The 46,976-nt window shown below is 62.4% G+C and carries 43 protein-coding genes, 4 tRNA genes and 1 riboswitch (1 of these 48 cut by a window edge); of the genes, 14 read left to right on the top strand and 33 right to left on the bottom strand.

From position 1 onward, the window contains the following. Positions 1–258: 258 nt before the first annotated feature. From KUW00_RS10160 to KUW00_RS10130, 7 genes are all read right to left on the bottom strand, one after another. Complete coding sequence (locus KUW00_RS10160) at positions 259–1,017, bottom strand: hypothetical protein (protein ID WP_222568974.1); 759 nt, start codon at positions 1,015–1,017, stop codon at positions 259–261. 156 nt (positions 1,018–1,173) lie between these two features. Beyond that, on the bottom strand, positions 1,174–1,692 hold the full coding sequence (locus tag KUW00_RS10150) for a DUF2441 domain-containing protein (RefSeq protein WP_222568972.1): 519 nt from the start codon (positions 1,690–1,692) through the stop codon (positions 1,174–1,176). Positions 1,693–1,768: 76 nt separating this feature from the next. Next, complete coding sequence (locus KUW00_RS10145) at positions 1,769–2,224, bottom strand: GIY-YIG nuclease family protein (protein WP_222568971.1); 456 nt, start codon at positions 2,222–2,224, stop codon at positions 1,769–1,771. Positions 2,225–2,286: 62 nt separating this feature from the next. Next, entirely contained in the window at positions 2,287–2,637 is a 351-nt protein-coding gene (locus KUW00_RS22650; RefSeq protein ID WP_409996285.1) for a 4-fold beta flower protein, read from the bottom strand. Positions 2,638–3,012: 375 nt separating this feature from the next. Beyond that, positions 3,013–3,522, bottom strand: coding sequence for a hypothetical protein (locus KUW00_RS10140; protein WP_222568970.1), 510 nt, complete (start codon positions 3,520–3,522; stop codon positions 3,013–3,015). 289 nt (positions 3,523–3,811) lie between these two features. Next, positions 3,812–4,729, bottom strand: coding sequence for a DUF4365 domain-containing protein (locus KUW00_RS10135; RefSeq protein WP_222568969.1), 918 nt, complete (start codon positions 4,727–4,729; stop codon positions 3,812–3,814). An 88-nt stretch (positions 4,730–4,817) separates the two neighbouring features. Then, positions 4,818–5,606, bottom strand: a complete 789-nt coding sequence (locus KUW00_RS10130; RefSeq protein WP_052704539.1) for an LEM-3-like GIY-YIG domain-containing protein — start codon at positions 5,604–5,606, stop codon at positions 4,818–4,820. 1,405 nt (positions 5,607–7,011) lie between these two features. Between KUW00_RS10130 and KUW00_RS10120 the strand changes: the two genes are divergently transcribed. After that, the gene (locus KUW00_RS10120) at positions 7,012–7,263 is read left to right on the top strand and encodes a type II toxin-antitoxin system RelE/ParE family toxin (protein WP_222568967.1); all 252 of its coding nucleotides are present in this window, start codon (positions 7,012–7,014) and stop codon (positions 7,261–7,263) included. Positions 7,264–7,462: 199 nt separating this feature from the next. On the opposite strand, the gene KUW00_RS10115 is transcribed toward KUW00_RS10120, so the two are convergent. Beyond that, the gene (locus tag KUW00_RS10115) at positions 7,463–8,173 is read right to left on the bottom strand and encodes a GntR family transcriptional regulator (protein WP_261392084.1); all 711 of its coding nucleotides are present in this window, start codon (positions 8,171–8,173) and stop codon (positions 7,463–7,465) included. 287 nt (positions 8,174–8,460) lie between these two features. On the opposite strand from KUW00_RS10115, the gene KUW00_RS10110 reads away from it, so the two are divergent. The 5 genes from KUW00_RS10110 (at position 8,461) to KUW00_RS10090 (ending at position 13,554) form a co-directional block, all read left to right on the top strand. Further along, on the top strand, positions 8,461–9,870 hold the full coding sequence (locus KUW00_RS10110) for an NAD(P)H-dependent oxidoreductase (protein WP_222568966.1): 1,410 nt from the start codon (positions 8,461–8,463) through the stop codon (positions 9,868–9,870). A gap of 76 nt (positions 9,871–9,946) precedes the next feature. After that, complete coding sequence (locus KUW00_RS10105) at positions 9,947–10,915, top strand: Bug family tripartite tricarboxylate transporter substrate binding protein (protein WP_045994607.1); 969 nt, start codon at positions 9,947–9,949, stop codon at positions 10,913–10,915. Positions 10,916–11,007: 92 nt separating this feature from the next. Beyond that, positions 11,008–11,577 (top strand): tripartite tricarboxylate transporter TctB family protein, encoded by a 570-nt coding sequence (locus KUW00_RS10100; RefSeq protein ID WP_222568965.1) that lies wholly within the window; start codon positions 11,008–11,010, stop codon positions 11,575–11,577. A gap of 46 nt (positions 11,578–11,623) precedes the next feature. Next, the gene (locus KUW00_RS10095; protein WP_045994605.1) at positions 11,624–13,117 is read left to right on the top strand and encodes a tripartite tricarboxylate transporter permease; all 1,494 of its coding nucleotides are present in this window, start codon (positions 11,624–11,626) and stop codon (positions 13,115–13,117) included. Between the two features lie 194 nt (positions 13,118–13,311). Continuing rightward, positions 13,312–13,554, top strand: a complete 243-nt coding sequence (locus KUW00_RS10090; protein ID WP_222568964.1) for a type II toxin-antitoxin system Phd/YefM family antitoxin — start codon at positions 13,312–13,314, stop codon at positions 13,552–13,554. Between the two features lie 201 nt (positions 13,555–13,755). Here KUW00_RS10090 and KUW00_RS10085 read toward each other — a convergent pair. From KUW00_RS10085 to KUW00_RS10065, 5 genes are all read right to left on the bottom strand, one after another. After that, a tRNA-Asn gene (locus KUW00_RS10085) sits at positions 13,756–13,831 on the bottom strand. Between the two features lie 61 nt (positions 13,832–13,892). Continuing rightward, positions 13,893–13,968: transfer RNA gene (locus KUW00_RS10080), tRNA-Asn, on the bottom strand. A 46-nt stretch (positions 13,969–14,014) separates the two neighbouring features. Next, positions 14,015–14,090 (bottom strand) — tRNA-Asn (locus KUW00_RS10075). 327 nt (positions 14,091–14,417) lie between these two features. Beyond that, positions 14,418–14,494: transfer RNA gene (locus KUW00_RS10070), tRNA-Met, on the bottom strand. Between the two features lie 205 nt (positions 14,495–14,699). Further along, complete coding sequence (locus KUW00_RS10065; RefSeq protein ID WP_261392088.1) at positions 14,700–15,581, bottom strand: choline ABC transporter substrate-binding protein; 882 nt, start codon at positions 15,579–15,581, stop codon at positions 14,700–14,702. A gap of 322 nt (positions 15,582–15,903) precedes the next feature. Between KUW00_RS10065 and betI the strand changes: the two genes are divergently transcribed. The 4 genes from betI (at position 15,904) to KUW00_RS10045 (ending at position 22,703) form a co-directional block, all read left to right on the top strand. Continuing rightward, on the top strand, positions 15,904–16,524 hold the full coding sequence (gene betI, locus KUW00_RS10060) for a transcriptional regulator BetI (protein WP_204248998.1): 621 nt from the start codon (positions 15,904–15,906) through the stop codon (positions 16,522–16,524). A gap of 169 nt (positions 16,525–16,693) precedes the next feature. Beyond that, positions 16,694–18,163 carry a betaine-aldehyde dehydrogenase gene (betB, locus tag KUW00_RS10055; protein WP_222568962.1) on the top strand — a complete coding sequence of 490 codons (1,470 nt, stop codon included), beginning with the start codon at positions 16,694–16,696 and terminating at the stop codon, positions 18,161–18,163. Between the two features lie 78 nt (positions 18,164–18,241). Then, on the top strand, positions 18,242–20,023 hold the full coding sequence (betA, locus tag KUW00_RS10050) for a choline dehydrogenase (RefSeq protein ID WP_261392082.1): 1,782 nt from the start codon (positions 18,242–18,244) through the stop codon (positions 20,021–20,023). Positions 20,024–20,252: 229 nt separating this feature from the next. Further along, the gene (locus KUW00_RS10045; protein WP_222568961.1) at positions 20,253–22,703 is read left to right on the top strand and encodes an acyl-CoA dehydrogenase; all 2,451 of its coding nucleotides are present in this window, start codon (positions 20,253–20,255) and stop codon (positions 22,701–22,703) included. A 60-nt stretch (positions 22,704–22,763) separates the two neighbouring features. On the opposite strand, the gene KUW00_RS10040 is transcribed toward KUW00_RS10045, so the two are convergent. The 3 genes from KUW00_RS10040 to KUW00_RS10030 form a co-directional block, all read right to left on the bottom strand. After that, a complete protein-coding gene (locus KUW00_RS10040; protein ID WP_222568960.1) occupies positions 22,764–24,818 on the bottom strand; it encodes an SLC13 family permease in 2,055 nt (684 codons plus the stop codon). Between the two features lie 181 nt (positions 24,819–24,999). Continuing rightward, positions 25,000–25,560, bottom strand: coding sequence for a carboxymuconolactone decarboxylase family protein (locus tag KUW00_RS10035; RefSeq protein WP_045994599.1), 561 nt, complete (start codon positions 25,558–25,560; stop codon positions 25,000–25,002). Between the two features lie 98 nt (positions 25,561–25,658). Then, on the bottom strand, positions 25,659–26,993 hold the full coding sequence (locus KUW00_RS10030; RefSeq protein WP_222568959.1) for an aspartate aminotransferase family protein: 1,335 nt from the start codon (positions 26,991–26,993) through the stop codon (positions 25,659–25,661). Positions 26,994–27,148: 155 nt separating this feature from the next. Here KUW00_RS10030 and KUW00_RS10025 point away from each other — a divergent pair, with 155 nt between their 5' ends. Next, positions 27,149–28,114, top strand: a complete 966-nt coding sequence (locus KUW00_RS10025) for a MurR/RpiR family transcriptional regulator (RefSeq protein WP_222568958.1) — start codon at positions 27,149–27,151, stop codon at positions 28,112–28,114. Between the two features lie 162 nt (positions 28,115–28,276). Here the strand turns inward: KUW00_RS10025 and KUW00_RS10020 are convergent, their stop codons facing one another. Continuing rightward, entirely contained in the window at positions 28,277–29,254 is a 978-nt protein-coding gene (locus tag KUW00_RS10020; protein ID WP_045994597.1) for an NADPH:quinone reductase, read from the bottom strand. Between the two features lie 285 nt (positions 29,255–29,539). Here KUW00_RS10020 and azu point away from each other — a divergent pair, with 285 nt between their 5' ends. Continuing rightward, entirely contained in the window at positions 29,540–30,034 is a 495-nt protein-coding gene (azu, locus tag KUW00_RS10015) for an azurin (protein WP_222568957.1), read from the top strand. Between the two features lie 242 nt (positions 30,035–30,276). Here the strand turns inward: azu and KUW00_RS10010 are convergent, their stop codons facing one another. Continuing rightward, positions 30,277–30,930 carry a hypothetical protein gene (locus tag KUW00_RS10010; protein ID WP_213229602.1) on the bottom strand — a complete coding sequence of 218 codons (654 nt, stop codon included), beginning with the start codon at positions 30,928–30,930 and terminating at the stop codon, positions 30,277–30,279. 246 nt (positions 30,931–31,176) lie between these two features. On the opposite strand from KUW00_RS10010, the gene KUW00_RS10005 reads away from it, so the two are divergent. Further along, positions 31,177–31,932 (top strand): glycerophosphodiester phosphodiesterase family protein, encoded by a 756-nt coding sequence (locus tag KUW00_RS10005; RefSeq protein ID WP_108132973.1) that lies wholly within the window; start codon positions 31,177–31,179, stop codon positions 31,930–31,932. Between the two features lie 176 nt (positions 31,933–32,108). Beyond that, the gene (locus KUW00_RS10000) at positions 32,109–32,933 is read left to right on the top strand and encodes an alpha/beta fold hydrolase (RefSeq protein ID WP_222568956.1); all 825 of its coding nucleotides are present in this window, start codon (positions 32,109–32,111) and stop codon (positions 32,931–32,933) included. 66 nt (positions 32,934–32,999) lie between these two features. Here the strand turns inward: KUW00_RS10000 and KUW00_RS09995 are convergent, their stop codons facing one another. The 15 genes from KUW00_RS09995 to gltS all read right to left on the bottom strand — a co-directional run. Further along, positions 33,000–33,239, bottom strand: coding sequence for a DUF2188 domain-containing protein (locus KUW00_RS09995; RefSeq protein ID WP_108448894.1), 240 nt, complete (start codon positions 33,237–33,239; stop codon positions 33,000–33,002). A gap of 97 nt (positions 33,240–33,336) precedes the next feature. Continuing rightward, positions 33,337–34,800 carry a cobyric acid synthase gene (locus tag KUW00_RS09990; RefSeq protein ID WP_222568955.1) on the bottom strand — a complete coding sequence of 488 codons (1,464 nt, stop codon included), beginning with the start codon at positions 34,798–34,800 and terminating at the stop codon, positions 33,337–33,339. A 124-nt stretch (positions 34,801–34,924) separates the two neighbouring features. Next, positions 34,925–35,560 (bottom strand): cob(I)yrinic acid a,c-diamide adenosyltransferase, encoded by a 636-nt coding sequence (gene cobO / locus KUW00_RS09985; RefSeq protein ID WP_222568954.1) that lies wholly within the window; start codon positions 35,558–35,560, stop codon positions 34,925–34,927. Continuing rightward, on the bottom strand, positions 35,517–36,407 hold the full coding sequence (locus KUW00_RS09980; protein ID WP_222568953.1) for an ABC transporter ATP-binding protein: 891 nt from the start codon (positions 36,405–36,407) through the stop codon (positions 35,517–35,519). Before KUW00_RS09980 ends, cobO begins: the two co-directional genes overlap by 44 nt. Positions 36,408–36,415: 8 nt before the next feature. Continuing rightward, positions 36,416–37,432 carry an iron ABC transporter permease gene (locus KUW00_RS09975; RefSeq protein WP_261392087.1) on the bottom strand — a complete coding sequence of 339 codons (1,017 nt, stop codon included), beginning with the start codon at positions 37,430–37,432 and terminating at the stop codon, positions 36,416–36,418. Next, positions 37,413–38,330, bottom strand: a complete 918-nt coding sequence (locus KUW00_RS09970) for a cobalamin-binding protein (protein WP_315901122.1) — start codon at positions 38,328–38,330, stop codon at positions 37,413–37,415. The genes KUW00_RS09975 and KUW00_RS09970 overlap by 20 nt, the downstream gene beginning before the upstream one ends. Continuing rightward, positions 38,327–40,273, bottom strand: a complete 1,947-nt coding sequence (locus KUW00_RS09965; RefSeq protein ID WP_222568951.1) for a TonB-dependent receptor domain-containing protein — start codon at positions 40,271–40,273, stop codon at positions 38,327–38,329. Before KUW00_RS09965 ends, KUW00_RS09970 begins: the two co-directional genes overlap by 4 nt. 151 nt (positions 40,274–40,424) lie before the next feature. Further along, a riboswitch (cobalamin riboswitch) is annotated at positions 40,425–40,691 on the bottom strand. A gap of 126 nt (positions 40,692–40,817) precedes the next feature. After that, a complete protein-coding gene (locus KUW00_RS09960; protein WP_222568950.1) occupies positions 40,818–41,309 on the bottom strand; it encodes a bifunctional adenosylcobinamide kinase/adenosylcobinamide-phosphate guanylyltransferase in 492 nt (163 codons plus the stop codon). After that, positions 41,261–41,899, bottom strand: a complete 639-nt coding sequence (locus KUW00_RS09955; RefSeq protein WP_222568949.1) for a histidine phosphatase family protein — start codon at positions 41,897–41,899, stop codon at positions 41,261–41,263. Before KUW00_RS09955 ends, KUW00_RS09960 begins: the two co-directional genes overlap by 49 nt. Beyond that, on the bottom strand, positions 41,851–42,636 hold the full coding sequence (gene cobS / locus KUW00_RS09950; RefSeq protein WP_222568976.1) for an adenosylcobinamide-GDP ribazoletransferase: 786 nt from the start codon (positions 42,634–42,636) through the stop codon (positions 41,851–41,853). Before cobS ends, KUW00_RS09955 begins: the two co-directional genes overlap by 49 nt. Before the next feature lie 13 nt (positions 42,637–42,649). Continuing rightward, the gene (locus tag KUW00_RS09945; RefSeq protein WP_108448888.1) at positions 42,650–43,270 is read right to left on the bottom strand and encodes a bifunctional adenosylcobinamide kinase/adenosylcobinamide-phosphate guanylyltransferase; all 621 of its coding nucleotides are present in this window, start codon (positions 43,268–43,270) and stop codon (positions 42,650–42,652) included. Further along, on the bottom strand, positions 43,267–44,454 hold the full coding sequence (cobD, locus tag KUW00_RS09940; RefSeq protein WP_222568948.1) for a threonine-phosphate decarboxylase CobD: 1,188 nt from the start codon (positions 44,452–44,454) through the stop codon (positions 43,267–43,269). Before cobD ends, KUW00_RS09945 begins: the two co-directional genes overlap by 4 nt. Next, the gene (cbiB, locus tag KUW00_RS09935; RefSeq protein ID WP_222568947.1) at positions 44,451–45,431 is read right to left on the bottom strand and encodes an adenosylcobinamide-phosphate synthase CbiB; all 981 of its coding nucleotides are present in this window, start codon (positions 45,429–45,431) and stop codon (positions 44,451–44,453) included. Before cbiB ends, cobD begins: the two co-directional genes overlap by 4 nt. 58 nt (positions 45,432–45,489) lie before the next feature. Further along, complete coding sequence (gene cobT / locus KUW00_RS09930; RefSeq protein ID WP_213229709.1) at positions 45,490–46,524, bottom strand: nicotinate-nucleotide--dimethylbenzimidazole phosphoribosyltransferase; 1,035 nt, start codon at positions 46,522–46,524, stop codon at positions 45,490–45,492. Between the two features lie 449 nt (positions 46,525–46,973). Then, positions 46,974–46,976, bottom strand: partial view of a sodium/glutamate symporter gene (gltS, locus tag KUW00_RS09925; protein ID WP_213229579.1) — the final stretch only. 1,206 nt of this gene lie beyond the right edge of the window; 3 of the gene's 1,209 nt are visible here — the last part of the coding sequence; its start codon lies beyond the right edge, outside the window; the stop codon is at positions 46,974–46,976.

Here is a 46,976-nt window from a genome sequence, read left to right as displayed (position 1 = left end):
GAGTGACCTTCACGCATCAGCATGATGGTGGCACGTTCTTCAGCAGTAAGGTGGTGGTAGCAATGAGTCATAGCGATAGCGTACCTGATCGATCAGGTGTTGCACTTGCTCATTGAGACCGCCGGGTTGCTTGGGTCAATTATAACTTTCCTAGCCTTGAATTCCATCGATAGTGTCCAAATAGGGTTGAGCTAACGCCGCGCTCTGGTGCAAACCGAAGCGCAGCGTAGGTTTTTCCCTAGCAGCGCTTTGTTATGCCTAGAACTGGACGTTGTTCTCTTTGTAGTAGTTAATCATTCCGTACATATCTTCGATGTACTTTACGAATTGCCCCATATTAGCCAGAAGAACACCTTTATCTAAATTTGGCGGGAGGTGTGGGTGGCCTGATTCATTTCGGCAAATGCGGCAAAACTGAAAAATCTGTTCAATTTTGACTTCAATATCATTCGTCCAGCCGTAGCCTTGCGGCTTGTTGATAGAGCTTTTCCAAGACGCTTTGAACTCTTCAAATACTTTCGAAATAAACTTCTTCGAAGTTTTCGATACAAATCTATCTCTCATTGTTTGATCTGGAATGGCTTGCGTGTAAGCGTCTATTAATAGATAAATTGCCTTTTCCGAAGCGCCACCCAGCAAAAAAGCACAACCTAAATTTGAGCCTGCTTTGATTGTGACAATAGCCTCTTCGATGAATCGGACAACGATAGGATCTACATCGGGGATATTTTCTTTAAGAACCTCAGGAAATCGCTCGATTTCAAAGGGAAGCATCTCACCGATATTTTCTTCGTTTTCTACTGCGTCCTTAGCCTGAGTTAATGCCGTCTTAAGATTAGATTCCGCGCCCTGAATCTGAATAGTTCCAGTTGAATAGACTTTGACAACACTTTTGGCTTTACCATTTTGGATGTCAAGGCGTTTACAACCTTGTTCATCCTTTTCCTGAAAAGGGAATTTGTTTCGCTCAACGTATGATTTCATTTGAGCATAATTTGATTCCATTATGTCGGACACTCATTTCTCCTTAGTTTCTGAAAGGGAATAACGCCCTGTTAAGGAGTGAGCAACGCAATACCGAAGCCGCCGCATACCACCTTAGACACTAAACGCAATGAATAGGAAAAATGCCAAGCGTTGCGAATCACTCTTCAACAGATTGTTATGTTTTTATTACCCCACTTGCTCACCGATAGTAACGGGTAACTCAAGCAGAATTTCCCAGAAACTTTCGGAAATAGATCCCCGATTTCCTTTCCAGTATTCATCTGCAAAGTATGAACAGACAAGTAAAGTTTGATTATTATCTAAGAGCACCATATTTCCTTTAAAGTATGATTTTTCAGAAAATACTTCAAAGATTCTGTTACTTGGTTGACCAAATTTATCACGAAAAGCCATAGCTTCTTCTATCGATTCGCAAGCAAAGAAACACTCAAATCTAGATTTAACATCTGGAAAATGTGCTCTTCTAACGTATTCAAATAATAATTCTATCGCTGAGCTAAAGATTCCCCCATGACTACCGTTTTTTAAAAGGTAGTTTTCGCCGTGAGCTGATACTTCATGTGGAAAGAGTTCATCCACGTGCGACTGCAATACCTCAGGATTAACATCATCATACTTAGTGACATCAATTAAGGCACCACTAGATAGAGTTCCAAGCCTATCCACCGTATAGAATTTCTTCATCTACACCTCGAAACCATGAAAAACACATAACGCTGAGCGAAGAGGCGGCTGAAAGCCGTCCGCCTTTCGCGATTTGTTAATGGGAGGCTGAAATTCCATTCACATTGTCCGACGTTACAATCTCTCGAATCAGGAACTCTTCAAGAGCGGCTGCCTCAAATGATGTTTCATTGGGGACACCAACAATCCATACGTACCGTGGCTGTACTTTCCATTGGTCGTGTTTCAATTTGCACTTTTTATCTTTGCCGTACTGGCAATACGAATTCAACCGAGCGCTCACGGAACTCTTCATTGAAGATTTTCCTATATATACAACGCGACCATCATCATCAAGAAACGCATAGATTCCAGCTTTACCATTACTTGGCCAAGTGTCATTCCAACAATACTGCGCCTTCAATGCACCTCCCTCTCGCTCTGGAAATAGGTCGTAAAGAGGACCGGAACTGAAATCGCTCATATCCGGATGTCGGTAGCACGAAAAATACTCATCGACTTTAGCCTTCAGATCATCAAATGTTCCGAACATAGATATCCCATTAACGCCAAGCTAAGCGGCGCGCGTCAGCGCGTCCTTGCTTGAGCGCCTTGTTATGCATTTATAAATTGGTCCCAATCGATCCCCCAGCCCAGTGACGGAACCGCTGGAACAGGAGGTACGGAGGGCACTGCTGGGACAGGCGGAACTGAAGGTACTGGTGGCACTGGCGGTACAGAGGGAACAGGAAGGACAGGACCTCCTGAACCACCCCGAATGAATGCTACTACTCCGCCTCGGTGGTCTCGATATAAACCGTTTTCGAAAACACCAAGATGCTGACCTCTGTGACCATAAACATTAGTACCGTTGAGAACGCCTGCATGTCTGCCATTTAGATGATAAATATTGTCGCCATTTACCCAAGCAACAACTCTCCCATTACGATCATATACTGGTTCCATTACCTTTCTCCCTAAGATGCATAACGACCGCCAGCAGGCGTGCGGCTTTTTGCATCGCTTGCCTGGCCTTGTTAGGTGTGAGTGTTCTGCTATTAACAGTTAATGGCAATGAACCGTTCCGACACTATTATCCATATGGCAACACTGCCCGGGTGGAGAACTTTTCCGGCACCCACCCCCGTGGGCCAGAGCAGTGCCGCTAACCAAGGTAAGAACGATAGCAATAATAAGGACTTTCATATATCCCCCTGCTTCTGATTGAGTTTATTCTCGGTACCTGAAACTACACACCTAACGCCTAAATAAACGGTGAATAAAGTTAGGCTAAAATTGGCGAGGTACGAGCCGAGCCTAGCTTTATGAATCCGCTTTAATTTATTTGTTAGGTATCGCTTTAAATCCTAGGTAATCTTTTCTTAGTTCTTCGACTGCATTTAAGCAATTATTTTGTAAGGGCTCTGAAAACTGTGATACTACAAAGTCAATGGCAGACAGAAATACATCATAATAAATTGACTTAAACAAATCGAAAACCAACTGCATATTGTCGATGTTAGATTGAATGCCGCAAGCTAGCGTTACCTTTTTTTCATGCTCGCCAAAATAACCGCCTTCAAAGGTTTCTATAACATAATCGAAATATTGATACTCTGGACTATCTGTTCTTTCAACAAAGTCACTAAAAGTCCCTATAACACTAAAGAGCATTAAAATACCCCCTATAATAAGATAATAATCCTTTTTCAATATCGAGTAAGGTAAGCCAATTGCTATGGTTAAGCAGCAAAGCCCTCTCCAATTTTCACCTTGAAAAAATAGTACCACCGAGTTTATTAAAAAATAGCAAAAAACAAACAAGAGAAATAAAAATGAATAACGACTCATGAGATACCTAACGCCTGCATAACACGTTTACTACTATGCGTTATACTTAAAATTGACGCCTTAAAACGAGAAACCCCCGACAACCTGAGATGCCGAGTGTAGTAAATCGTGTTGATGCATTTGTTATACGAAGCTTTCGCCACTTTTACAACAAAAACGATATTAATTTTCTATAAAGATTCCAATGTAATCGCCATTAATTACGAATGAATATTTTTCTTCTTTTTTGGAATAAATAAAAACCATGAAAATAGATGTTTTTCTGTTCACCCAAAAAGAAACAATTATACTATTTTGAACTCCAATACCGTTCATCCATAGATACTAAAGATACGTTATTTAAAAAATTAACAAACGAACACTGCTTTTGTACCCAGTATTGATAATAATCTGTCAATATTAACTGGTGCAGCAACTTAAGTAGTTCGACCATTTTTTTATCAAGCATCAATAGTAGCTTTGTCATATGATACTCGTACATAAAGTAAGGACCGTAGGCAGCATCTATTCCAATTGGATTATTATCAACAAATGCTCTTGGCTCCGGAATATCCCAACAAATATTCAGTAACAAGCAAAATCCCTGCATAGATTGATATACATAATCAAAATCACTTAACACATCATCTTCATCTACTAACATATGATAATCTCTTCTTATACGAGAATCGTACAGGTCACAAAGAACTCTATGTACCTTATCAAAAGAACAAAGTTCACGATCTAGAGAGCGTAAACTTTTAGACCACGCATGTAGTCGGAGTAATTCATTGACCGAGAATAAATCACAAGAATAAAAATCATAATAAAAATTATCATTTATTCGATATCTGTCATAATTCTCCCTAACATGAATATCCACCGATTTCATATACATCAAACTCGTTTCTTCATCGACAAGAATAATAAATGTAACCAAATTTGAATTTAACCAGTAATTGGTATTATTTTTATTTATTGAATAATTTCTAAACTTTCCATTATCATTAAATGGTACAGTTTTTTTAGATTTAAGTTGAATTGATATAAATTCACCTGTCACTTGTCCTGTAGCTTCAACCACCTCTATTAATGCATCGATACCATAGTCTCGTTCAGTTACTTCCCTAATCAACCAATGATTCGGTATATTATTGCTAAATACTTTAAAAGAACATGTCTCCCGAATATGGTTTGGGCACCTAATAGGAAAAGATTTTTCGAACATTTTTCACCTCATACTTTACTTCGTATAACGCCGCGCTCTGCGGCAAATTTTGAGCGCAGCGGAAAAATTGTCCGGCAGCAGCGCTTTGTTATGCATCACCGTGTTCCAACAGCTGAATTCCTTTTCTAGCTTCCCTGATAATCACGTCAATCTCACGAGTGCCACTATAGTCCGGATACCTGGCTAGATTCTTAGCATTGGTGATGTATAGCTCAGCGCCGACTGCGAATCTCAGAAATCTATCCTTTTCCTCTGCCGATTTTCCAGTCGGCTCAAACGCCAACCACATGGTTGGATTCTTAGTGTGAGTGATACCAATTCGAAGCCTCGCAGCATCGAAGTATGAGTAGATCTTTGTCTTATTGCTCTCACCGAGATCCGGCTCAGTAAAACCCACATCGAGTTCTTCCTCCAGCGCTCGCTTAATCTCCAATGCGAACGATACAGTGTCATTTTGTTCGCGAGCGCGAATCATGGCGCTAGAATATTCTCCCGATTGGCGGTAAGCCCGCCTCGGGATATCTATGCCTGGAATCTCGTCCATAGCTCCGTTCGGGCGAATCGTAGAGCCACCATGCCCTCCCTGAACATTCGTTAAACTGTAAAAGCCGTACACCCAATGTATAAGTGTGGCTTCGACAGCATACGCCTGTTCCTCGGTTTCATACCTACCGATGACTATTGCTAGCTCTTTCTCTCCGGCCGCCCGTATCTCACGGATTCTGGCTAGCTTTTCGTTGTGATCAGTTGATGTTCCAGCTTCAGCGCCGTGGGCCAAAGCCCGCTGCCCCTTCCCCTTGCCGACGTAAAAGGTAGTTCCGCAACGTGGATCGACGAGTTCGTAAACATAGTAGGGCTTTAGCAGCGGTTCACTCATTCTATGGTCACTATCAGTCAGCTATCGGGATGCATAACATTTTTATTCATAGGCATGCTCATTTCTCTTCCGCATGAACGCACCCAAATTGCAGCCTATGCCTTTGAATTCTTCCGTATCTTTCTCACTTTACTGCGGCGTAATCTGAGAAAAAACGCGCATACTCATGTTCAAAGCGCGCATGCCCAAAATCGCTCTTTAGCGATTACAAAGCCATTGATTGGCCGTAATTTTAAAGCGCATGTGCGCAATAAACACGCCCTCAGATACATCAATTCGAGCGCGCCATTAAATTCTGTGCTGCATTTCGTATACACGAATGAATACCGCACGCAGAGAAACACCTACGCCATGTCACCGGGAGAAAGGCACACCTCCCCTCCACATACTAACCTTCAAACAGGCACGCTACCGCCCCGGCGGCCACACGACATGACCACCCAGCGCGACGAATGCCGCTGTGCGATCACGAGTACGGAAGGAATTGAGGACGTGTAACCGAAGTAGGCAGCACGTTCCATACAGGCGGCAAGGCGCCTGCATTGAACGTCAGATTAGCGTTGGCTGGTCATCCCTTGGCCGTATACGGCTTTCCTATCCCTGCGCATGATCGTTGTTTTCGTGCTCGTAGCGGCACTGTTTATAGCTTGGCGTTGGCCATTAGCAGCAGAATAGACAAAAGATGTGAGGAATGGGAACGAATTTACGCGTTTTTTGGCTTAAGTCTTACAAACTGTTGAATTTCGGAAACTGCTTTTTGGAAGCACTTGCTCGAATAAAATTCGGGGATAGAGATTTGAAGCTGATACGACTGCCCTGCCCAGCGCGAGCAAGCAATCACTCGCATATGGCGAATGGGTGGTATAGCTTGTTCAGCTCGGCGCCAGGTAACCGCGATGCGATTTTGATCCACCACCGAACCTTGCCGCCATTGACGGGAACGGCTCCGCGCGCCTGTGAGGCAACGTTTCGAGGTATCGCTACCAGGAGGCGTCTGCGCGGCAAGCGGGCCTGGGTTGCCATACTGAGCACCAAAACGAGCCAATATACGTGAATACGTCAGAATGAGCTGCGAGGCTTCAGATGGATACCCGTATACAGTTTCGCATCGATGAAGAGACAAAGCGCCTAGCCCAGCAGATGGCAGAGAGCCAGGGGCGTACGCTCAGTGGCGCCTGCAGGGAATTGGCAGAACAACTCGCCGAGCAACAGCGCCAAGCAACGTCACACCATGACTGGTTATCGCTTCAGGTCAAGCGAGCGTTTGACAGACTCCAAGCCGGTGCAGCGACCTTTGTCGATCATGAAACCGCAAAATCCCGGATGGCAGAACGAAAGTCACGGCTCCGCGCCCGTGACCTTGCCCCGGTAATCGGCGATTCCAAGGGAAGAAGAGGGTCTGACAATGCGTGAAGCCATTTTCGACTTCCTCTACCAGTTCAATCCTGTGGTCGCCGAACGGACTGATGGCCAGATTGAGGAAAGGGCAGAACTGCTGATGCTGCAACCGCTACTCGGCGTAGAGCGCCAAGGTATTCCTGGTCGCTTGCTGATCCTTCCGGAAGTATCGCTTCTGATCTCCTATCAGTTGGCAGGCTTAGATATCCGGATCATGCGCGTCCTTCACCAAAAGCAGCAATTCCCGCCCGCCGATTGACGGCTAATCACTCTCTGACCGCAAAGGCTCGAAGCGGACGTAGCTTCTTGGCTCGGCTGATGGACGGAGTCAGCCGCCCCCCCCCTTCGCTCGATATCCGTTAAGCGTCATTACTTCACCTGCTCTGCATCCTGCCCATCAGTGTCTCGCTATCACGCCCTTGGCTGGCCGGCGTCGCCTGCCGCACCTACCTCACCTACTAGCCGCTCTCGGTGTCGACATCGGCGAGGGACTGGTCCTCGGGTGCGGGGGTGGCGTACTTCATCCAGGTCTTGCCGAGGTGGTTGCGCAGTTCATTGCCGACCTGCTTGCCGTCGCGGGCTTCCAGGGCGGCCATGATGGCTTCGTGCTCGTCCATGGCCACGGACCACTTCTCGTTTTTCAGGTTGGAAAGATAGCGCACGCGGTAGAGCTGTCGGCTCAGGGTGGCGTGGATCTCGATCAGGGAGTTGTTGCCGGAGAGCGAGACGATGCGGTTGTGGATCGCCTGGTTCAGGCGAAAGTAGTTCTGGCGGTCACGACGCAGGAAGGCGGCCTTCATCTCGAAGTGCAACGCCTGCAGCTCGGCGATGTCGTCGTCGCTGGCATTGGCGCAGCAGAGCTCCGCGGCTGATTGCTCCAGTACACTCAGCACATAGGCCTTTTCCTGCACGTCCTGGGGGCTGACGTCGGCAACCACCGCACCCCGGCGTGGGGAGATGACCACCAACCCTTCTGCTGCGAGGATCTTGAAAGCCTCGCGCATGGGGGTGCGCGAGACGTCCAGTTCTTCGGCCAGCTTGCGCTCGGGCAGCCGCTGCCCGGGCTGGAAGTGATCCATCACGATATGTTCACGCAGGTAGTTGGCGACCTTCTCCACCAGTCCTTCGCGTGCGTCCACTGCCGCTTCGTCCATCGTTATTGCCGTCATGGTCTTCGATGCCTAAAGAATGGCATACCGTTTTTTGGTGGGCAAACATTTACGCGGTTTTACCCTCTGCATTTATTCTTTGATATTCAACGATATAACACACATCTTTTGCTTTATTCGACCAAGGTCTATGCCCCAATCGTTTGACCACCAAAATGGTATACCACTACATTTCTCTGCATCTTGATCCCGCCCGATCCTTCCAGACCGAGGCCTTCAACCCGCTCAGGCAGCCCCCGGCAACGCGCCAGCGGTGGGCCAGGCCAGCACGGAGACGCTCTACGACCATGAACTACCTTCACCACTTTGATACCGCCACCACCGTCGAGGCATGCGTCGCGGGCGCTGGCGATTTCGGTCGCGGCATCCTCCGTCAGGCCCAGCAGATGCCCGGCATGAACGCGCGTATCGCGGTGGACATCAGCGCCGAGACGGCCGCCCAGGCGTTCGAGAAGGCCGGCATTCCGGCCTCTCAGATTGCGGTATGCCAAACGTCGGACGAGGCAAGCGACGCCTGGCAGGCGGGTAAATTTGTCGCCTGTGGCGATCTCGAAGTGGTCAAGCACCTGGATTTCGACATCCTGGTGGAAAGCACTGGTATACCAAACGCCGGTGCCACCCACGCGGCCAGTGCACTCAAGGCCGGCAAGCACGTCGGTATCGCCACCAAGGAAACCGAATCGGTGGTCGGTCCCTACCTGACCCGCCTCGGTAACCGCCATGGTCGCCTGTTCACTCCGCTGGACGGTGATCAACCGAGCCTGTTGATCGGCCTGGTGACCTGGGCCCAGACGCTGGGCTTCGAGATCATCGCCGCCGGCAAGAGCAGCGAATACGACTTTGTCTGGGACGAGGCGGATCAGGCGATCTGGTGCAACGGCACCCGTTTCGACGCCCCGGACATGGCTGAGCTGTGGACGCTGCCCGAGGGTGACGAGCGCAGCGTGGTGCGTGCCCGTGGCGAGCACCTGAGCGCCATTCCGCAGATCTCCGCACCGGACCTGTGCGAGATGACCAATGTGGCCAACGCCACCGGCCTTACCCCCGACCACCCTGCCTTCCACGCCCTGGTGCTGCGTACCCATGAGGTGCCGACCCTGCTGGACCTGGAAGGCAACGGCGGCGTGCTCTCCGGCACGGGGCGTCTGGAGGTGTTCAACTGCCTGCGCCGCCCGGACGAGCTGAGCTTCGCCGGTGGCGTCTTCGTGGTGGTGCGCTGCGAGGATGCCCACGCCTGGGAGGTGCTGGACGGCAAGGGCCATATCCTGAGTCGCAGCAAGAAGAGCGCCATGGTCTACCTGCCGCGCCACCTGCTGGGCCTGGAAGCGCCGATCTCGCTGCTCGACGCAGTACTCAAGGGCCTGCCCTCCGGCGGCGGCCAGGCCACCCGCCCGGCGGTTGACCTGGTCGCCCGCGCCACGCTGTCACTCAGCAAGGGGCAGGAACTCGAGATGAAGGGCCACCATCGCCACATCGCCGGCCTTCAGCCCGAGGTGCATCCCGCCGCTGCGCTACTCGATGCCACCCCGGTGCCCTTCTATCTGCTGCCCGGCGCCGTGCTCAAGCGCGATGTGGCTGCAGGGCAATTGATCAGCGTGGCCGACGTGCAGCTGCCGGACTCCACCTTGCTCCACCTTCGCCGCGAGCAGGACGCGATGTTCTTCTCCACCGCCGAATCTTCCTCCGAACCGGCCTGACGTCATGTCAGGCCACCTGGCAACCACTGGGCAGATGCCCATGCTCAACCACAACAACCACCCCCAGGAGAACGCCATGATCACCCGAAACGCGATCATCACCGCCAGCGCCCTCGGCCTGTCGCTCGTCGTAGCGAGCCCCGCCGCGCTGTCCGCCGACGAGGCGGCGGACTTCCCCTCCAAGCCGCTGCAGTTCCTGGTCGCCGCCGGCGCCGGTGGCGGCACCGACAACTTCGCGCGCACCATCAAGCCGCTGCTTGAAGAGGCCATGGACACCCGCGTGACGGTGGTCAACCTGCCGTCCGCCTCCGGCGCCCTGGCCCACCAGCGTACCGCCAACGGCGACGCCGACGGCCACACCCTGGACTTCGCCTCCTCGACTCTGGTTACCTCGCTTGCCGCCGGCCAGAACCCCACCGGCCTCGACCAGCTCACCCCGGTGGCGCGCATGCAGTCCGACGTGATGACGCTGATCGTCGATCCGGACAAGTACGCCGACTTCGACGCCTTCATGGAGCACGCCAAGGCCAACCCGGGTCAGGTCATCATCGGCGGCACCCACGCGGCCAGCCCCGACCGCATGGCCTTCCTGTCGTTCCGTGACGCCACCGGCCTGGACATCAGCTTCATTCCCTACGACGAGGAAGGCAGCGTCGCCGCCAACGTCATGGGCGGCAACATCGATGGCCTGTTCGGTGAGATCAGCTCGGTGCTGAGCTACATGGAATCCGGCGAGATGATGCCGATCCTGGTGTTCGCCGAAGAGCGTCTGGAGAACTTCCCGGACATCCCCACCACCGTCGAGAACGGCTGGGACCTGACCGACGGCAACGAGCGCGGCATCTTCGTCCACGCCGACACCCCGGACGCCATCGTCGAGAAGCTCGAATCCACGCTGAAGAGCGTCTACGACTCCGAGACCTACCAGGAGTACGAAGAGCGGGTGAACCTGCACTACCGCGAGGGCTGGCTGGGTAGCGACGACTACCGCGAGAAGCTCGAGCAGAACCTGGAACTCTACACGCGGCTTCTGGAAAACACCTGATCCCGTGGACTGGCGGGCCGGGTACTACCCGGCCCCTCACCTTGCGCTGACGGGACTCGCTCCCGCTGGCCCGCCGTGAACCGAGCCTCACCATGCATACCAAGTTCACCGTCTTTGCCGTCCTGCTGCTGGTACTGGCCGCCGTCACCCTGGTGCCGACGCTTGATTTCCCGAGCTCCGAGGACGTCTCGACCTTTATCGGCCCACGCCTGTGGCCGCTGTCGCTGTTGCTCCTGCTGATCGTGCTGTCGGCGACCCTGCTGGTCTCCACCCGCATGAGCCAGGCCAAGGAGCGTGCCAGCGACGCCGAGGCCAAGGCCGCGATGGCGAAAGACCCCGCGACCGAAACTGGCCAACAGGCTGACGCCGGCCAGGACAGCGCCACCGACAACGTCACCGACAGCACCACCGAAGCCGCTGGCGTTGCTCTTGACCCTGGGTATCTTGCCGCCAACCGCCACTGGTGGCTGATGGGCACCACCGTTGCCTACACCCTGCTGATGCCAGCCATCGGTTTTCTGCTGGCCACCGTGATCTTCACCCTGGCCTGCACCTTGTTGCTTGGCGCGCGCCACTGGGCGGCCCTGCTTGCCACCGTGGTCATCGCCGTTGCGCTGATCCAGGGCGTGTTCTCCACCCTGCTGGGCATCCCCTTGCCATGACACCCAGCCGGTACGATTTTCCACCAGTATTTCGCGGGAGCTGACGATGCTGGAGAGTTTTCTCAGTGGGCTAGGCGTGGTCTTCCAGCCCATGAACCTGTTGATCCTGACCTCGGCCGTGTTTATCGGCTTTATCGGTGGTGCGCTGCCGGGCATCAGCGGCGTGATCCTGGTGGTCATCCTGCTGCCGGTCACCTACGGCATGGAGCCCACCCAGGCGTTCATGCTGCTGACCGCCATCTACGGCTCCACCGTCTTCTCGGGGCTGATCACCGCCATCCTCTATCGCGCCCCGGGCACCCCGGAGGCGGTGATGACGGCCTTCGACGGCTATCCCATGACCCAGCAGGGCGAGGCCGGCAAGGCGCTGGGCATCGGTGTGCTGAGCTCCGCGGTGGGCGGGCTGGTCGGCACCATCGCGCTGATCATCTTCACCCCGATGCTGGCCTCGGTGGCGCTGAAGTTCTCCTCCCCCGAGTACTTTGCACTCGCCATCCTCGGCCTGACCGTAGTGGCCTCCCTCGGTGGCCGGCTGATCCTCGGCTTGATCGGTGCCACCCTGGGCCTGTTGATCGCTACTATCGGCATCGACCCGCTCACCGGCACCAGCCGCTACACCTTTGACAACCTCAACCTGGCCGAGGGGGTCGGGCTGATTCCGGTCATCGTCGGTCTGTTTGCGGTGTCCGAGGTGATGAAGCGCTCCCTGAGCCGTGACGCCGAACAGCCGCTGACCAAGGTCAAGATCAAGATCTTCGACGCCCCCATCCTGAAGAAGATCGGCGTCACCCTGTCGCGCTCATCCATCCTCGGCGTCATCATCGGCATCCTGCCGGGCATCGGCGCCAGCACCGCCGCCATGGTCAGCTACAGCGAGACCGTGCGCTGGTCCAAGCACCCGGAGAAGTTCGGCAAGGGCGCACCGGAAGGCATCGCTGCACCGGAGGCCGCCAACAACGCCGCCGCCATGGGCGCCCTGGTGCCGCTGTTCGCGCTCGGTATTCCGGGAAGCGGCACCACCGCGATCATCCTCGGCGCCTTCATCATGCATGGCCTGCAGCCGGGGCCGATGTTCATGCTGACCTCGAGCGACCTGATCTACGCGGTGTTCGCTGGGCTGTTCGTGGTGAACTTCATGATCCTGGCGTTCTCCAAGCCGTTCATCAAACTGTTCACCCGACTGCTCAACGTGCCCTACTCGGCACTGGGCCCGATCATCCTGATGTGCTGCATCGTCGGTACCTACTCGGTGCGCAACTCGATGTTCGACGTCTGGCTGATGCTTGGCTTCGGTGTGCTCGGCTTCCTCCTGGAGAAGATCAAGTTCCCGCTGGTCTCGATCATCCTTGGCCTGGTGCTCGGCCCCATCGCCGAGAGCGAGCTGCGTCGCTCGCTGGCCATGTCCCAGGGCGACCTCGGCATCTTCTTCTCGCGCCCGATCAGCGCAAGCCTGATCGCCATCGCCGTGCTGCTTCTGGGCACCACCATCGTCATTGCCCTGCGCAAGCGGGCGAGGAACCGGGCCGCTGCGATGGGATGAGGCGATAAAGCCACACATTGGCTGACCACCAGCACCCTGCCCACGCAGAAACGACATCGCCCTCGCTGCCGATCAGGCAACGAGGGCGATTTTTTTGCTGAATCATACGCGGGTGCCAACAACGCTATCTGAGCCGCGCGGCCTGACGGCCAGATGCCCATCTTGACCTAAGCTTATCCAACAGGAGGTGACCGATGACTACAGTAACCGTCGAGAATGCTCGCGCTGAGCTTGAAGCCTTGATCGACAAGGCATTGGAAAGCCACGAACCTATTTTCATCACCGGTAGAAGAGGTGACGCCGTCTTGCTGGCGGAAGATGACTGGCGTGCCATCCTGGAAAGCCTCCACCTGGCTTCCCTACCTGCCATGGGCGAATCGGTCAGGGAAGGGCTGGAAACCGATCTCGGCCAGTGCGAGCGAGAACTAAAATGGTGACTTGGCAGACAGGCTAGAGAGAACGCTTCGCCCCGAGTGCAAACTTTCTGCGACACCGCTTTTTACACTCAGGCATCGCAAGCCTCAGCAAGAATGCGGCAGAAAAACGCAAAGCATGAAGCAAATCCTGGGACGGAAATCCCGGATAATTTCAATAAAGAGAAGAGACGGCAGGAAAGGGATAACACCAAAAATCAGCACTGGCTCCCCGAACAGGACTCGAACCTGTGACCCAATGATTAACAGTCATTTGCTCTACCAACTGAGCTATCGGGGAACAACGATGTGCAGTACTTCAAGCTTGGCGACAATTCATGCAAAACTGCTGCAAGGCAAGATGGCTCCCCGAACAGGACTCGAACCTGTGACCCAATGATTAACAGTCATTTGCTCTACCAACTGAGCTATCGGGGAATTACCTTGAATTGTCGGTGCGTGACGCGGGATCAACCGTTGCGGTTGGCTCCCCGAGCAGGACTCGAACCTGCGACCCAATGATTAACAGTCATTTGCTCTACCAACTGAGCTATCGGGGAATCGCCTCAAGCACGGGGCGTAGTATACGGATCGCTCCGAGATCGTCAAGCCCGGTTGCGCTTTTGTTGACCCAAGGACTGGCTTAACCCGCTGATCCGCCTCGTAACCTGGGTTCGGGCGGCTCGGGCTGCCGTCACGATGCACTGCACTGTCCTGAAGCCCTATCCTGAAGCCCTGCCCTGAACGTTGGCCCCTCGCCCACCGGCCTGGTGCTGGCGGGTCACAAACGCTGAAAGGCCGTGCCAGACGATGGCTGACGGGAGGCAAAAAACCCGCCGCATACGAAAGCACCCGCTGACCGAGGTCAGCGGGTGCTTTCTAAATCCTGGTGGCTACGCCCTGACTCGAACAGGGGACCCCATCATTATGAGTGATGTGCTCTAACCAACTGAGCTACGTAGCCTTTTGGGTCGTCATGCGGCAAAAGCGCCGTGTCGACGGGGGAGAATTATGCACACCGTTCATGAACTTGGCAAGCCCGCCCGCGAAATTTTCGACGACGGGCCTGCCCTGCTCTCCCCCGGCCTGGAACGCTCTGGGCTTGTTAGACAGTCAGCTCAGGCTTGTTCAGCGCCCCAGTGCTGGCTTATTCGACACCCAGCTCTGGCTTATTCAACACCCAGCTCCGCCTTGACCACCTCGAGGGCAGGCTCGCCATCGGCGGTCTCCACGCCTTCGAGCCAGGCGTCCAGCAGCTCCGGGTTGGCCTTGAGGTAGTCGCGGGCGGCCTCGTCCGGGGCGGTACCGTCATCCATGATGGTGCCCATCAGCTGGTTTTCCATCTCCAGGGTGAAACTCAGGTTGTTGAGCAGCGCACCGACGTTGGGGCATGCGTCGGTGTAGCCGGCACGGGTGTTGGTGTAAACGGTGGCGCCGCCCAGGTTGGGGCCGAAGTAGTCGTCGGCGCCTTCCAGGTAAGCCATGTCGAAGTTGGTGTTCATGGGATGCGGCTCCCAGCCGAGGAACACCATCCAGGTCTCGTCGGGGACGCGGGCACGCAGCTCCGCCAGCATGCCGGCCTCGCTCGAGTCGATCAGCGACCAGTCGCCGAGCCCAAAGGCGTCATCGTCGATCATCTGCTGGATCAGCTCGTTGCCGTCATTGCCGGCCTCGATGCCGTGGAGTTCGCTATTGAACTTGTCGGCGTGCTCGTCGAGATCCGCCACCGAGGTGACGCCGGCGTCATAGACGTACTGCGGCACCGCCAGGGTGTACTTGGCCCCTTCCAGGTTGGCCCCCAGGCGATCGACATCGCCCTGCTCGACGTAGGGGTCGCTGATGGACGCCATGGACGGCATCCAGTTGCCAAGAAAGACGTCGAAGTCGTCGTTCTTCATGCCCGAGTAGGCGATCGGCACCGAAACGGTGTCGATACGCGTCTCGTAGCCCATGGCCTTCAGCACTTCGGTGGTCAAGGCGGTGGTGGCGGTGATGTCGGTCCAGCCGACTTCGGCGAAACGCACCGGCTGGCAGCTGTCATCGGCGGCCATCGCCTGGGGGGCGGCAAGGCCGGCGATGGCAGCCGCCAGCACGGACAGAGCGGGAATCGTCGGGGTCGTCATGATGCACTCCTTGTTGAGGTTATCGGTTGCAGTATGGTGGCCTGTTCACGACTGTGCCGTTGAATCGACCAGATTTTGATTGAACGTCCAATCAATAAAAGGCATACTCTCTACATCCTAACCTCGGGGGTGCCTCGAGGAGCAAGTCACTAGATTCAACTCTTGAGCTCGATACCGCTCGGGACGCGCATCAACAGATTCACCTCTCGGGCACCTCAATGTTCGAGGGCGAACGGCACGGAGGTCTGTCATGCCCAAGGTAGGAATGGAGCCGATCCGCCGCCAGCAGCTGATCCAGGCGACCATGGCGGCGATCCACGAGGTGGGGCTTGCCGATGCCACCATCATGCGCATCGCCCGCCACGCCGGGGTCTCCGCCGGCATCATCAGCCACTACTTCGGTGGCAAGGATGGCCTCTTGGAGGCGACCATGCGCCAGATCCAGCATGACCTGGGCCAGGCCGTGGCGGCGCGGCGCAAGGCGCTGAGCGACTCAAGCCCCCGTGCCCATCTGGAAGCGATCATCGACGGCAACTTCGACGCCTCCCAGACCAACGCCCGCGCTGCCGGCACCTGGCTCGCCTTCTGGGCCAACTCGATGCACAAGGCCGACCTGCAGCGGCTGCAGAAGATCAACGACCGGCGGCTGTACGCCAATTTGTGCTACCAGTTTCGCCGGCTGATGCCCCGACACGAGGCCCAGCGCGCCGCCAATGGCCTGGCTGCGATGATCGACGGTCTGTGGCTGCGCGGCACCCTGTCGCCGGAAGGCCTGGACGCGGTCCAGGCCCGCCAGCTGGCGCGGGAGTACCTGAATCGACTGCTCGACAGCCACGCGCCCGCTGCGGCTCGCAAACCCGAACCGGCCTGAGTCGTCTTCAGGCTCAGGCCCCGAGCCTCGAGCCTCGAGCCGGATCTCAGGCAGACCGAGTGGGCAGGCTCAACACCTGCGCCACTCACGCGCACATTCTTGCTCTTCACTTATCGCCCCGACATCGCTGTCAGCTTGCTGACACATGCCCTTTCGACAGGAGGATGCCATGGCAACTCTCGAACTCCAGAAGCTCTACATCGACGGCCGTCTGACCGACGCCACCTCCAACGAGACCTTCAGCGTCACCAACCCCTACGATGGCAGCCACCTGGCCGACGTGCAGGTGGCAAGCCAGGCCGACGTGGACGCCGCTGTCGCCGCGGCCCAGCGCGGCCAGAAGGTGTGGGGCGCGATGTCCGGCATGGAGCGCGGACGCATCCTCAACCGCGCCGTGGCGCTGCTGCGCGAGCGTAACGACGAGATCGCCGAGCTCGAGACCCGCAACACCGGCAAGCCGTTCAGCGAGACGTCCACAGTCGATATCGTCACCGGCGCCGACGTGCTCGAATACTACGCCGGCCTCGCCGCCGCCATCGAAGGCAGCCAGATTCCGCTGCGTGAAGACAGCTTCGTCTACACCCGCCGCGAGCCGCTGGGCGTCATCGGTTCCATCGGCGCCTGGAACTACCCGATCCAGATCGCCTGCTGGAAGTCCGCCCCGGCGCTGGCCGCCGGCAACGCCGTGGTGTTCAAGCCCAGCGAGGTCACCCCGCTGACCACCATGATCCTGGCCGAGGTGTTCACCGAAGCCGGTCTGCCCGATGGCGTGTTCAACGTCGTCCATGGCGAGGCCGAGGTGGGCCAGGCGATCACCGGCCACCCGGACATCGCCAAGGTCTCGTTCACCGGCGAGGTAGGCACCGGCAAGAAGGTGATGTCGGCCTCCGCCGCCTCCAGCCTCAAGGACGTCACCATGGAGCTTGGCGGCAAGTCGCCGCTGATCGTCTGCCGTGACGCCGACCTGGTCCGTGCCGCCGACGCGGCGATGATGGCCAACTTCTACTCCAGCGGCCAGATCTGCACCAACGGCACCCGGGTGTTCGTCGACAACGCCGTCAAGGACGACTTCGAGGCACTGCTCGAGGAGCGCGTGGCGCGCATCAAGGCCGGCGACCCGATGGACCCCTCGGTCAACTTCGGCCCGCTGGTCAGCTTCGAACACCAGGAGAAGGTGCTGTCCTACATCGAGCTGGGCAAGCAGCAAGGCGCCCGGGTACTGGCCGGCGGCGACGCCTGGGACCAGGGCGACTGGGCCAAGGGCGCCTGGGCGGCCCCCACGGTGTTCACCGACTGCACCGATGACATGCGCATCGTGCGCGAAGAGATCTTCGGCCCGGTGATGTCGGTGCTCGGCTTCGACTCCGACGAGGAAGTACTCGAGCGCGCCAACGCCACCACCTATGGCCTGGCCGCCGGCGTCTTCACCGAGAGCCTCAACCGTGCGCATCGCCTGATCCATCGCCTGGAAGCCGGCATCTGCTGGATCAACACCTGGGGCGAGTCCCCGGCCGAAATGCCGGTGGGTGGCTACAAGCAGTCCGGCGTCGGCCGCGAGAACGGCATCGAGACCCTGGCCCACTACACCCAGACCAAGTCGGTCCAGGTCGAAATGGGCCCCTTCGAGTCGGTCTTCTAAGGCCGGCCCGTCGCGACAGCACTCGAACACCGCGTCACGCCTGACCCGGTCACCCCATTGCCTTCAGGGAGGCGTCACATGTCACAGCTCCGTGAATTCGACTACGTCATCATCGGCGCCGGCTCCGCCGGCAACGTCCTCGCCACTCGTCTGACCGAGGACCCGGACGTCCAGGTCCTGCTGCTGGAAGCCGGCGGCAAGGACCACCGCTTCGACTTCCGCACCCAGATGCCGGCAGCGCTGGCCTACCCGTTGCAGGGCAAGCGCTACAACTGGGCCTTCGAGACGGACCCCGAGCCGCACATGGACAATCGCCGCATGGAGTGCGGTCGCGGCAAGGGCCTTGGCGGCTCTTCGCTGATCAACGGCATGTGCTACATCCGTGGCAACGCCCTGGACTATGATGGCTGGGCCAAGCGCGACGGGCTCGAGGATTGGCACTACGCCAACTGCCTGCCCTACTTCCGGAAGGCCGAGACCCGCGATATCGGCCCCAATGACTACCATGGCGGCGATGGCCCGGTGTGCGTGGCCACCCCAAAGCCCGGCAACAACCCGCTCTACCACGCCTTTATCGAGGCGGGGCAGCAGGCGGGCTACCCGGCCACCGAGGACGTCAACGGCTACCAGCAGGAAGGCTTCGGCCCCATGGACCGCTTCGTCACGCCCCAGGGACGCCGCGCCTCCACCGCGCGTGGCTATCTGGACGAGGCCAAGAAGCGCCCCAACCTGACCATCGAGACCCGAGCCACCACCGACGTCATCCTGTTCGAGGGCAAGCGTGCGGTGGGCGTGCGCTATCAGCGCAAGGGCCAGACCCAGGAAGTGCGCACCCGTCGCGAGGTGCTGCTGTGCGCCGGCGCCATCGCCTCGCCGCAGATTCTGCAGCGCTCGGGCATCGGCCCGGCGGACCTGCTGGCGGAGCTCGGCATCGAGGCGGTCCACGTCAACGACAACGTCGGTGCCCATCTGCAGGACCACCTGGAGATGTACATCCAGTACGAGTGCAAGAAACCGATCTCGCTGTACCCGGCGCTGAAGTGGTACAACCAGCCGGCGATCGGCGCCGAGTGGCTGTTCAAGGGCAGCGGCGTGGGCGCCAGCAACCAGTTCGAGGCCGCCGGTTTCATCCGCACCAGCGAAGAGGAAGCCTGGCCGAACCTGCAGTACCACTTCCTGCCGATCGCCATCAGCTACAACGGCAAGAGCGCGGTGCAGGCCCATGGCTTCCAGGCCCACGTCGGCTCGATGCGCTCCCAGAGCGAAGGCCGCGTACGGCTGACCTCGGTCGATCCCAAGGCCGCGCCCTCGATCCTGTTCAACTACATGTCCACCGAAAAGGACTGGGAAGAGTTCCGCGACGCCATTCGCCTGACCCGCGAGATCATCGCCCAGCCGGCCATGGACGAGTTCCGCGGCCGCGAGATCTCGCCGGGGCCGGACGTGCAGAGCGACGATGAGCTCGACGCCTTCGTGCGCCGCCACGCCGAGACCGCCTATCACCCCTGTGGCACCTGCCGCATGGGCGACGGTGACGACTGCGTGGTCGACGGCGCCGGACGCGTGCACGGGGTAGAAAGCCTGCGGGTGGTCGACGCCTCGCTGTTCCCGGTGATTCCCACCGGCAACCTCAACGCGCCGACGATCATGCTGGCCGAGCGCATGGCCGACAAGATCCGTGGCCGCGAGCCGCTGCCGCCGAGCCAGGCGCCCTACTACGTGGCCAACGGCGCCCCGGCCCAGAAGCCGCCGCAGCGCCGGCTCGAGGAGGCCCATCCGACCCAGAGCGAGCGGCGCCTCTCCGCGCGCGCCGATGCTGGTGCTGGTGCAAGTTCTGATAGCACAGCGCAGCCTGGCTGACGCCGGAAAAGCTGCCGCTGGCGGCGACACGATTTAGACGACATCGACCTGGCCCCGTGACTTTCACGGGGCCATTTTTGTGCAGCTAAGAGACCTCTAGTTCGACCATGGTGCAAGAGGCAAGGTTTTCGATGGCCGGTTGTCAGGCGATGGGCTAATCTGCAAGAATTCAAACAGGCGTTTTATTACAACCACACTTCCTCTCATCGCTCTCCAAGGAGAACCGCCCATGCTCAGCCTGCTCCTGCTCATCTTTGCGGTCGTTGGCCTGATCGCCATCGCCCGCCGCGAGGCCGGGGCCGCGCCTGCCGCCGCCCTGCCCGCCATTCTCGGGGTCGCGGGCCTGGTCCTCGACGCCGAATTCGTCGGCGTACTGCTGCTGATCACCGCCGCCGTCATCGCCGTCTGCGGCCTGCCGGCGCTGCGCCAAGGTTGGCTGTCGCCGCGTCTGTTCGCCATGTTCAAGAAGGTCGCCCCCCGCGTATCGGATACCGAGCGTACTGCGCTTGAGGCCGGCAGCGTGGCCTGGGACGGTGAGCTGTTCTCCGGCCGTCCTGACTGGCAGCGCCTGCTCGACTTCAAGGATGACGGCCTCAGCGACGAGGAACGCGCCTTCATCGACCATCAGTGCACCGTGGCCGCCGGCATGTGCAACGCCTGGGACATCGCCCGCGAGCGCGCTGACCTGCCGCCGGAGCTGTGGGACTACCTGAAGAAGGAACGCTTCTTCGGCATGATCATTCCCAAGGAGTACGGCGGTCTCGGCTTCTCGGCCAAGGCCCAGTCGGCGGTGCTGCAGAAGCTCGCGGTCAACGAGACCCTGATGTCCACCGTGGGTGTCCCCAACTCACTGGGTCCGGGTGAGCTGCTGCTCAAGTACGGCACCCAGGAGCAGAAGGACCACTATCTGCCGCGCCTGGCCGACGGCCGCGAGATCCCCTGCTTCGGCCTGACCGGCCCCCGCGCCGGCTCCGACGCCACTTCGCTGCCGGACGTCGGCATCGTGTGCAAGCAGGAAGTCGACGGCAAGGAAGTGCTGGGCCTGCGCCTGACCTTCAACAAGCGCTGGATCACCCTGGCGCCCATCGCCACCGTGGTCGGCCTGGCCTTCCGCATGTTCGACCCGGACCACCTGCTGGGCGACACCGAGGACCTCGGCATCACCTGCGCGCTGGTCCCGCGTGACACCGACGGCATGGAGATCGGCCGCCGCCACCATCCCATCGGCAGCCCCTTCATGAATGGTCCGATTCGCGGCAAGGACGTGTTCGTGCCGCTGGACACCATCATCGGTGGCCCCGAGATGGCCGGCGAAGGCTGGCGCATGCTGATCGAGTGCCTGTCGGTCGGCCGCTGCATCACCCTGCCCTCCGGCGCTACCGGCACCGGCCGCTACGCCATCGGCTGGGCCGGCGGCTTCGCCCGCATCCGTCGCCAGTTCAATGTGCCGGTGGCCGAGATGGAGGGCATTCAGGAGCCCCTGGCACGTCTTACCGCCAAGGCCTACATCGCCCAGGCGGCGGTCTACCAGACCGCCAACACCATCGACCACGGCCAGGCGCCGGCGGTGCCCTCGACCATCCTCAAGAGCCAGTTGACCGAGTTCCAGCGGGACATCCTGGCCGATGCAATGGACATCCACGGCGGCAAGGCGGTGACCCTGGGACCGCGCAACTACCTGGGCATCGGCTACAGCGCCAACCCGGTGGCGATCACCGTGGAAGGCGCCAACATCATGACCCGCAACCTGATGGTGTTTGGTCAGGGCGCGATCCGCTGCCATCCCTACGTGCTGGAGGAACTGGCGGCCAAGGACGCCGATGACGCCAAGGCCTTCGACCGGGCGTTCTTCCGCCATGCCGGGCTGATCTTCGGCAACGCCGCCCGCGCCCTCACCATGGGCCTGGGCATCGGCAAGCCGTCCTGCCCCTTCGACGAGGTCGCCCGCCCCTACGCCCAGGACGTGGCCCGCCTGTCTGCCGGCTTCAGCCTGTGCGCCGACGCCGCCATGGCGAGCCTGGGCGCCGAACTCAAGCAGCGCGAGATGCTCTCGGCGCGTCTGGGTGACGTGCTCTCCAACCTCTATCTGGTGAGCATGGTGATCAAGCAGTGGCACGAGGGTGACAAGGTCGAGGGCGAGGCGGAACTGATGCACTACGCCTGCCGCTTCCTGCTCAACCGCGCCGAGACAGCCTTCGTCGAGGTCTTCGACAACTTGCCCAACCGGGCGCTGGGCAAGACCCTGAAGGTGCTGGTGATGCCGCTGGGCCGCCGCTGGGCACGCCCCCACGACGACCTGGCCCGGTCCATCGCCCGTGCGGTGTCCACCGACAGCGCCCTGCGCAAGAAGCTCTTGGTCGGCGCCTGGGACAGCAACGACCAGGTCCAGGACAACCCGGTGGCGCGCTACAACGCCCTGCTGGAAACCCAGGACCGCGCCGAGGTGCTCTATCGCCAGATCAACAAGGCGTACTCCAAGGGCAAGCTGCCGGTGCAGGCGCTGCACCCGGAAGAACGCCTGGAAGCCGCGCTCGAGGAGGGTCTGATCAGCGAGGAGGATGCCGACTTCATGCGCAAGCGCGAGGCCGAGGTGCTCGACATGCTGAGCGTGGACGACTTCGCCTTCGACGCCTTCGTCACCGACAAGGAAAAGATGAACCACCACAACGTCACCGCGTAACGCCGACGTTTCGCGCACCACCACGACGCCCGGGCCCAGCCCGGGCGTTTTTATTGGCCGTTATTGCAGCGGCCAGACCAGCATGATCAGCGGGATGGCGACCACCATCACCACCAGGGTCAGCGGCAGGCCAAGGCGCCAATAGTCGCTGAAGTGATAGCCCGCGGGGCCCATCACCAGGGTGTTGGACTGGTGGCCGATGGGCGTCAGAAAGGCGCAGGAAGCGCTGATCGCCACCACCATCAGGAAGGGGTCCAGCGACAGCTCGAAACCGCTGGCGAGACTCGCCGCGATGGGCGCCATCAACAGCGCCGCCGCCGCATTGTTGATGACGTTGGACAGCAAGGTGCTGACCATGAAGAGCCCCGCCAACACCAGGATGGGCGGCCACTGGCTGCCAAGCCCGAGCATGGCATCGGCGATCAGACCTGCCCCGCCGCTGGACTCCAGCGACTGCCCCACCGGAATCATCGCCCCCAGCAACACCACCACCGGGCCGTCGATGGCACGGTAGCCTTCACGCAGCGGCAGCACCCCCACCAGCAGGGTGACCAGCGCGGCCAGCGACAGGGCCACCGCCGCCGGCAGCAGATCGAACAGCATGGCCGTGATGGCGACGGCAAAGATGCCCACCGACAGCGCAAGCTGGCGCGGCTGGCCGAGGGTCAGGCGCCGGTCTGCCAGCGGCAGGCAGCCAAGCACCGTCAGGCTCTCCCCCAGCCCTTCGGGATCGCCCTGCAGCAGCAGCACGTCGCCGGGCCGAAAACGAATATCGCGCAGACGCTGCTTGAGGCGCCCACCGTCACGGGCCACCGCCACCAGGTGCAGGCCGTACTGATGGTGCAGGCGCAGCTCGGCGGCGGTGCGGCCGCTGATGGCGGCGTCGTTGCGCACCACCGCCTCGATCAGGTGCAGGTCCTCGGGGGCCTTGTCGTCCTGGCGCTCGTCACCGTCCTCGGTGCCCCGCGCCGCCTCACGGGTCTCGTCCAGGGTGATGCGGCGCTCTCGCGCCTGCTCGTCCTCGTCGACCAGTTGGCGGGTACGCTGGGCCAGCGAAGCGGACCCGGCATTGCCGTCTGCGTTCAACGGCTGGGCCGACGTCGACGTGGCCGCTGCGTTGTCCGAGGACCGCACCTGATCATCGCTGCCGGTCTGCTCGGTGTTGGCTGGCTCGGTGTCGGTCGGCTCGGCGTCGCTCTGCTCGGCATCAGGATCCGGCGCCTCCTCGGGTGCCAGACCGACCCGCAGTCCGGCCCGATCCTCCAGCGCCTTGAGCTCCTCGGGACCGGCCTCCAGCAGCAGGATGTCGCCCTCCTTGAGCACCCCATAGAAAGAGTGACCGGCGTAGCGATGACCGCCCCGCACCAGCGCCAGCACCGGCACGTTGTCGTCGAGCTTGCGCCTGAGCTTGTGCAGCGACCAGCCCAGGGCCTGGGCATCGGCGTCGACCCGTACCTCCACCAGATAGTGGGCGGTATCGAACATGGCGTCGCGGCTGGCCTGGCCGGTGCGCCTTGGCACCAGGCGCCAGCCCAGCAGCACGATAAAGGCAACCCCGGCGAGTGCCACGGCGCCGCCCACCGGGAAGAAGTCAAACATGCTGAAGCGCTCGCCGGCGACGCTGGCACGGTAGCTCGAGATGATGATGTTGGGCGGGGTGCCGATCAGGGTGGTGAGGCCACCCAGCAGCGAGCCGAAGGCCAGCGGCATCAGCAGGATCGACGGCGAGGTATCGTGTTCGCGCGACATCCGCAGGGCCACCGGCAGCAGCAACGCCAGCGCCCCCACGTTGTTCATGAAGCCCGACAGCACGGTGACAAGGCCGGTCAGCGCCAATAGCTGGTACAGGAGCCTGTCGCCAACCTTGAGCACCTGGGCGGCGATCACGTCCACCACTCCGGCCCGCTCGAAGCCACGGGACAGCACCAGCACCGCCACCACGGTGATCACCGCCGGATGGCCAAAACCGGAAAAGGCCTGGTCGGCGGGCACCAGCCCCAGCACCACCGAGGCCAGCAAGGAGGCCAGCGCCACCAGATCGAAACGAAACCGCCCCCAGACGAACGCCGCCAGCGTCAGCCCGAGCACGATAAATACCAGAAGACTGTCGTCCATGCCGGCCCCTCCCTGGGCGGCGCCCTGACGGGCGATTGCAGAGTGCTGGAGGTCGCGAAAGCGTCACCGAGAAAGCGCCAGGGTACCGCTGATTCAGCGTAGCCTAAAACACCTCATCAGCGCGCCTGGGAGGGTTCGACGAAGGGCAGGCTTCGTCAACGAGCTGGGGTTCGGCAAAGGGTTAGGGTTCGTCAAAGGGCAGCGGTTCATCGCCTCGGCGAACCTCGAACACGTTCAGCGTCATCGCCACAAGGGCGTAGTAGCCAAGCACCCCGACCAGTTCCACCACGGCCTCCTCGCCGAAGGCCTCCACAGCCCTGTCGTAGGTGGCCTGATCGACGCGCCGATGCTGATACAGCACGCTGGCCAGGCGATGGACGATGACTTCGTCGCTGCGCTCGAAGGTCGGTTGACGGCCTTCTCGCAAGGCCTCGACCACCGACTCGGACAGGCCGGCCTTGAGGGCGATGGGGGCGTGGATCTGCCACTCCGCCTGGGACTTCCACCAGGCCGCGGTGGTCAGGATGGCAAGCTCGGTGAGGCGCAGCGGAAGCGAGGTATGGTAGCGACAGAAGGCGCCCAGGCGCTGGGCATGGTCGGCAAGCTGTGGGCTGTGCACCCAGGCCAGGAAGGGACCATCGAGGTTGCCGCGGGGGCCGCTGAGAATATCGTCGAGCACCCGGCGCTGCTCCGCGCTCATGGTGGCGTCATCAAGCTCGGGCAAGCGGGAACGAAGGGTCATGCTGTCATCCTGTACGTGGGAAAAAAGGTAGCAAGCCCGCCCCTTGGCGGGCCTGGTGTGTCAGTGGTGTCGCGCGGGCCGAAGCGCCAGGCACGGACTCAATGGCCCACCTGGCCAAGCGCCTGCTGCAAGGCGGCGTCGAGCTTGTCGACGATCTCGTCGAGATGATATTCCTCGACGATATAGGGCGGCGCCAGCAGCACATGGTCTCCACGGCGTCCGTCCAGGGTACCGCCGGCGGGGTAACACATCAGCCCCTGGTCCATGGCGGCGGCCTTGACCGCGGCGTTGAGGCGTCGGTCGGGGTCGAAGGGCTCCTGGCTGGCCCGGTCCGCCACCAGCTCGAGTCCCAGAAACAGCCCGCGTCCGCGAATATCGCCGACGTGCGGGTGGTCGCCGAAGCGCTGGTGAAGCCGAGCATGCAGCGCCTCGCCCCTGGCGCGCACCTGCTCAAGCAGGCCGCGTTGCTCTACCGCGCGCTGCACCGCCAGCGCCGCGGCGCAGGCGGTGGCGTGGCCGATATAGGTGTGGCCATGCTGGAAGAAGCCGGTGCCCTCGGCGATGGTGTCGCGGATACGCGCACTGGCCAGGGTGGCGCCGATGGGCTGGTAGCCCCCGCCCAGGCCCTTGGCCACGGTCAGAAGGTCGGGGCTGACGCCTTCCTGCTCGCAGGCAAACAGGCGACCGGTGCGCCCCATGCCGCACATCACTTCATCGAGAATCAGCAGGATGCCGTGACGATCACATATCTCGCGCACCCGCCGAAAGTATCCGGGCACCGCCGGCACCGCGCCAAGGGTCGCCCCCACCACCGGCTCGGCGACGAAGGCCATGACCCGGCGTGGCCCCAGCCGCTCGATGGTGTCCTCGAGTTCCACCGCGAGTCGCTCGCCGTAGGCTTCGGCGCTTTCGTCCGCGCGCTGGCCGCGATAGGCGTAACAGGGGCTGACGTGGGTGGTGTCGGCCAACAGCGGTTCGAAGGGACGCCGACGCCAGGCGTTTCCGCCGGTGGCCAGCGCCCCCAGGGTATTGCCGTGGTAGCTCTGGCGCCGGGCGATGACCTGGGTGCGCTCTGGCTGGCCGATCTCGAGAAAGTACTGGCGCGCCATCTTCAGCGCCGCTTCCACCGCTTCGGAACCGCCGGAGACGAAGTAGACGCTGCCGATGCCCTGGGGCGCGCGATCGACCAGGAAGTCGGCCAGCGCCTCCATCGGCTCCGAGGTAAAGAAGCTTGAATGGGCGTAGGCCATGCGCTTGACCTGTTCGCTGATCGCGGCCTGCACCTCGGGATCGCTATGCCCCAGGCAGGACACCGCCGCGCCGCCACAGGCATCGAGGTAGCGCTTGCCTGCGGCATCGATCAGATAGGGCCCATCGCCTGCCACCGCGGTGGGATAGGACGCCTTGAGGTGGCGGTGAAAGACGCGGCTCATGGAACCTCCAGCGGGTAGATACGACATCGCATAAATGCAAATATTAAATGCATTCTATTTTTACACAATGCATATTTGCAAATCGTGTCTACGCCTCACCGGACAGACGCCCGCCAAGCTGGCACACTGGCCCGCTCGTCATTCAAGGAGACGCCATGCCCTCTCGCGACTCGAAGCCCGCCACCAAGCCACCGACCGAGCGGAGCGCTCGGCACCGCCCTATTCACCTCGGCGAATCGAGCACCCTCGGCGACCTGAAGGAACTGGCGGCGCAGATCCAGGCCGGTGACGGCGACGTTCGCCTGGGCAAACGATCGTTGCGGGTGCTGATGGCGCTGCTGGAGTCGCCGCAGGCGAGTGCGGTGGCCTCGATCAGCGAGCTGGCCGGGCGGCTCGAGGTGAACCCCTCGACCTTGACCCGGCTGGCCCAGCGCCTGGGCTTCGACGGCTTCGGCGAGCTGCAGGCGGTGTTTCGGCGGGACCTGGCCGATGGCGGCGAGCACTTCTACAGCGACCTGGCCTCGAGGCTTTCGACCGATCGCGACCAGGGCCAGGGTGTCGCCCGGCTGGCCCGGCTCGGACGCCAGGAGAGCGCCAACTTCGCCGGCCTGCTCGAGCGACTCGACGCCGATGACTACGACCGGGTGGTCGAGCTGCTGGCCCTCGCCCGTCGGGTCAGGGTCCACGGGCAACGCCAGTTTGCGTCGCTGGCGCAGTTCATAGCCTACGGGCTTGGCATGCTGCGTGCCGATACCGGGGAGCTGGATGCGGGACACCAGGGGGTGGCCGATGCCCTGGCGCAACTGGATGAAGGGGACCTGCTGGTGGTGATCAGCTGCTTTCCCTACACCACCAGCGTGCTGGAAACCGCTCGGGTGGCGGCGCGGGCGGGGATTCGGGTGGTCGCCCTGACCGACAGCGAGTCGTCTCCGCTTGCCCGGGTCGCCGAATACCGCTTCCTGGTGCCTACCGACAGCCTGTTCTTCTCCAACGCCATGGGCGCCTTCTTCCTGCTGGCCCAGGGGCTTCTGACCGAGGTGGCCGATCGCCTGGGCGACGAGGGACTGGCCGCCCTCAAGCGGCGCGAGAGGATGATTCGCGAGCTGGGGGCGTCGCTGTAGCGCCAAGGCAGAACCGACGGCGACCAGGGCAGCCGGTACGCAAGCCACACCGCCGTCAGGCCGACGCCTCCCTGAAATGCAAGCGGGCCCGCCAACGTGGCGGGCCCGCTATGTCCGACAGGACAGGTTCGATCAGGAAGACAGGGATCGGCGATCGATCGCTCAGGGCAGCAGCACGGTAGACCCGGTGGTCTTGCGTGACGCCAGGGCGTCCTGGGCCTTGCCGGCCTCCGCCAGGGCGAAGCGCTGGGCCACGTCGATCTTCACCTTGCCGCTCTCGATCATGTCGAACAGCTCGTCGGCCATGTCCTGCAGCCGCTCCGGGCTGTCGGCGTAGCCGTTGAGGCTCGGCCGAGTGACGTAGAGCGCGCCCTTCTGGTTGAGGATGCCGATGTTGACCCCCTCGACCGGTCCGGAGGCGTTGCCGAAGCTGACCATCAGGCCGCGCGGCTTCAGGCAGTCCAGCGAGGTCTCCCAGGTGTCCTTGCCGACGCTGTCGTAGACCACGTCGACCATCTCGCCACCGGTCAGCTCGCGCACCCTTTCGACCACGTCTTCCTTGGTGTAGTCGATGGTCGCCCAGGCGCCATTGCGCTTGGCAAGCTCTGCCTTCTCGACGGAGCTGACCGTGCCGATCAGCTTGACGCCCAGGGCCTTGGCCCACTGACAGGCAATCGATCCCACCCCACCGGCGGCGGCGTGGAACAGGATGGTCTCGCCACCTTGCAGCGGGTAGGTCTGACGCAGCAGGTACTGCACCGTCAGCCCCTTGAGCATGGCCCCCGCTGCGGTCTCGCAACTGATCCCCTCGGGCAGCGCCACCACCTTGTCCGCCGGCAGGGTGTGCAGTTCGGCGTAGGCGCCCAGGGGCCCCTGGGCGTAGGCCACGCGGTCGCCTACCTGCAGATGATCGACCCCCTCGCCCACGGCGTCGACCACGCCAGCGCCTTCGGTTCCCAGGCCCGACGGCAGGGACGGCGCCGGATACAGACCGGTGCGGAAGTAGATATCGATGAAGTTGAGGCCCACCGCCTCATTGGCGACGCGTACCTCGCCGGGGCCCGGCTCGGCCGCCGGTGTATCGACGAGTTCCAGCACCTCGGAATCGCCGGTGCGTGCGAATTGAATCCGCTTGGCCATGAAAGGCTTCCTTACGCTGCTAACGGGTATGTACGCCCAGTCAAGCGCTCTGCTCGACCTCGGTCAAGTCCAAACTGGATTTGCCGTCGGCACAGCCGTGGCCACGGGATCACTGTCGGCGCTTGACAGCTCCATTGATGTCTACGAGACTCACCAGCTGTATACAGTTCATATATAAACATGGATACATCTTGTGTGGTGCACCGCGCTTCCCCTTGCTGAACGCCGTGCACGGTCGTGGCAAACCCTGCACCCACCCTATCCAGCAATGAAAAGGACGCTGTCATGAAACATGCCCTGCTTTCCTCCGCCTCCATCCTCGCGATCACCGCCGTGCCGCTGTTCTCTGCCATGGCGGTAGCGGATGACGGCGCCGCGGACAACGTCGCCGAAGAGTGCCGGCTGACCATCGATTCCACTGACCAGATGCAGTACGACAAGAGCGAGCTGAGCGTACCCGCCAGCTGCGAGACCGTCAGTCTGACGTTGACCCACTCGGGCTCCATGGCGAAAGACGTGATGGGACACAACTGGGTGCTGGCCCCTACCGACGCCTATCAGGAGATCGCCTCCGCCGGCATGCAGGCGGGACTCGACAGCAACTACCTGCCGGAGGATGACCGCATCCTGGCCGCCACCGACATCATCGGCGGCGGCGAATCCACCAGCATCACCTTCGACACCGAAGGACTCGCCGACCAGGATCTGACCTTCTTCTGCTCCTTCCCCGGCCACTCCTCGATGATGAAGGGATCGTTCAGCCTCACCAGCGAGGGCTGAGCAACCTATACGGATCGACGGGCATCGATCCCTGACGGCGTGACCCGAGCCACCTCCGTTCATGCTGCCCGCGAGCGGATCAACAACCACCTCGGCCCGGCAAGCGCCGACCCTTTGCCCAACGACGAAGCCCCGGCCCTCGCCTCCAAAAGAGGTAAGGGCCGGGGCTTCGTTGTTGCTACCACTTCTACTAGTTCATAGCGTACGCGGGAAGGACCCAACAGGTGCCCTTCCGTCGCTGATCACAACGTCCGCGGGAAGGACTCCAGGCCTCTGACGAAGCGGTTCTTGTAATCTTCGAACAACGCCTTGTCCTGCTTGAAGTTGGCCACCACGGAGGCTTCGTCCACGGTCAGGGTACGCGGCAGATTGTCGAGGCTGGTGGCCGTATGCTTTGGCCCCAGACCGATCTGCAGCTCGCCCGGGCCCTTGATCCAGCGCTGGATACCGGCGGCGCTAAACTCGGCCTTCTGGGCATCGCTGACCACGTCCACCCGCAGCGGCGCCCGCAGCGCCAGTTCCGCCACCAGGCGAAGGGCGGGATTCAGCTTGCCCTTGCCGGCCGGCTTTTGCGCCTCGCCCTGGCTCTCGCTTTCCGCGCTGGTCTTGTTGCCGCCGTCGACCGCACTTTCGGCGTCAGGATCCAGCGACGTCAACTGGGCCACATTCATACTGGTACCGGCTTCGTCGCTGACCAGCAGGGCCAGCGCGATGGGACGGGACTGATCGTCCACCAGAGCGAGAAGCCGGGCGGCTTCCTGCTTGAACAGCACCCCGATGACGCCGGCGAAGGTGACTAGGGGGGCGATACCCGCCTGATGACCGTAGGCTTCCGCACACAGGCGTGCCAGGCAGGCTTCCCGCTGCTGGGGCTCGTTGATTTTGACGACCTTCATCACTGACCTCTAATTGCTGGCGCCGACCGGCGCTGACCCACTTGTCGAAACCGGCGAGACTAGCATATTCCAGGCAGCGACACCGCCCTCGGCGTACCGCTGCGACAGATGGGGTGTTCATGTCGTCGCCGATCGGTCATCTTTGTGGCCCAACATGGAGGCGTGCAGCCTCTGGCTAGCAGGACGGTCATGTCCGATGATGACGAAAGCCGGTGCCATGTTGTGACGCCAAGCCAAGGAGAGCCCATGACGACATCTCGCACGCCCCTTATCGACCTGCCCCGCCTGATGGCGCATCGCGGCCTGTCGGCCCATGCACCGGAAAATACCCTGAGTGCCGTCCAGCTTGCCTGGGAAGCCGGTATCACCTGGGTCGAGCTCGATGTGCAATTGCTGGGTGATGGCACCCCGGTGATCTGGCACGACCCCGGCATGCGGCGCTGCTCCAACGGGCGCGGCAAGTTGAGCAAGTTGCGTCTGGAACAGGCCAGGGAATACGACGTCGGCGCCTGGTACGCCGAGCGCTTTCGCGGTGAGCGCATGGCGACACTCGACGACATGCTCAATCTGATCGATCGACGCGGTATGGCGGTCAACCTGGAACTCAAGGTGACCCGGGGACGCGACCCCGAAGCATTGGCCGAATCGGTGATCCCGCGTCTGCTGGAAGCGCTGCCGTTCGAACGTCGACTGGTGTCTTCCTTCAGCCCGGCGGCCCTCGATCACGCGCGCAGCATCGCCACGCCCGACCAGCTCGCCCTTGGGGTGCTGGTCGACAAGATCGGCAAGAACTGGCGGCACGACATGGAAGCGGTGCAGGCCTACAGTCTGCACTGCGACTGGAAGAAGCTGAAGGAAGAGCGGGCTCGGGAGGTTACCCAGAGCGGCACACCGCTGCTGTGCTATACCGCCAATGATCCGGTGGCCTTCGCCAAGTACTGGAAATGGGGCGTGACCACCGTCATTTCCGATGACCCCGAACGCTTTGCCGACAAGACGTAACTTGCCAAGGCGTATCCTTGAAGCGGCTCTGACACTGGCATGGCCCTGTATTACAAGCGACCTGTCCTGAAAGCGACCCGTCCTGAAAGCAACCTGTCCAAACCTAGCGCTTGCTTGGCAGGCCAGCGGCCACTCGCTAGAGTGAGCTTGATATGTTGCTGCCAGCGAGCCACTTCATGCCCCAGGTATCTGACCTTCAGGTGTCACTTCACGACACAGACCGGCAATCGCTGTTTGTTCGTCGATGGCGTCCCGAGCCTGATACCCAGGGCGCGCCCATCGTGTTGCTGCATGACTCGCTGGGCTGCGTTGAGCTGTGGCGCGACTTCCCCGAAGCCCTGTGCCAGACCACCGGCCGCGAAGTGATCGCTTACGATCGACTGGGCTTCGGCCAATCCATGCGCCACCCAGGCCTACTGACCTACACCTTTATCGCCGACGAAGCGCACCAGGGCTTTGCCGCGCTTCATCGTGCGTTAAAGCTCGAGGGTTTCGTTGTTCTGGGCCATAGCGTGGGCGGCTGCATGGCTGCCGGTATCGCTGCCCACTTCGACGATTGCCAGGCGCTGATTACTCTGGCGGCCCAGGCCTTTGTGGAAGAACGCACGCTTTCGGGCATACGCCAGGCCCGCGATACGTTCGCCCTGCCCGGCCAGATCGAGCGCCTGAAGAAGTACCATGGCGACAAGGCCCGCTGGGTGCTCGACACCTGGGTAGAGACCTGGCTGGACCCCGACTTTCGGAGCTGGGCCCTGGATGACACCCTCAGACGGGTCCGGTGTCCTGTACTGGCGCTGCACGGTGACCAGGACGAATACGGCTCACCACAGCAGCCCAAACGCTACGCGCAACTGCCTCAAGGGTCGTCACGGATGGTATTGCTGGAGGGGTGTGGCCACGTGCCCCATCGCGAGCAGCCTGACAGAGTCCTTGACTACATCACGAGCCTGCTGGGTGAGCAAATCAACGTAGATGATGGTGAAGAGCAAGGGACGCAATAGCGGATAATAGTACGCCTCATCGAACGGGCAATTGACAAAGACATTGCGCTCAAATGGCATATGCCGTCACTTCTTCGAGCGCAGAGACTTGGTTGCCTCGGATGCGCGCCGATAGCTCTTGCGCTCCTGGATAGTGCCATCGAGCCCATGCACGTATAGCTCACCGTGCTCCTTCCTGGCCGCGCGGCGCGCATATTCCACGGCTTCAGCCTTGCTCTCGAAAACCTTGCCGGCACGAGACGTGCCGCTGGTCTTTACTGCCCATCCCTTGTCTCTGCTAACCACATGTTTCGATGTCACCTTCATGACCAAGCCCTCGACGCAGTTGCCATGGTGCCATCTGTACAGGGAAAGCAGTGGCACCCCCTCAGTTTACGCCGGGCGCCACTTCGGACCATCTTCCTCAGCCGATCATGCGCAGAACCATCTCCATATCCAGATGCTGCTCGATGGCGTCGGCCAGACGGTCGAGTTGACGTTCGCGGTGGGCGTCGAGGTCAACCCGGCGGGTGTCCTCGGGCGGGAGCCCGAGGCGGGCGAGCAATGCTTCGCAGGCGTCGGGGCCGTCGAACAGCCCGTGCAGATAGGTACCCATGATCTGGCCATCCTGGCTGACGGCACCTTCGTCTCGTCCTTCGAGGCGCATCAGTGGCCGCGAAAGCGCCTCGCCCCGGCTGACGCCTTGATGAATCTCGTAGCCGTGGATGCTGCAGCAGCCGTCGGCGGTGTCGATGCGCCCGCTGACCCGTTTCAGGCGCTTATCGGGGCGCATGGTGGTGGACATGGCAAGCCACCCGAGCCCTTCGACGCCGCCGGGCTCGCCCTCGATGCCGTCAGGATCGTCGATCCATTCCCCCAGCATCTGAAAACCGCCGCAGACACCCAGCACCCGCCCGCCGTAACGCAGATGACGCCGGATACGCTCATCCCACCCTTGGCTGCGCAGCCAGGCCAGGTCCGCCCGGGTGTTCTTGCTGCCCGGCAACAGGATGACGTCGGCATCGGGCATCGGCTGGTCGGGGCCGACCAGGCTCAGGCTGACGCGAGGATGCAGGCGTAGCGGATCGAGGTCGGTGTGGTTGCTGATGCGCGGCAGAGCCGGCACCACCACCTTGAGCATGTCGCCCCCTGCGTGATCAAGCCGCTGCTCCAGCGACAGGCTGTCCTCGGCGTCGAGCCACAGCCCCTGCAGGTAGGGAAGCACACCGAGCACCGGCCTCGCCTCGCGCTCGGCCAGCCACTCAAGCCCCGGTTCCAGCAGCCCGATATCGCCGCGAAAGCGGTTGATCACGAAGCCCTTGATCCGCGCGTTTTCGGACGCGCTGACCAGCGCCAAGGTGCCGCATAGCTGGGCAAAGACGCCGCCTCGGTCGATATCACCGACCAGCAGTACCGGGCAGTCCACCGCCTCGGCGAAGCCCATGTTGGCGATGTCGCCTTCGCGCAGGTTGACCTCGGCGGGGCTGCCCGCCCCTTCGGCGATGATCACGTCGAAGCGCTCGGACAGCCGGCGATGGCAGTCCATCACCGTCTGTCGGGCGGTGGTCTTGTAGGCGTGATAGTCCAGCGCGGCCATGCTGCCGTGGACGCGACCGGCCAGGATGACCTGGGCGCCCTTGTCGCTTTCGGGCTTCAACAGCACGGGATTCATGTCGCTGTGGGGCGCTACGCGGGCAGCCTGGGCCTGCAGCGCGGTGGAGCGACCGATCTCGCCGCCGTCCACGGTGACGGCACTGTTCAGCGCCATGTTCTGGGGCTTGAACGGGGCCACGCTGAACCCGCGCCGTGCCAGCACCCGGCACAGACCGGCGACCACCGTGGACTTGCCGGCATCCGAGGTGGTGCCCTGGATCATCAGCGTTGCCATGCTAGCGCTCCCTTACTGCTCGATGCTCTTCTTGGAGTTAGATCAAAGCTTGATCGCAACGCGATACCCTTTTTGGGGTTCGATCAATGCTCGATCAAAGCTCGATACCCTTCTGGGGGTTCGATCAAAGCTCGATACCCTTCTGGGCCTTGATGCCTTGATCCTTGAAGGCGTGCTTGACCACCTTCATCTCGGTGACCGTATCGGCCAGTTCGATCAGCGCCTGAGGCGCGTGGCGCCCGGTCACCACCACATGCTGCATCGCCGGTCTGGCCTGCAGGTCGTCCAGCACCCGGTCGAGATCCAGATAACCGTAGCGCAGGGCGATGTTCAGCTCATCGAGCAGTACCAGCGCGATATCGGGATCCTGAAGCAACTCGCGGGCCTTGTCCCAGGCGGCTTCGGCGGCGGCGACATCGCGCTCCCGGTCCTGGGTGTCCCAGGTGTAGCCCTCGCCCATGACGTGGAACGCCACTCCGGGCTGGCGGCGATAGAAGGCCTCCTCCCCGGTGGAAAAGGCGCCCTTGATGAACTGCACCACGCCCACCTTCATGTCGTGGCCCAGCGCCCGGGCCAGCATGCCGAAGCCGGATGAACTCTTGCCCTTGCCGGGGCCTGTCAGCACCAGCAGCACGCCCTGTTCCTTGTCGGCACTGGCGATGCGCTCGGCCATGATCCGCTGCTTGGCGGCCATGCGCCGGGCGTGGCGCTCGGGATCAACGTTCTTCGGAGTCTGTGTCGTGGGGGACGTGTGGGTCATGGGAAACTTCCTTGGTGGGGCGCGGCGGATTAATCGACGAAGCCACCCGCGGCATGAAGACGGCGGCGCCATCGACCTCGGCGACGCTCAACGGCTGGTCGTAGAGCCGCTCGAGGGCCGACGTCACCAGCATATCGTCGCGTGGTCCCCAGCAGGCCGCGCCATCGGGATACAAAAGCAGCAGGTGGTCGCACCAGCGCGCCGCCAGATTGAGATCGTGCAGGCACATCACCAAGGCGGCACCCTGGCTTGCCTGTTCGTCGAGCAGCGCCATGGCCGCCACCTGATGATGCAGGTCGAGGTGGTTGGTGGGTTCATCCACCAGCCAGATCTGCGGCGCCTGGGTCAGTACCGTGGCCAGGCTGACCCGCTGACGTTCACCACCGGACAGGGTCGCCAGCGGCCTGTGGGCCAGATGAGCGATATCGAGGCGTTCAAGCGCCCCCAGGGCGCGCTGGACGTCGTCCTCGCTTTCGTTCTGCCAGGCCCGGAGGAAGGGATGGCGGCCGATCAGCGCGGTTTCCAGCACGCTGGCCGGAAACTCGTCATGGCGCTCCTGGAACACCACGCCCAGACGCTGGGCGACGGCACGCCGGCGCCAGTCGGTCAGCGGCCGGCCGTCCAGCCTCAAGCGCCCATGGCGCGGCGCCCTTAACCCGGCCAGGGTATGCAGGAGCGTGCTCTTGCCGGCGCCGTTGGGCCCGAGGATGCCCCAGCGACTTCCGGGCTCGATGGAAAAGGACAGCGGCTGACCGTCCGCCCTGCCGGGCACGTCGATCACCAGAGCTTCGCAGGACAGCGAACAGGATGGCAGCGCCTGGTCGGTGGATGCGGGTGTGACAGCCATGAGCGCCCCTATCCCTTGCCGTGGCTGCGATGCAGCAGGTAGAGAAAACTCGGCACCCCGATCAGCGCGGTGATCACCCCTACGGGCAACTGCTGGGGGGCGATCAGGGTCCGCGCCAGGGTATCGGCCAGGGTCAGCAGGCAGCCGCCGGCCAGCAGCGAGGCCGGCAGGATCAGGCGCTGGTCGGCACCCAGGCGGAGGCGCAGCATATGCGGCACCATCAGGCCGACGAATCCCACCGATCCGGCGGTGGTCACCGCGGTGGCGGTGGCCAGGCTCGCCGCCAGATACAGCCCCCATTCCAGCGGGCGCACCGCCACGCCCAGCGCCAGCGCCTGCTGGCCACCCCGGGCAAGTACGTTGAGGGTCCGCCCCAGCGGCACCAGCACCAGTGCCGACAGCGCGGCGATCACCAGTACCGGCCAGGGGCTGCGGGCGTAGGCCATGTCGCCCATCAGCCAGTAGAGCATGCCCGGCAGCTCTTCTACTGGGCTGACCGCCAGCAGGAAGGTGATGATCGCGCCCCAGCCGGAGGCCATGACGACCCCGGTCAGCAGTAGGCGGGCCGGCGACCAGCTGCCGCTGCCATGGGCCAGGCCGAATACCACCAGGATCGACACCAGCGCACCGGCAAAGGCCGAGGCTGAGACCAGCGCCGCGCCAAGGCCAGCGAGCATGGCACACAGCGCCGCCACCGAGGCCCCGCCGGAGAGCCCGAGCACATAGGGGTCGGCCAGCGGATTGCGCAGCAGTACCTGCATCAGGGCGCCGGCCAGGGCCAGCAAGGCACCGGTACCGAAGGCGGCCAGCGCACGGGGCAGGCGCAGCTCCCACACCAGGGTCTGGTGGAGGGGGCTGCCCTGCCCGGTCAGCGTCAGCCACAGCTCCATCGGTGACAGCGCGACGCTGCCCACCGACACGGCCAGCACCACCGACACCACACCGAGCAGAGCCAGCAGGCCCAGCGGACGACGTCGCCGGCTGGGCCGAAAGGTAGCGCTGGAGTCAGCGGCGTTCACGGGCAGAGTCCAGATGTTGGCACAGGGTTCGGGTGCCCTCGACCAGGCGCGGCGTCGCCCGCTGCACCAGGTCAGGGTTGATGAAATAGAGGTTGTCGCGGACCACCGCGGTCATCTGCGGCCACTGGCGCCAGGCGTCGAGCCAGGTGGAGTCCGCCTTGCCCATGCCGCCGGTGATGATGACTTCCGGGTCCGCGGCCAGCACCGCCTCCCGCGACAGTCGAGGCACCAGCGGCGCCTCGTCGGCGAATAGATTGACGCCGCGACAAAGTGACAGCGCTCGACTGATCCAGTGCTCACCGTTGACGGTCATCAGCGGCTGCTCCCATACCTGATAGAAGACCTCGACCGGTGCTGCGTCAACGTAGCGTTCGCCGAGGGCCGCTACCGATTCTCGCAGCTCCCGGGCCGCGGTGTCGCCGGTATCCGCCGAACCGGCCAGGCGACCGAACCGCTCAAGCGTCGTGGCGATCTGCTCGAAGTTGGCGGCGTCCGAGCGGAACACCGGCAGGCCGAGTTCATCCAGGCGTTCGACCTGCTGTCCGGGATTACCCCCGGCCCAGGCCACCACCAGGTCGGGGTCAAGCGCCAACAGCGACTCGAGGTCGAGTCGATCGTAGCTGCCCACCTGGGGCAGCGAGCGCGCGGCCTCGGGATAGTCGCTGAAGCTGACTACCCCCACCACCCGCTCGCCGGCCCCCGCCGCGAACAGCATCTCGGTGACACTGGGCGACAGCGCCACGATGCGCTCTGCCGGCGCCGCCAGGCATAGCTCCCGCTCGGTGTCATCGACCACGCAGATGTCCCCGTCCCCACCGGGAAAGGAGGATGCCATGGCGGCACTGGCCAGCGCCGACAGCACCAGGCCGATGCTGGCCGAGACAAGCGAGCGGCGGATGATCACAGGTTGAAGCCGACGCTCAGGTAGGCGGCACGTCCGGGGTTTTCGTAGTCCCAGCCACCTTGAAAGGCAGACGCACGCGAGGTGGCGTACTCGCGATCGAAGACGTTCTCGAGCGTCAGGTTGGCCTTCCAGTCCGGCGCAAAGGCCCAGCCGGCGCGCAGGTCCAGGGTGCCGTAGCCGGCCAGACGCTCGTCGTTGTCGACGTCATTGTAGCGGTGGTCCTGGGCGACGAAGGAGGCCCCCAGATTCCAGTCACCCAGCTGGCGATCGGCGTCCAGGCGCAGGGTCTGGCTGGCGCGGCGAATCAGCTGCTTGCCGGTGTCACGGTCTTCCGGGTCGGTATAGGCGACGCTGGCCGCCAGGGTCCACTGGTCGAGCTCGAGCCCGGTGGCAAGTTCGACCCCACGAATACGCGCCTCGTCGACATTGAAGGGGGCAAAGCGGCCATCCCTCGACTCATTGGCGATCAGGTCGTCAACGTTGGTCTGGTAGAGCGCCAGATCCCAGTACAGCCGCTGGTACTGACCACGCAGACCAAGCTCCCAGGTTTCGGACTCCTCGGGCTCAAGATCGCTGTTGCCAAAGCCGGGGAAGTACAGCTCATTGAAGGTCGGGGCGCGGAAGGCGGTACCGTAGCTGGCACGCAGGGTGTGCTGATCATCGAGGGCGTAGCCCAGCGCCAGGTGGCCGGTGACCTCTTCATCGTAGGCCTCGTTGTCGTCGTGGCGCAGACCCGCCTGCAACGAGAACGGATGGAAGTCCATCAGTGCCTGGGCAAACACCGCCACGTTGTCGCGGCTGGTCTCTTCGTAATCGGTGGTGCTGTCGACCTTGTCTTCCAGATACTCGGCGCCGGCGATCAGCTCGTGGGCACCGAGCTGCAGGGTATTGTCCCAGCGAACGGTATGGGTCTCGGTGTCGAACTCGGTGGTGCTACCAGGCCCAAAGTCGTTGGGCTCGGAGTGGTCCTCCAGCTCATCGCGGGCCTCGCTCAGGGTAAGACGCGACGACCAGATATCGGTCACCGGCACCTCGGCGTAGACACCCGCCACCTGCTGCACGTAGTCGGAGTCGCCACCTTCGTATTCGTTGTTGCCGCGGGCACGCAGTCCCAGCAGCCCGAGGTTGGCGCCGTTGTCGAAGGTGTGAGACAGACTCACCAGACCCGAGGTGTTGTCGTAGGCCTTGTCCTCGCCACCGTCGCGAATCTCGGTGCCGTCGCTGTCCAGGCGGGTGGCGCTGAACTGGTAGGAGGTGCCACCCTCGCGGCCCGACAGACTGGCCGAGGCCCGCTGGGTATTGAAGGAGCCGGTACCGAGCTGCACGCTGGGCGTCGGTCCCTGTTCATCGGGCTTGTCGGTGAACAGCTGAACTACCCCGCCCACCGCGTCGGCGCCGTAGAGCGCACCGCGGGGCCCGCGTACCACCTCGATACGCTCGAACATGCGCGGCTCCAGGTACTGCCAGGCAGGCCCGCCATTGGTGGCGGAGCGCAGGCGGATACCGTCGATCATCATCACCGAGGCGGTGCTGCCGGTACCACGGATATAGACGCTCGCCTGCTTGCCGAAGCCACCGTTGGTGGAAATATCCACACCGGGCTGGCCACGCAGGGCGTCGGTAATGCTGACCGGATCGCGGCGCCTTAGCGCCTCTTCATCGATGACGCTGACGGAGGACAGCGACTGACTGGCGGTACGCGGCGAAAGCGTCGCCGACACCACCAGCGGGTCGAGTTCGGTGGCGGGCTCGGTGGTGGGCTCGATAGAGACCTGTTCGACGGAGGACGGCTCGGCGGTCGTCACGTCGGAGGAAGCGGACTGCTGGGCACTGGCCTGGCTCACCAGTAGCCAGGGGGCGGCGGCAAGGCCGACGCACAGACGCAGGCCACGGGAGCGGCAGGCAACAGAAAGACGAGCAGGGGCGAAGAAAGCAGACGACATGGTGTATCCCTTGGCACCGTGCGCACCCGCACGGCGTAGACCCTCGAAGGCCGAGGAGCGAACAGGGGACACAGAACGCTGGACAGGACACCCGGGAGCGTCAAGAACACCAAACTGACAGGCAAGCGCTGCGCGTCGGGACCCCACCGCCCCTTGGCATGGCTCTTCAGGCCGGTCTCCGGGCTGACGAGATGAACCATCGAAGCGTTTCGACGGTTCGGCGCGTTCGCCTTCCCGTGACTGGCTGAGCGGGACACAGGGTCCGGTCGCATCAGGGGTCAAGGACCCTGTCACAGTGGCGTGGTGAGCGCGCTTGACTCGATCACCGTTGCGGGGGCAGCGTCGGATTGGCACCGACTTCCCGTTTCACCCCTCGTGTCTACTTCTGGCCACGGCGTCTTGCGTCAGAAAGGACTGACGCCGTGGTCATGCTGGCACGTTTCGGGGCACCTGAGAGTGCGCGTAAGCTAGCAATCGGCACAGCGGGCGTCAACGAAAAGCGCCGTTCGGCTTGTTCGACTGGTTCGATGCCGGGTCTGTTCGCTCAGTCCGCTCGGCCCGCTGCGGTAGCCTCCTTCCCATCGAGCCGCATGGTCAGGCCATGGCGTACGTAGTGTACCTGGCTTGCCAGGCGCACCGCGTCCTGGGACAGCCAGCCCATCAGATCACGCAGGCGGCGCTGGGCCGGGTCCACCGGGACGATGCCGCGCCCCACCTCGTCAAGCACCAGCACGCGCCGTCCCGGCGAACTGGCCCAGCCAGTCAAGGCCTCGCGCCAGCGCCGGCCCAGCCGGTCATCGTCGGCGCTTGCTGACTCGTTTTCACGTTGGTTCTCAAGTTCGTTCTCTAGTTCGGCCTCGAGCCAGGCAAGCCAGCCGCTGATGACGAGGGTGTCGCCATCGTCGATGGCGGGACCAGCGCCCGCACCGGGCACCCGTCTCATCATCTCGTCGGCGTCGCGCCAGCGTGCCTCGGGGTAGCGCTCGGCTACCCGCTGACGCTTGCCTGACGCGGTACCGCCGATGAAGACGTACATGTGATGCCCTCTGCCTGTCGAATGAGTGTCCAGCGCCGACCGGCGGCCTGACCGACGACGCCCTCCCAGAACGGCACGCCCTCGAACTCTCGGCGCAGCTCGCGGATCACCCCGCCGTGGGTGACCACCAGCACGCGCCGATGGCCGGCCTCGACGGCGGCATCGAAGATGGCGCCGAGGGCCAACGCCAGCCGGTCACGCAGGTCCTGGGCGGATTCACCATCGGGAGGCGCCAGCTCACCGGCGCTGTCGATCCACTCCCGGTAGACCGGATCGTCCTTGAGCTCTTCCCAGTTGCGCCCCTCGAACTCGCCGAAGTCGTTCTCGCGCAGGCGTTGGTCCAGGCGAGGCTCCGGCCAGCCACGGCCCTCGGCGATATGGGCCAGGGTCTGGCGGCAGCGGGTCAGGTCGCTCGACACCACGGCGTCGAAGCGCTCGCCTTCCAGTTCCAGGCGCAACCGATCCATATCGGCCAGGGCGTCGGGCATCAACAGCTCGATATCGCGCTGGCCCTGGTAGCGCTTGTCCAGGTTCCACTGGGTCAGCCCGTGGCGAACCACCACCAGCTCGAGACACACATCAGAAGCCATAGTTCTCCTCCCTCGATGGCACTGCCCAGCATATCGCCGTTGATGCCGTGAAAGGCTCGGATCATCCCCCGGGCGAAGACCCAGGTAAAGCCCCCGCTGGCGAGCAGAACCCCCACCAGCCCGGCTACGTTCGTCCCGCCCGGCTCCAGCAGCAGTCCCGCAGAAACAACCACCAGAAGAGGAACCAGGGCAAGCACCAGGTCGCGCCAGCCAAGGCCCTGCTGCCAGCTATGGGCGAGTCCCTCGGGCCGAGCAGCGGGTACGCCGATCAGCAGCGCCACCGCGCTGGCTCTGGCCAGGGCGGGTACCACGACCAGCCACAGCAGAGCCCCATCGGTCGTGAGCCACCACCACAACAGGACCGCCTTCCAGGCCAGCAGGAACACCAGCGCCAGCACGCCAAAACTGCCGACCTGCGGGTCCTTCATGATTTGCCAGCGGCGCTCGAGCGGCGCATTGCTGCCCAGCGCATCGGCCAGGTCCATCACACCGTCCAGGTGCAGCCCACCGGACAGCGCCACCCACAGCGTCAGCAGCGCCAGTGCCTGGATCGGCGTGGGCAGCGCTGAGGTCAGCGCGACGGCCACGGCCAGCAGCACGCCGATCAAGAGCCCCACCAGCGGGTAGCAACGCGCCGCCCAGCGGCGGTTGGCGCCGTTCCAGTCGATCATCACCGGCAACGGTATCCGGGTCAGAAACTGGATCGCCAGCCCCAGCCCGGCCAGTGCCGGCAGCACTCGCGGCCTTTGATCACTCACTCGACTCTCCTCTACCCAGCCTGTTGCCCGCTCCTGCCCTCACGTCAGCGGGACGTTCCCCCGCCGGCTTCCACTCGATGGCCTGCCCCGCGACCACCTCCACCACCCGATCGGCACACCGCGCCAACAGCAGGTGCAGACGCTGGAGCTCGCTCAGGTACCAGCGCACCAAGGCGTCCTTCGGCGGCAATTCCTCGTTGAGGTCGTTGGATACGACCACCAGCGCGATATCACGTCGGCGAGCGTCCGCGAGCAGCGCTGCTAGTTGGTTAAAGGCGTCTCTCGCCGCAGCGCGCCGGTCGTCACGCTCGAGGCCGTCGGCAAACAGGCGCTGACTCGACCACAGCGTCAGGCAATCCAGCAGCACGGTGTCGCCTGTGCTCACCTGACGCCAGGCGACCAACAGGTCCTGCGGTGCCTCCAGCGTATGCCAGCGGCTGTCACGCCGGGCCTGGTGGCGCGCCACCCGCGTGGCCATCTCGCCCTCCTCGGCCCTGGCGGTTGCCAGGTACCAGAGCTGCCCCCGGGGCTTGTCGGCGTGGAGCGCCAGTGCCGCCTGTTCGGCAACGTGACTCTTGCCCGAACGCACGCCACCGCTGACAAAGGCGATCATCGGTTCTCTCCACGAGACTGGGCGTCGCCGAGCCAGTCGCCGAGCCAGTCGCCAAGCCATCTGAGCAGGCGATCATTGTCGGCGCGGCGCTGCAGCGCCACGCGAATCCAGGCGCCGTCCAACCCACTGAAGGTGTGGGTGTGGCGAGCCAGACAGCCATGACGGGCCAGATACGCTAACAAGGCTTCGCCATTGGCCTGCGACGGCTGGCCCGGCGGCCTGAACAGCACGAAATTGGCTTGGGAGTCCACCACCGTCAGGCCCAGATCGCGCAGGCCGGCCGTCAGATAGGCGCGCTCGGAGTGAAGCCAGTCGCGCGTGCGACGCGCAAAGTCGCCATCGGCCAGCAGCTCGGGCACTACGGCGGCAGCCAGGCCGTTGACGCTCCAGGCCACCTGATGGTGTTGCAGCGCCCGACAGCGCTGCGGGGACGCCACCAGATAGCCAAGCCGCAGCCCCGCCAGGGCGTAAAACTTGGTCAACGAGCGCAACAGCACCAGCGGCTCGCCCTGTTCCACCAGATCGGTGAGCGGGGCTTCATCGTCGGCAAAGTCGACGAAGGCTTCGTCGATGACCACCAGGGTGTCGCTGCGCCTGGCCGCGGCCACCAGCGCTTCCACGTCACTTCTGGGAAGGCGCGTGCCGGTGGGATTGTTGGGGCGACACACAAACACCAGATCGACAGGGGCAAGGCGCGCCGAGAGCGCCTCGACGTCCAGCCGGAAGTCATCTCCGCTGAGCTGCAAACGCTCGATCTCGATGTCGTTGAGTCGGCATGCCCGGGCGTACTCGCCGAAGGTCGGCTCGACGATCAAGGCGCGGGCGCGACGATAGGCCCGGGCCACCAGGTGGATCGCCTCGGCGCCGCCATTGGTCAACACCAACGACAGTGGCGCTATCCCCAGCGACGCCGCCAGAGCCGCCACGGCGTCCCGATACTCGGGGTCAGGATAGTGGCGCACCTCGTTCATGGCGCGGGCGAGCCAATCAGCAAGCCAGGCCGGCGGGCCCAGCGGATTGAGGCTCGCGCTCACATCCATGGTCGGTGTCACCGACGACAGGCCAAGTCTGTCGAGCAGCGCCGCGCCCTGGCCGCCGTGATCAGGCCAGCAAGAGCCCTGCCCCTGTGTTGGCGTCTGGCTCGCGCTTGTGTCGCTCAGGTGCCGAGTGTGGGTCGATGTCATCGCACGGCCTCCAGCACCAGGATGATCAAGGCCAGCAGTGTCAGCACGCCCGCCGTGCCGGCGTAGAGACAGCGAATCGCGGCGTCGATGTGACGCGCCTTTAACGTCTCGGTGGGCGTGCCCAGCCGCGCCCGGTCGCTGATCTGATCGCCGTAGCGGTTTACCCCACCCAGCTCGACGCCGAGCAGATTGGCCACCATGGCCTCCGGCCAGCCGGCGTTGGGACTGGGGTGGGCCGGTGCCTGCCGGCACGTCGCCGACCAGGCGCCGCGCCTGCGCAGCCCCGGAACCACCGCAGCAAGACACCACATGGCCAGCGCCGTCAGCCGAGCCGGCAGCAGGTTGACCAGATCGTCGAAGCGAGCCGAGGCCCAGCCGAACTCGCGGTAGCGATCGCTGCGATGGCCGACCATGGAATCCAGAGTATTGGCTGCCTTGTAGGCCAAGGCCAGGGGCGCACCGCCGAGCAGAGCCCAGAACAGCGGTGCGGTGATGCCATCGACGGTATTTTCGGCCACGCTCTCGACGCACGCTCGGCTCACCCCTGCCTCGTCAAGCGCCCGGGTATCGCGCCCGACGATGGCCGAGACCGCGCGCCGCGCCTGATACAGATCGCCCCTTGCCAGCGGTGTGGCCACCGCACGGGCCGCCTGCACCAGGCCCCGGCAGGCAAGGCAAGTCCACAAAAGCAAGCCCTCCACCACCAGCGCCAGCCAGGGCGAGACGACACCGGCAAGGCCAATCGCCAAAGTGGCCAGCGTCCATGCAAGCCCCACCACCACCAGCGTGAGCACCACGCCCTTGGCTCTGCGCGCCTGCGGCCTGCCACGGTTGAGCCGCGCTTCCAGGGCGCCGATCAGTCGGCCCATGCCGACCACCGGATGCGGCAGCCAGCGTGGATCCCCCAGCCAAAGGTCCAGCACCAGGGCGGCGAGCACCAACACCAGCAACTCGGGACTCAGTGGTGGCAGCGTCATGGGAACCACCCCCCCCTGGCCGCGCTGTCGTCCTCTACTCTCACGACGTCTGCTCGCCTCATGCCGACGGGCCACCCTCGACTCCGGCGTCGGCGAATGTCGCCATCTCGCTGAGCATGGCGCAGGCACTGGCGAGCAGCGGATAGGCCAGGGCCGCGCCGCTGCCTTCGCCCAGGCGCAGGCCAAGCGACAACAGCGGCTCACCGCCGAGTGCGGCCAGCGCCTCACCGTGACCGGCCTCATCGCTGCGATGGCCAAACACCAGGTAGTCGCGCACGCCAGGCGCCAGCCGAGTCGCCGCAAGGGCCGCTACCGTGGCGATAAAACCGTCCACCAGCACCGGCGTGCGACCCGCCGCTGCGGCCAGGCAGGCCCCCGCCATGGCGGCGATCTCGAGCCCGCCCAGACGCGCCAGGGTATCGAGGGCGGTATCGCCAGTGCCCCTTGCCAGCGCCCTGGCGATGACCTTGCGCTTGTGGTCCAGGCGCGCATCGTCGATACCGGTGCCACGCCCCACCACCTCCTCGGCGGAAAGGCCGGTAAAGGCGGCCAGCAGAGCGCTGCTTGCGGTGGTGTTGGCGATGCCCATCTCCCCCAGGATGACACAGCGGGCACCCGCAGCGCGGGCGCGCTCGACGGCACGAATGCCGACCTCAAGCGCCGCCTTTACCTCGTCGGGACTCATGGCGTCCTCGCAGGCGATATTGCCGCTGCCCGCCCGCACCCGATCGAGCACCACACCCGGCACCTGATCGCTGGGCGTGGCCACCCCAACGTCGACGACCTCGAGCCGGGCATTGATCTGGCGGGCGAAAACGTTGATGGCGGCGCCCCCACGGGCGAAGTTGGCGACCATCTGGGCGGTGACCGAGGCAGGAAAGGCCGACACGCCTTCCGCCGCCACCCCGTGGTCTGCGGCGAACACGATGATGGCCGCAGGGTCGACCCGGGGTAACGGCTCGCCGGTCATCGCCGCCAGATCCGCTGCCAGCTTCTCGAGTCGGCCCAGGCTGCCGGGGGGCTTGGTCAGGCTATCGAGACGAGCACAGGCCAGGCGGCGGGCCTCAAGGTCCAGCGAAGGAATGCGGCCAATATTGGAGGAAAGAGTTGAAGCAAGGGGTGAGTCGAGGGTCGAGTCAAGCGTCGAGGCGGGAGTAGTAGACGAGGACGAGGGCTGGTCACGCACGGCGATATCCTGATGGCACTAACGCCGCCCGGGCGGCGAATAAGAAAAAGACCGCCCGAGTCTTCCGACACGCGAACAGGCGGGCAACAAGCCGCCGAGCTTAGCAGATCACCGAAAGGCGATCTTCCCTCGGAAACGGATCCGAGATCGAGCGTCTATGCTGCGGGTCATGCTGAGGGTCGTGCTGAGGGTCGCGCTGCGGGTCGCCTTGCCTCATTCACCCCCCGTTCGAGCCCCGGTCGAGGCCACCGCATTCATCATGATTGGCCAGGACGACCGACGCCGCGCCCGGGTGTGCGCGGCGTCGGTATCTATTCATGAAACGGTTCTACTGGTGATACCGCTCGAGCGTGACCTCA

The organism is Halomonas sp. DP5N14-9, assembly GCF_019802175.1.
Lineage (GTDB): Bacteria > Pseudomonadota > Gammaproteobacteria > Pseudomonadales > Halomonadaceae > Halomonas > Halomonas litopenaei.
Note: the sequence above shows the minus strand (reverse complement) of the source record. Positions and strands in the feature narration are given on the sequence as shown.

Excerpts from the sequence above, each read along its gene's own strand:
- KUW00_RS10150 (WP_222568972.1), bottom strand. The coding sequence starts at position 1,692 with ATGAAGAAATTCTATACGGTGGATAGGCTTGGAACTCTATCTAGTGGT.
- KUW00_RS10145 (WP_222568971.1), bottom strand. The coding sequence starts at position 2,224 with ATGTTCGGAACATTTGATGATCTGAAGGCTAAAGTCGATGAGTATTTT.
- KUW00_RS22650 (WP_409996285.1), bottom strand. The coding sequence starts at position 2,637 with ATGGAACCAGTATATGATCGTAATGGGAGAGTTGTTGCTTGGGTAAAT.
- KUW00_RS10140 (WP_222568970.1), bottom strand. The coding sequence starts at position 3,522 with ATGAGTCGTTATTCATTTTTATTTCTCTTGTTTGTTTTTTGCTATTTT.
- KUW00_RS10135 (WP_222568969.1), bottom strand. The coding sequence starts at position 4,729 with ATGTTCGAAAAATCTTTTCCTATTAGGTGCCCAAACCATATTCGGGAG.
- KUW00_RS10130 (WP_052704539.1), bottom strand. The coding sequence starts at position 5,606 with ATGAGTGAACCGCTGCTAAAGCCCTACTATGTTTACGAACTCGTCGAT.
- KUW00_RS10120 (WP_222568967.1), top strand. The coding sequence starts at position 7,012 with ATGCGTGAAGCCATTTTCGACTTCCTCTACCAGTTCAATCCTGTGGTC.
- KUW00_RS10115 (WP_261392084.1), bottom strand. The coding sequence starts at position 8,173 with ATGACGGCAATAACGATGGACGAAGCGGCAGTGGACGCACGCGAAGGA.
- KUW00_RS10110 (WP_222568966.1), top strand. The coding sequence starts at position 8,461 with ATGAACTACCTTCACCACTTTGATACCGCCACCACCGTCGAGGCATGC.
- KUW00_RS10105 (WP_045994607.1), top strand. The coding sequence starts at position 9,947 with ATGATCACCCGAAACGCGATCATCACCGCCAGCGCCCTCGGCCTGTCG.
- KUW00_RS10100 (WP_222568965.1), top strand. The coding sequence starts at position 11,008 with ATGCATACCAAGTTCACCGTCTTTGCCGTCCTGCTGCTGGTACTGGCC.
- KUW00_RS10095 (WP_045994605.1), top strand. The coding sequence starts at position 11,624 with ATGCTGGAGAGTTTTCTCAGTGGGCTAGGCGTGGTCTTCCAGCCCATG.
- KUW00_RS10090 (WP_222568964.1), top strand. The coding sequence starts at position 13,312 with ATGACTACAGTAACCGTCGAGAATGCTCGCGCTGAGCTTGAAGCCTTG.
- KUW00_RS10065 (WP_261392088.1), bottom strand. The coding sequence starts at position 15,581 with ATGGCCGCCGATGACAGCTGCCAGCCGGTGCGTTTCGCCGAAGTCGGC.
- betI (WP_204248998.1), top strand. The coding sequence starts at position 15,904 with ATGCCCAAGGTAGGAATGGAGCCGATCCGCCGCCAGCAGCTGATCCAG.
- betB (WP_222568962.1), top strand. The coding sequence starts at position 16,694 with ATGGCAACTCTCGAACTCCAGAAGCTCTACATCGACGGCCGTCTGACC.
- betA (WP_261392082.1), top strand. The coding sequence starts at position 18,242 with ATGTCACAGCTCCGTGAATTCGACTACGTCATCATCGGCGCCGGCTCC.
- KUW00_RS10045 (WP_222568961.1), top strand. The coding sequence starts at position 20,253 with ATGCTCAGCCTGCTCCTGCTCATCTTTGCGGTCGTTGGCCTGATCGCC.
- KUW00_RS10040 (WP_222568960.1), bottom strand. The coding sequence starts at position 24,818 with ATGGACGACAGTCTTCTGGTATTTATCGTGCTCGGGCTGACGCTGGCG.
- KUW00_RS10035 (WP_045994599.1), bottom strand. The coding sequence starts at position 25,560 with ATGACCCTTCGTTCCCGCTTGCCCGAGCTTGATGACGCCACCATGAGC.
- KUW00_RS10030 (WP_222568959.1), bottom strand. The coding sequence starts at position 26,993 with ATGAGCCGCGTCTTTCACCGCCACCTCAAGGCGTCCTATCCCACCGCG.
- KUW00_RS10025 (WP_222568958.1), top strand. The coding sequence starts at position 27,149 with ATGCCCTCTCGCGACTCGAAGCCCGCCACCAAGCCACCGACCGAGCGG.
- KUW00_RS10020 (WP_045994597.1), bottom strand. The coding sequence starts at position 29,254 with ATGGCCAAGCGGATTCAATTCGCACGCACCGGCGATTCCGAGGTGCTG.
- azu (WP_222568957.1), top strand. The coding sequence starts at position 29,540 with ATGAAACATGCCCTGCTTTCCTCCGCCTCCATCCTCGCGATCACCGCC.
- KUW00_RS10010 (WP_213229602.1), bottom strand. The coding sequence starts at position 30,930 with ATGAAGGTCGTCAAAATCAACGAGCCCCAGCAGCGGGAAGCCTGCCTG.
- KUW00_RS10005 (WP_108132973.1), top strand. The coding sequence starts at position 31,177 with ATGACGACATCTCGCACGCCCCTTATCGACCTGCCCCGCCTGATGGCG.
- KUW00_RS10000 (WP_222568956.1), top strand. The coding sequence starts at position 32,109 with ATGCCCCAGGTATCTGACCTTCAGGTGTCACTTCACGACACAGACCGG.
- KUW00_RS09995 (WP_108448894.1), bottom strand. The coding sequence starts at position 33,239 with ATGAAGGTGACATCGAAACATGTGGTTAGCAGAGACAAGGGATGGGCA.
- KUW00_RS09990 (WP_222568955.1), bottom strand. The coding sequence starts at position 34,800 with ATGGCAACGCTGATGATCCAGGGCACCACCTCGGATGCCGGCAAGTCC.
- cobO (WP_222568954.1), bottom strand. The coding sequence starts at position 35,560 with ATGACCCACACGTCCCCCACGACACAGACTCCGAAGAACGTTGATCCC.
- KUW00_RS09980 (WP_222568953.1), bottom strand. The coding sequence starts at position 36,407 with ATGGCTGTCACACCCGCATCCACCGACCAGGCGCTGCCATCCTGTTCG.
- KUW00_RS09965 (WP_222568951.1), bottom strand. The coding sequence starts at position 40,273 with ATGTCGTCTGCTTTCTTCGCCCCTGCTCGTCTTTCTGTTGCCTGCCGC.
- KUW00_RS09960 (WP_222568950.1), bottom strand. The coding sequence starts at position 41,309 with ATGTACGTCTTCATCGGCGGTACCGCGTCAGGCAAGCGTCAGCGGGTA.
- KUW00_RS09955 (WP_222568949.1), bottom strand. The coding sequence starts at position 41,899 with ATGGCTTCTGATGTGTGTCTCGAGCTGGTGGTGGTTCGCCACGGGCTG.
- KUW00_RS09945 (WP_108448888.1), bottom strand. The coding sequence starts at position 43,270 with ATGATCGCCTTTGTCAGCGGTGGCGTGCGTTCGGGCAAGAGTCACGTT.
- cobD (WP_222568948.1), bottom strand. The coding sequence starts at position 44,454 with ATGACATCGACCCACACTCGGCACCTGAGCGACACAAGCGCGAGCCAG.
- cbiB (WP_222568947.1), bottom strand. The coding sequence starts at position 45,431 with ATGACGCTGCCACCACTGAGTCCCGAGTTGCTGGTGTTGGTGCTCGCC.